At 32.8% G+C, this 57,671-nt stretch carries 34 protein-coding genes (2 of these 34 cut by a window edge); 3 read left to right on the plus strand and 31 right to left on the minus strand.

What is annotated here, in order from left to right:
- From DIS18_RS05055 to rnr, 25 genes are all read right to left on the minus strand, one after another.
- On the minus strand, positions 1–1,658 hold the beginning of the coding sequence (locus tag DIS18_RS05055; RefSeq protein ID WP_109351928.1) for a glycosyl hydrolase. The gene continues 3,100 nt to the left of window position 1, outside the view; only the first 1,658 of its 4,758 coding nucleotides appear in the window; its start codon is at positions 1,656–1,658; the stop codon falls past the left edge of the window.
- Positions 1,659–1,876: 218 nt separating this feature from the next.
- A complete protein-coding gene (locus DIS18_RS05060; RefSeq protein ID WP_109351929.1) occupies positions 1,877–3,334 on the minus strand; it encodes a T9SS type A sorting domain-containing protein in 1,458 nt (485 codons plus the stop codon).
- A gap of 149 nt (positions 3,335–3,483) precedes the next feature.
- Entirely contained in the window at positions 3,484–4,761 is a 1,278-nt protein-coding gene (locus DIS18_RS05065; RefSeq protein ID WP_109351930.1) for a carbohydrate binding domain-containing protein, read from the minus strand.
- Positions 4,762–4,939: 178 nt separating this feature from the next.
- A complete protein-coding gene (locus tag DIS18_RS05070) occupies positions 4,940–8,227 on the minus strand; it encodes a VCBS repeat-containing protein (protein ID WP_181363983.1) in 3,288 nt (1,095 codons plus the stop codon).
- An 85-nt stretch (positions 8,228–8,312) separates the two neighbouring features.
- A complete protein-coding gene (locus DIS18_RS05075) occupies positions 8,313–11,618 on the minus strand; it encodes a VCBS repeat-containing protein (RefSeq protein ID WP_109351932.1) in 3,306 nt (1,101 codons plus the stop codon).
- A 6-nt stretch (positions 11,619–11,624) separates the two neighbouring features.
- On the minus strand, positions 11,625–14,243 hold the full coding sequence (locus tag DIS18_RS05080; RefSeq protein ID WP_109351933.1) for a family 16 glycosylhydrolase: 2,619 nt from the start codon (positions 14,241–14,243) through the stop codon (positions 11,625–11,627).
- Between the two features lie 136 nt (positions 14,244–14,379).
- A complete protein-coding gene (locus DIS18_RS05085) occupies positions 14,380–16,215 on the minus strand; it encodes a T9SS type B sorting domain-containing protein (RefSeq protein ID WP_109351934.1) in 1,836 nt (611 codons plus the stop codon).
- A gap of 126 nt (positions 16,216–16,341) precedes the next feature.
- On the minus strand, positions 16,342–19,308 hold the full coding sequence (locus DIS18_RS05090) for a T9SS type A sorting domain-containing protein (RefSeq protein ID WP_109351935.1): 2,967 nt from the start codon (positions 19,306–19,308) through the stop codon (positions 16,342–16,344).
- 536 nt (positions 19,309–19,844) lie between these two features.
- Positions 19,845–20,786 carry a glycoside hydrolase family 17 protein gene (locus DIS18_RS05095; protein WP_109351936.1) on the minus strand — a complete coding sequence of 314 codons (942 nt, stop codon included), beginning with the start codon at positions 20,784–20,786 and terminating at the stop codon, positions 19,845–19,847.
- A gap of 60 nt (positions 20,787–20,846) precedes the next feature.
- On the minus strand, positions 20,847–21,758 hold the full coding sequence (locus DIS18_RS05100; protein ID WP_109351937.1) for a glycoside hydrolase family 17 protein: 912 nt from the start codon (positions 21,756–21,758) through the stop codon (positions 20,847–20,849).
- 13 nt (positions 21,759–21,771) lie between these two features.
- Complete coding sequence (locus tag DIS18_RS05105; RefSeq protein ID WP_109351938.1) at positions 21,772–23,334, minus strand: MFS transporter; 1,563 nt, start codon at positions 23,332–23,334, stop codon at positions 21,772–21,774.
- Positions 23,335–23,350: 16 nt separating this feature from the next.
- Positions 23,351–24,853: a glycoside hydrolase family 30 protein gene (locus DIS18_RS05110; protein WP_109351939.1), complete on the minus strand. Its 1,503-nt coding sequence runs from the start codon at positions 24,851–24,853 to the stop codon at positions 23,351–23,353.
- 14 nt (positions 24,854–24,867) lie between these two features.
- Positions 24,868–26,169: a glycosyl hydrolase family 17 protein gene (locus DIS18_RS05115; RefSeq protein ID WP_109351940.1), complete on the minus strand. Its 1,302-nt coding sequence runs from the start codon at positions 26,167–26,169 to the stop codon at positions 24,868–24,870.
- Between the two features lie 2 nt (positions 26,170–26,171).
- On the minus strand, positions 26,172–27,392 hold the full coding sequence (locus tag DIS18_RS05120) for a glycosyl hydrolase family 17 protein (RefSeq protein WP_109351941.1): 1,221 nt from the start codon (positions 27,390–27,392) through the stop codon (positions 26,172–26,174).
- A 28-nt stretch (positions 27,393–27,420) separates the two neighbouring features.
- Entirely contained in the window at positions 27,421–30,867 is a 3,447-nt protein-coding gene (locus DIS18_RS05125) for a hypothetical protein (protein ID WP_109351942.1), read from the minus strand.
- 73 nt (positions 30,868–30,940) lie between these two features.
- Positions 30,941–31,786, minus strand: a complete 846-nt coding sequence (locus DIS18_RS05130) for a glycoside hydrolase family 16 protein (protein WP_109351943.1) — start codon at positions 31,784–31,786, stop codon at positions 30,941–30,943.
- 16 nt (positions 31,787–31,802) lie between these two features.
- The gene (locus tag DIS18_RS05135; protein ID WP_146191799.1) at positions 31,803–33,212 is read right to left on the minus strand and encodes a glycosyl hydrolase family 16; all 1,410 of its coding nucleotides are present in this window, start codon (positions 33,210–33,212) and stop codon (positions 31,803–31,805) included.
- 10 nt (positions 33,213–33,222) lie between these two features.
- Entirely contained in the window at positions 33,223–36,366 is a 3,144-nt protein-coding gene (locus DIS18_RS05140; protein WP_109351945.1) for a glycoside hydrolase 5 family protein, read from the minus strand.
- Between the two features lie 317 nt (positions 36,367–36,683).
- Positions 36,684–38,087 carry a hypothetical protein gene (locus DIS18_RS05145; protein WP_146191800.1) on the minus strand — a complete coding sequence of 468 codons (1,404 nt, stop codon included), beginning with the start codon at positions 38,085–38,087 and terminating at the stop codon, positions 36,684–36,686.
- Positions 38,088–38,115: 28 nt separating this feature from the next.
- Positions 38,116–39,684 carry a RagB/SusD family nutrient uptake outer membrane protein gene (locus DIS18_RS05150; protein WP_181363984.1) on the minus strand — a complete coding sequence of 523 codons (1,569 nt, stop codon included), beginning with the start codon at positions 39,682–39,684 and terminating at the stop codon, positions 38,116–38,118.
- 9 nt (positions 39,685–39,693) lie between these two features.
- On the minus strand, positions 39,694–42,798 hold the full coding sequence (locus tag DIS18_RS05155) for a SusC/RagA family TonB-linked outer membrane protein (protein WP_109351947.1): 3,105 nt from the start codon (positions 42,796–42,798) through the stop codon (positions 39,694–39,696).
- Between the two features lie 228 nt (positions 42,799–43,026).
- Complete coding sequence (locus DIS18_RS05160) at positions 43,027–45,837, minus strand: triple tyrosine motif-containing protein (protein WP_245925576.1); 2,811 nt, start codon at positions 45,835–45,837, stop codon at positions 43,027–43,029.
- A gap of 147 nt (positions 45,838–45,984) precedes the next feature.
- On the minus strand, positions 45,985–46,662 hold the full coding sequence (locus tag DIS18_RS05165; protein WP_109351948.1) for a head GIN domain-containing protein: 678 nt from the start codon (positions 46,660–46,662) through the stop codon (positions 45,985–45,987).
- Positions 46,663–46,741: 79 nt separating this feature from the next.
- Entirely contained in the window at positions 46,742–47,035 is a 294-nt protein-coding gene (locus DIS18_RS05170) for a YbjQ family protein (protein WP_109351949.1), read from the minus strand.
- Positions 47,036–47,083: 48 nt separating this feature from the next.
- On the minus strand, positions 47,084–49,282 hold the full coding sequence (gene rnr, locus DIS18_RS05175) for a ribonuclease R (RefSeq protein WP_109351950.1): 2,199 nt from the start codon (positions 49,280–49,282) through the stop codon (positions 47,084–47,086).
- Between the two features lie 612 nt (positions 49,283–49,894).
- On the opposite strand from rnr, the gene rpiB reads away from it, so the two are divergent.
- The 3 genes from rpiB to DIS18_RS05190 are packed head-to-tail and all read left to right on the plus strand — an operon-like array spanning position 49,895 to position 51,694.
- A complete protein-coding gene (gene rpiB, locus DIS18_RS05180) occupies positions 49,895–50,329 on the plus strand; it encodes a ribose 5-phosphate isomerase B (RefSeq protein WP_109351951.1) in 435 nt (144 codons plus the stop codon).
- Positions 50,330–51,247, plus strand: coding sequence for a cation diffusion facilitator family transporter (locus DIS18_RS05185; protein ID WP_109351952.1), 918 nt, complete (start codon positions 50,330–50,332; stop codon positions 51,245–51,247).
- Positions 51,248–51,250: 3 nt separating this feature from the next.
- The gene (locus DIS18_RS05190) at positions 51,251–51,694 is read left to right on the plus strand and encodes a GNAT family N-acetyltransferase (RefSeq protein ID WP_109351953.1); all 444 of its coding nucleotides are present in this window, start codon (positions 51,251–51,253) and stop codon (positions 51,692–51,694) included.
- Here the strand turns inward: DIS18_RS05190 and DIS18_RS05195 are convergent, their stop codons facing one another.
- The 6 genes from DIS18_RS05195 to DIS18_RS05220 all read right to left on the minus strand — a co-directional run.
- Positions 51,695–53,101 (minus strand): T9SS type B sorting domain-containing protein, encoded by a 1,407-nt coding sequence (locus tag DIS18_RS05195; protein WP_109351954.1) that lies wholly within the window; start codon positions 53,099–53,101, stop codon positions 51,695–51,697.
- Between the two features lie 6 nt (positions 53,102–53,107).
- On the minus strand, positions 53,108–53,977 hold the full coding sequence (locus DIS18_RS05200; RefSeq protein WP_109351955.1) for an OmpA family protein: 870 nt from the start codon (positions 53,975–53,977) through the stop codon (positions 53,108–53,110).
- A 110-nt stretch (positions 53,978–54,087) separates the two neighbouring features.
- Positions 54,088–55,722 (minus strand): S41 family peptidase, encoded by a 1,635-nt coding sequence (locus DIS18_RS05205; protein ID WP_109351956.1) that lies wholly within the window; start codon positions 55,720–55,722, stop codon positions 54,088–54,090.
- Between the two features lie 52 nt (positions 55,723–55,774).
- A complete protein-coding gene (locus tag DIS18_RS05210) occupies positions 55,775–56,581 on the minus strand; it encodes a DUF4349 domain-containing protein (RefSeq protein ID WP_109351957.1) in 807 nt (268 codons plus the stop codon).
- A gap of 12 nt (positions 56,582–56,593) precedes the next feature.
- The gene (rnpA, locus tag DIS18_RS05215; RefSeq protein ID WP_109352591.1) at positions 56,594–56,971 is read right to left on the minus strand and encodes a ribonuclease P protein component; all 378 of its coding nucleotides are present in this window, start codon (positions 56,969–56,971) and stop codon (positions 56,594–56,596) included.
- A 94-nt stretch (positions 56,972–57,065) separates the two neighbouring features.
- A protein-coding gene (locus tag DIS18_RS05220; RefSeq protein ID WP_109351958.1) for a M1 family metallopeptidase crosses the window boundary here: on the minus strand, positions 57,066–57,671 show its 3' end. The gene runs 1,239 nt beyond the window's last position; the window shows 606 of its 1,845 coding nt (coding positions 1,240–1,845); the start codon falls outside the window, past its right edge; the stop codon is at positions 57,066–57,068.

Here is a 57,671-nt window from a genome sequence, read left to right on the forward strand (position 1 = left end):
GTTTGTTCTGTAGTGTATAAGTAAACACCTAAATCCCTAATCTCATCATTTTCTGTTATGGTTCCCCAATGAATTAAAGAGGAATTAAATTGCATGCTTTCTGAAGTAGATTCTTGATCGTTTCCTTGTGGGAAAGAAGCTGTTCCATTTGCCCAACAATGTCCTGCATAAGGGCTAAAATTCCTTAAAAAAGGAAACTGAGTATCATTTCTATCAGGAGATGCTGCATCTCTAATTAATAAATTAATCATATCTCCCCATTGCGCTGCCCAACCAGGTTCGAATTGCTCCATAAATGCAGCAGCATGAATAAAATAACCCCAATGAAAGTGATGGTCATTGATATTTGTGTCTTGTCCGTGTCCTGCTGGATAACCTAACATGGTTGTCCAAGCACTATGGTAATAAAATAAAAAAGCTTTTTCGCCAGATTGATACATTAACCAATCTTCTAATCGCTGCTTTATGGTAGCAATCATTTTATCTCTAGCCGAAACATTTCCTGTTTGATCAGCAATTCTTGCTGTTTGAATTAAACGATTCATAACTTGACCTTCGTTATATGAATCTGTCCAAGTTGCTAAACCATCATTTTCAATCTGAGAAATTTTTGATTCCAATTCTGAAGGACTAAAACCAGTACTGTAATTTGCCAAATAAGGCATGGTTGGAAGAATTCCTTTATACGTGTTCTCAACTGTAAATGTATTACCGTCTAATGTTTTTATTTCACCTCTTACACCATCGTAGCTATAGCCGCTTGGTGTTGGAGAACTAGAAGCTAAATTATCCCATTGATGAGGTAATAGACCTTGTAAAATATTTGTTTCTGTACCTTCTTTAGTTTCTGTAGTAATTGTAAAATCTGTTTGTACAATACCGTTGTTTGGATTGTATGACCAGTTTGTAGTTGTATTAGTAGGAAATACGTAAGCATATTTTTTATACTCGTTAGCAACAGTATTTATATTAGATGCGTTTTGTGGCAACATAGCCATAGACCAATAATCTTTTCCATTTAATGTTGATGTATATGTGCTTCCCGTATTTGTCCAAATACTTCCAGCTGGTGCATAAAAAACAAAATCTGCGCCATTACTAGCGTTTTGAATTATTAATAATTCAGACGATATTGTTGCAGTTCCCCCATTAACTTTAATTTCTAAAATATCATCACTATCTTTTTCAAAATACAGAAAAGGCATCCCTATACCAGACGTAGCTTTTAACTCATGAGAACTATCTTTCCAGTTCATGGTAACTGTCCAATCGGAATAATCTGAAACCGTTGTTCGTGAAGTATTTAAACCAGAAAGACCTACTTGAATAGGAGCAGAGTCTCCTATAACTCCAAAAGGAATATATGTAACTATTAAACCGGTATTAGTGGTTTTCATAGTCATTGGGTAATTAAAAAGATTATCGGCATGATTCTCCTTTATTAATTTAGACCACCAATCATTAGTAGGAACTGGCTTGCCAATAGCATTACCAGATAATTGTGGCGAACCAGAAGGAAATCCATTTCTTCCTGCTATATCTGTTCCCGGAAATGTATTCGTGTAACTTCCACTACCAACATTTGTAATTTGAGAAAAACTGTTTATTGAAAATATAATGATTAATAATTTAACTATCGTTCTTTGCGAGTAATGCATGTTGTAAATACTTTAACTGTTTATAAATAAGAGTTTATAAACTTAATACTCATTTATGGTTTAAAAAAAAATTAAAACAAAACATAACCCATACAGCAATCGCTAAAACGTTACTATTTACAGCTAATCTGTATACAACTAATCCCAACAAAATGCTAAACAAAAAAGAGTGAAGTATACACCTCACTCTTTTTAAAAATAAACTTTAATAAGTTAAACTATTCTTTGATAAGTTTTATGCTATTAATACTTGACTCTGTTTTTATCTGAGCAAAATACAAACCTGATTTTAAGTTTGAAGCATCAACTTTTACCTCGCTAGCATCAGGAGAAAGTGTTAATACTTGCTTACCTAAAACATCAAATACACTAATCGTTTCCATTTGAACATTAGCTGTTTTAATTGTCCAATTGTTTTGAGATGGATTAGGATATACATTAAAAGTTATTTTATTAAAATCTTCAGTACTTAAAAGTGTGTTTTTATGTAAGTAAATATTATCGTACCACACATTATCTACCATAGCTGTTGTAATACCAAATTCTGCAACATCGGTTCTTGTTAAATTACCACCAACACTACCACCTAAAGTAGTTATATCCATATCAACAGAAATCCACATATTAGCAACAATAGCTGGTGATGTTCCAGTATTAATGTTTACTTCTAATGCTGTTTGTGTCGCTCCAGTTGGCGCAAACCCCCAATCAACTAATTTTGTGTTAAAAACATCTCCTGTTAAATCAGTATCTGTAGTATAAAAATCAAAATGTAAGTGCGTAAACCCTGATAAATCTTGTCTATCAGACTCAAAATTTATTCCATGGCACACTATACCTGCATTTTTCTGTAATGTATTGTTACCAGAAATCATTACCTCTGTATAAGCTGGAGATCCACACCAATCCGCATCAAATGCATCAAAAGTAATACCTGGTGCGTAAGCATCACTATAAATAGAAACCACATCTGCTACAGGCCTAGCTGGAGGTGTTGGAGCTGGAGTTGTAGGAGGTACTGGACATGCTGGACATGTTGACCCGCCACAATCTATTCCTGTCTCGTCTTGATTTTGTATGCCATCCGTACAAGTTGGAATAGGCAATGCCGTACCTGCTACTGCAGTAATATTATCTACATAAAATGTAATACCGCTAGTGGCATCATTCCAGTTGTCATTTGTTGCATTATTACCAGCATTATTACCAACCCAGCATGTAAAAAATGATATTTGAGAGTATTCTCCATTTGCAGCTGATTGACCGTCCTTAGGGACATTAAAATTAAATGTTAATGTTTCCCAACCTGTTCCATTATGCATCATATCTGCCGCAGTTACAGGAGCTGTATTAAACACCTTATCCTCACCTCTTGCTAAAATATTAATAGCGGTTGTTGAATAGATATCTACATCAACCGTTTTGGTTGTTGTTAAGTCTATTAAATTATTTTGCATTATAAGATCTGCTTGTTGCCATGCTTCTCCAGTAGCTGCAGAAACAATTTCTAATACATTTCCGTTAGGTCCTGCAACTGGGTCGGTGGTTATGGTAGCACTTCCTAAACCATTAGTTAAATTAACAGTTGGTGCTGCACCTTCAAAATCTTCCAAAACCACTTGAGAATATCCAAGTGATACGGTTAGAAAAAGAAATAATAATGTAATTTTTTTCATAATGATAGTGTGTTTGTGTTTAGTACATATTATAATATGTAAGTCTCTGTATTGTATTATTAATAATACAATAAGTAAGTAGCAGTTTATAAAAAAAGGGAATGAAGTATATACTTCACTCCCTTTCAAACAAACTTAATTAAATTAAACTATTTTTTAATTAGTTTTATGCTATCAATCCCTGTAGCTGTTTTTATTTGAGCAAAATACAAACCTGATTTTAAGTTTGAAGCGTCAACTTCTACCTCGCTAGTATTTGGAGATAATGATAATACTTGTTTACCTAAAACATCAAATACGCTAATAGTTTGTATTTGAATATTATCTGTTTTGATTGTCCAAGTATTATAAGTTGGATTAGGATATGTTTTAAATGTTGCTTTTTCAGCATCTTGTACATCTAAAACTACCAATTGAAGAGAAACATTATCAATAAATACAAAACCTGTTTCTGCTCCCATATCAAATATTACTCGGCTATTCATTGAGCCAGCTGAACCATAATTCGCTGCTAAAGTATAAGTGAAAGTTGTTTTAACATCAGTTAGAGACGTAGTTACTGTATTTGCATCAAATGGAGATGTGTCTTGACCAATGCCAACAATCATACTTCTTGTAGTTCCTGTTGCTGTATAAGCATCGAAAGAAAAAGTATAAGATGCACCGTCTGTTAAGGAAAGGTCTCCTTGGCTAAGACTTACATCCCATGGATTTCCAGCAGTCATAATATTTGCTTCGTTTACAAAGTTACCACTTCCATCGTCAACTGGATTAGCTGCATTACCACCCCAAGGCGCTGCAACACCAGTATCGAAATCTCCGTTTGTTAGAAGTTCACTTCCAGCTGGTGGACAAGAAGGACAAGTGGCTCCGCCACAATCTACTCCTGTTTCATCACCATTTTGAATGCCATCTGTACATGTTGGTGATCCTCCTCCCACTAATTCAAGAGAAACATTATCAATAAATACAAAACCTGTTTCTGCACCCATATCAAATACAACACGACTATTCATGGCTCCAGCAGAACCATAATTTGCTACTAAATCATATGAAAAGGTAGTAACAGCATCGGTTAAACTCGTAGTTACTGTATTAGCAGAAAATGCCCCTGAATCTTGACCAATACCGGCAATTATGTCTCTTGTAGTTCCTGTAGCTGTATATGCGTCAAAAGAAAGTGTATAGGTTTGTCCATCAACTAATGATAAATCTCCTTGGCTAAGACTTACGTCCCAAGGGTTACCAGCTGTCATAATATTTGCTTCATTTACATAGTTTGAACCACTACCATCATCAACAGGGTTAGCTGCATTACCACCCCAAGGAGTAGCAACCCCCGTTTCAAAATCTCCATTAGTAAGTAGGTTTTGTGAAAACCCTAGAGAAGTTATCAGTAAAAAAGTTAAAAAAGTAATTTTTTTCATAATGTCTTTGTTTTAGTTTTGTGTACATGCAATATCAAACATAAAATGATAAAACACTGTTAAACACAACAATACAAAACCTATACACATAGAAAATTACCAATACAAATCAATATTCACCAATACATAACCCATACATATTAAAACATCATTAATTTTAGTGTAGCAACAGACCCGATTATTTTTTAAAAGAAGTTATTGTATCATCGTTATTTGTTACTATAACTATATCATTACTTTTTTGTTTAATAATATTCAAATCCCTACTGTCTTGAGGAGTAAAAAATCCGCTTTCTGTTGGAGGTAAGAATTTAAAATTATTATTACCATCTCCTAAGAGAACGGTACCGTTTCCAGCATCGTACCTTGTGGTTTCAATTTCAACACCGTAATGATTACCAGTTGTAACAATATCTTTATATCCATCTCCATTAAAGTCCATAACTAATGACGATTTTAATGGTGAAAATTGTGTTTCAATTGGTAAGCTTTGTTGTTTTAAATTACCATTATCATTTATTAATACAATACTTTCAAAATTAGATATTTCATATACTACAGCGCCTTTAACTTTATCATCTGGCAAAATATCTAATAGCTTAGAAGAGGCAAAACTATTAAAGTCTTTAAATTTTTCTGCAACAAATGGCATCTGTTGACTAGTACATTCTCTACCTCTAACTGGCACATAATCATCTTTATAAAATTTAGCAAGAACAATATCATTAGTGCCATTGTCATCAAAATCATTAGCATAAATCTTAAAAGGATGCTCTTTACTTGCCTTAAATTTGTTGTTCTTACCAAGGTTACCAATTATATAATCATCGTCTCCATCATTATCTAAATCATCAGCTGTAATAGACCACCACAAGCCTCTAGTATTTTCTAATCCATATGCCTTAGATTTATTCTGAAAAACGCCTTTATTATTAATTAAAACGTTTATAGCCATCCATTCTCCTACAATTATTAAATCTGCGTCTTGATCTTGATCAATATCTGTAAAAACAGCATCAGTAACCATTCCAATATTACTAAGATCTGGCACGTTTTGTTCTGGAGCTTTTTTAAATACACCTCCATCATTAATAAGTAAATAGCTAGTAGCAGGAAAACCATATTGCCTATAAATCAATCTGGTACCTACAAACAAATCCAAATCTCCATCACTATCAATATCAGCTGTTTTAACACATTGAGAGCTTTCAAATATGTTAGGTAATGCACTACTATTTTTCACAAACCGACCCTTGCCATCATTTATATATAATCTATCTTTTAGTCGGGCATCTCCAGGTTTGAATTCACTACCTCCGCTTGCTACAAACAAATCCATATCACCATCTCCATCAACATCTAAAAACAAAGCCCCTAAGTCTTCAGATACTTTATCGTTATTCCATGGTTGTGAAGAGTTTTCTACAAATCTCTCATTGTCAGTTTGTAAATATAGTACTCCACTTTGCCCCGAAGCCCCACCAATAAACAAATCATCTAGATTGTCTCCGTTAACATCTGCAACAGCTGTAAAAGGACCATTTTGAGATACATTATGAGGTAATAAAACTTCCTCTTGATATTCATCGTACTTATTTTCTTGATGCTTAAAATCGATTCCTAATTCATTGATCTCAATTTTTGTCATCAATGTTTTTGATTCTTCATTAGTTTTATCCTTTAGCTTAGCCTTAGAATGTTTTGCTGTTAATACTTCATTTGCACTAACATTTTCATAAACATTTATTTTACCATCTGGCCATTCTACTTTTACGCTATCAACTCTTACATCTTTACCTAAACCAAAGAAAAAACCTGATTCTACTGATGATAAATACCCTCTTGAAACTGTATTATTTGCAACCTGTGTTTTTCCATTATGAGAAATAGTTGCTTTTGCTCCATATCCAAATTGATTTTTTTCTGAGCCTTTTAATTCAATTTTTAAAAAATTACCTGTCGCCTTATTTTTATAGACAAAGGCCTCAGATTCCATATTATTAATAACAATATCTAAGTCTCCATCATTATCTAAATCTGCATAAGCCATACCGCTAGAGAAGCTAGGAGTAGCAAACCCCCAATCTTTACTGACTTTTTCGAATTGAACATTACCTTTATTCTTAAAAGCATAATTTGACAAAGGTTGAGAAGGTGTATTTTTACTAACTTCGAAAAATTCCTTATGCGTAATTTTAAGACTTAAACTATTTACTTTAGACAAATAATCATTATTAAGCACATCTTTTTTAATACCATTTGAAACTATTACATCCTTCAAACCATCATTATCTAAGTCCACCATAAGTGTAGACCAACTCCAGTCAGTTCTTGATACACCTGATAAGTTGCCTATGTCTGAAAAACTTCCCATTCCTGTGTTAAGCTGTAAGGTGTTAACCATGTACTGATAATGTTTTCCTTGAGCTACGAAATCGTGAAAGTCTTTGGAACTCATGGGTTTCATATTAGTCTTACTTCTAAAGTGATCTTCTGAACTCATATCAATTGTGAACAAGTCCATTAATCCATCGTTATTAATATCTCCAGTGTCAGACCCCATGCTAAATCTTGAAAAATGCTTCATATTTTCATCGATTACATTTCTAAAAGTTCCGTCGCCATTATTATAATACATAGCGTCAGGTTCATCATAATCATTAGAAACATATAAATCGGTAAAACCATCATTATTGAAATCTGTGGCATTGACGCTTAATCCATATGCGAATTTTTGTGAGATTCCAGCTTTTAAAGACACATCATAATAACGACCATTTCTATTTTCATAAAGTCTATCCTTAAATATCTCTCCTTGTTTAGTATTAAACTTGTGCTTTAAGAATAATTTTTGATCTGCTGGCTGATTTACTTGATACATATCAAGATCTCCATCATTATCCATGTCGAAAAAAACGGCTTGTGTAGAAAAACCAGTATCTGCAAGACCATATTTCATTGCTGATTCTGTAAAAGTTAAATCTTGATTGTTGATGTACAATTGATTTTTTCGGTCTTCAGGGTTTATTAATAAACCATGTCGACTTACATAAATATCTAGATAACCATCAGCATTAACATCAGCCATAGTAACTCCCCATGACCATCCTGGATTTCTTGCGGCTCGAGATTTTTTTGTTATATCCTCAAACTTAAAATCACCCTTGTTAAGATAAAGTCTATCGTTAACTTGATTTCCGCAGAAATAAATATCTGGTAAACCATCATTGTTTAAGTCGCCTATAGCAACTCCAGCACCATTATATATTTGAGCAAAATAAAAGTGATTGAACATCTCTGTCTCTTTTATTTTATTATTAAAATCTATTCCGGTTTTTTCTGAAGACAATAATTCAAATCCACCAACTAAAGTTTCAGGGTTTAAATCTCTTACTGGTTTATTACAATTTACAATTAGAATGCACATTAATAGCATTAAATAGCTAATCTTACTTTTTACTCTCATTTTTAAATACTTTTTAACAAAAAAATTCATGTAGCACTTAAATTTTACTTTATTTATACAACATTATTGGTTCTTTAAATCTGTTTTAATTATATGTGCTCTTGTCCATAAGCACATTTAGCTTATCATCATTACTAGTAACAATAAATCCTCTTTTGTTATGGATTGTAATTTGATTTATTGATCGTGTATCATACGGTAAGTGCAACCCACTATCAATAGGTGAGATTGGATTAAAGTTGTTATTATTATCTCCTAGTAATACTAAACCAAAACCTGCATCATATCTTACTGTTTCAACCTCAACACCATAATGGTTACCTACAATAAGGATGTCTTTAACCCCATCGTTATTAAAGTCTCTAACAATTGAAGATTTTATTGGGCTAATTTGAGCTTCTATAGGCAATGATTTTCTTTTTAAGATTCCATTATCATTAATTAAAATGATACTTTCAAAATTACTTATCTCATAAACTACGGCGTTTTTAACTTTGTCTTCTGGTAGTATTTCAAGTAATTTTGATGAAGCAAAACTATGGTAGTCTTTAAATTTTTCAGCTACAAATGGCATTTGTTGACTTGTACATTCGCGGCCTCTTACGGGTACATAATCGTCTTTATAAAACTTAGCAAGTACAACATCATTAGTTCCATTCTCATCAAAATCGTTAGCATAAACTTTAAAAGGATGCTCTTTTGTAGCCTTAAATTTATTATTCTTCCCTAAATTACCAATAATGTAATCATCATCTCCATCTCCATCAATGTCTTCCGCAGTAATAGACCACCATAAACCACGAGTATTTTCTAAACCGAATTTTTTAGAGTCATTAACAAACTTACCATCGTTATTAGTTAATAACGTAATATTCATCCATTCGCCAACAATCATTAAATCATAGTCACCATCCTTATCAATATCAGTAAAAGCAGCGTCACTTACCATACCAATATTCACAAGCCCAGGAGCAATATCTTCATTAGCTTTTTTAAATTGTCCGTTGTCGTTAATTAAGATATAACTTGTAGCAGGAAAAGGATATTTTCCAGCAATAAGTCTCGTGCCAACAAACAAATCTAAATCGCCATCATCATCAATATCTGATGCTTTTACACATTGAGAGCTTTCTAGTATATTTGGTAATGCATTAGTGATTTTCTCAAAAACACCAGTCCCATCATTAATATATAATCTATCCTTTAGCGCAGGGTTCCCTTGCTTAAATTCATTACCACCACTTGCCACATAAAGATCTAAATCTTTATCACCATCTACATCTAAAAACAAGGCGCCTAAATCTTCAGATATTTTATCGTTCTCCCATGGTTGAGATTGATTAACCTTAAATTTCCCTTCTTTGGTTTGTAAATATAACACACCTGCTTGTTCTGATGCTCCTCCAACAAATACATCTTCTAAACCATCACCATTAACATCTGCAACAGCTGAAAAAGGCCCATTATTAGATAGTTTATGAGGTAATAATATTTCCTCAGCAAAATCATCAAACTCATTTTCTTTATGAGAAAAATTTAAGCCAATACTTGAGGCGTCTATTTGCGCTAATAATGTATTGGTGTTTTTGCTTGTTTTGTTAGACGAATTGACTGCCTTGTTGTAACTAGCAGTAATAACTCTATTTGCCTCTACATCTTCAAAAATATTTACTTTACCATCGCTCCAAATAACTTCAACCTTATCTACTTTAGTTTCTTTAGCCAAACCAAAAAACATCCCTGGCTCTACAGAAGAAATAAAGCCTCTGGTTAATGTGTTTTCAGCTAGTTGAATATTATCGCCATGATGAATAATAGCTTTTGCTCCTATACCAAACTTGTTTTTATCAGACCCCTCAAGTTTTATTTTTAAAAAATTTCCTGTTGCTTTATTTCGATAAACAAATGCAGGCTTATCAATATTATTGGTTACAACATCTAAATCGCCATCGTTATCTAAATCGCCATAAGCCATCCCATTAGAAAAGCTAGGTGTATCGAAACCCCAATCTTTAGTGATTTTTTTAAAATGAAGATTGCCTTCATTTCTAAAAACATAATTAGATATTTCTTGAGAAGGCGCCTCTTTGCTTAATTTAAACAACTCGTCTTCGGTTACTGTTTTTGGATTTAAGTTTCTTAAAACTTTTAAATAATCATTGTTATCAACATCTTTTTTTATACCATTAGAAACCATAATGTCTTTCCAGCCATCGTTATCTAAATCTACTAATAAACTGGCCCAACTCCAATCTGTGTAAGACATTCCCGCAACATTAGCAATATCTGAAAAAGTTCCAAGTCCTGTATTTAATTGTAATGCATTTGCCATATACTGATGATGTGCGCCCGCATTTACCATACTGTTAAATGCCTCAGTACTCATTGTTGCCATGTTGGTTTTAGAACGGTAATGATCTTCAGGTGTCATATCAGTTGTGATAAGGTCTAACAAACCATCATTATTAATATCACCTGAGTCTGACCCCATACTAAGTTGTGTAATATGCTTTAATTTTTCATTAATAACATTACGAAATGTACCGTCTCCATTGTTATAGTACATAAAATCTGGTTCTGCATAGTCATTAGCTACATACAAATCTACCCAGCCATCATTATTAAAATCAGTAGCGTTAACACTTAAACCATAAGACAAATCTCTAGAGATACCTACCTCTGCTGAAACATCTTTAAATCGCCCATTATCGTTTCTATAGAGTCTGTCTAAAAAATGTTTATATCGATCTTTAGGAAATTTATTAACTAATAATACTTTTTTATCAACCATTTGATTTACTTGATACATGTCTAAATCACCATCATTATCCATATCGAAAAAAACGGCTTGCGTAGAATACCCTACATCAGCTAATCCATAAGCCATTGCAGATTCTGTAAACGTAAGGTCTTGATTGTTAATATATAATTGATTTCTGCAATCTTCAAGGTTAATAGAATTTCCGTTTCTACTTACATAAATATCTAAGTATCCATCAGCATTAACATCTGCCATGGTAACCCCCCATGTCCATCCGCCATTTTTTGCCACTTTAGATTTTTTTGTAATATCTTCAAACTTAAAATCGCCTTTATTTAAATATAACCTATCAGCGACTTGATTGCCTCCAAAAAAAATATCAGACAAACCATCATTATTAATATCTCCAATAGCCACTCCAGACCCAACATATATTTGGCTATAGTAATAATGATTGAAAGTTTTTGTTTCATTAATAGTATTGCTAAAATCAATCCCTGTGCTTTCTGGTTTTAATAGCTCAAATCCACCAACTAAAGTTTCTGGATTCAGGTCTCTTATTGGTTTATCGCAACCGAAAAATAAAACGGTTAACAACACACAAATTACTGGACTTTTAACAATACTCATTTTTAATTATTTTTTTATAAACTTTAAATTTTGGTTTCCTTTATCTGTTTTTATTTTAGCAAAATATACTCCAGATTGTAAGTTAGAAACATCAAGCTTAACCTCATTAGAATTTGAACTAAGTTGTGTTACTTGTTTCCCAAATATATCAAATACTTCTATCAATTCTATCGTCTTGTTTTTTGATTTAACAAACCAATAGTCTTGGGTTGGGTTAGGAAATGATCTTAGTCTATCAGCATCAAAATTAGTTGTACTTAAAGACGTTCCGTTGGTAAAATAAACATTATCAATATATACTGTGCCATTTCCATCAAATTTATACTGATGTATATCATTTAAATCATAACTAAATCCTCCAGAATTATAATCTAAAAAGTGTTGAAGCGGTATAAAAACACTTTGCCATTGACTATAAACTATAGTTTCATCTCCTCCAGTATCTAGAATTGAATATCGAGGTTCTTCTGGTTCTCCACCAGCAAATCCTGCTGTTTTATCTATTAAGAAAAAATTAATGGCTTTAGAGTCGTATGTCCAATAATCAAAATGCACATGTGTGTAAGCTGTTACATCTACAGCATCCCATTTTGCTCCGTAATAAGACAAGTTTTCTAATTTACCTGTTTCATTGCCATTAGATTCAATTTCAATTATTGAATAGTTTCCTGTGCCATTAAAATCTAAAAAATTAAAATTAGAAACCCTATTAGTTGGGTATGCATCACTAAAAGCTGATAATACATTACTTTCATTTATTGTTGGGGATGGGGCAGAAGCTATTGGTTCAGTTAGTGGTTGTGTTTTTTGATACACTCTTACATAATCAACTACCATGCTCCCATCAGTAAAATTAGGATCAATTCCTTGTCCTAAAGTTCCACCCATTGCTACATTCATAATTAAAAAGAAATCTTTTGTGTATGGGTAATTATTATCCGTTTTTGGTGAAGGGTTATAGGTATAAAACAATACATCATCAACAAACCACTCTATTTTACCTTCTTCCCAAATAATACTATAATTATGAAAATCAGTAGGTGTCGGCATAGATATATGCGACCCAGATCCAGAACCACCAGACCCATCTGTATTATGCACCGTACCAAGAATAAAGTTTTCATTATTCCCTGTATGTTCCATAATATCTATTTCCCCAGTAGCTGGCCATGGTGTATCAGGAAAATCAGCACCAAGCATCCATAATGCAGACCATGTCCCATTTTCTATAGGTAATTTTGCTCGAATATCAATTTTGCCATATGTAAACTCAAATTTATCCTTAGAGAGTAATCTAGCCGAAGTATATGCACTACCATTAAAGTTTTCCTTCTTTGCTTTTATGGTAAGTAATCCATTATCAACGTATGCATTATCTAGCCTACTCGTGTAATACTGAGATTCTCCATTTCCCCAGCCTCCGGCTCCAATATCATAACCCCAATTTTCTGGACATGGTTTGCCGTCAATATCAAATTCATCTGCCCAAACAAGCACATAATCTACTCCAGGTAATGCACCTGTACTACCACCTGAAGAACACGCTGCTGGAGGTGGTGTTGCTAATTGAAGAGAAACATTATCAATAAACACAAAACCTGTATCTGCACCCATATCAAATATCACTCGGCTATTCATCGAACCAGCCGAACCATAATTTGCGTCTAAGGTGTATGTGAAAGTAGTTAAAACATCAGTTAAGGTTTCTGTTACAACATTAGCAGCAAATGGGGATGAATCCTGACCAATACCAACAATAATACTTCTCGTTGTTCCTGTTGCTGTATATGCATCAAAAGAAAACGTATAAGATGCGCCGTCTGTTAACGAAAGATCTCCTTGACTAAGCGCTACATCCCAAGGGTTGCCTGCAACCGCAACATCAGCTTGATTTACAAAATTTGATCCACTACCATCATCAACAGGGTTAATAGCGTTTCCAGTCCAAGGAGCTCCAGGAGGTCCTGCTTCAAAATCTCCATTAGTTAGGAGGTTGGATGTTGGTGCACATGGAACACAACTTGTTCCGCCACAATCTACTCCTGTTTCGTCTCCATTTTGTATTCCATCTGAACATGATGCAACCATATTTGATAAAACAATATCATCTATATAAAAAGTAAAGTTTGTACTTCCATCTCCTTCAATTCCATTATCAAAAATAACGACTATTTTATCATATAAAATTGACGAATTAACTCCTGAAAAATCAAACGTTAGTGTTTCCCATGCATTGGTAGTATTCATTGTTACTTCTTGCTCATAAAAGACAAATAATGGGTCTTCAGTAGTAACTTCTACTTTTAATAACACCTTAGTATTTGGCTTAACTGCATAGGCTTTCATGGTAAATGTATCATTATTAGCAAAATCTAAAGATGAACTTAGTATTAATGAACTACCTCCCCAAGTTTCACCTGCGCTTTTAACCATTCTACCAACATTGGCAGAATTATTATCCGTATTACTTTGCGGATTAGCAATAGTAGTTACCACTCCGCCATCAAAATCTCCCCATGTTGTTGGAGATTCAAAATCTATTGGCATTGTGGCTTGTGCATTTGCAAGTGATACTGTAAAAAACACTAGAAGTAAAACTTTTCGAATCATGTTATTATATTTCATATTATTTATTTTAAATCATTATAATTAAATAGTGTATTGAGAATTGAACAAGAAATAAGTTATTATTAAAATGAGCATATTTAGCATGAGTAAAAATATTTCTAGCTTTAATAATTTCTTAAAAAACTTCATCATATTATCTTTTAAGTGCAAAGTGGGCTTTAAATGTACTTAAGCTCCCGTTACTAGGTTCAATATATTCTACTGTAAACCAATAGTCGTTTGTTTCCATTAGGTTTCCATTAAAATTTCCATCCCAACCTACACTTCCTGGGTTGATTTGTTTTAAGAACTTTCCATATCTATTAAACAAATAAATTTTTGCTTGTAATTGTTCGGATAATCCAGCAATATTCCAATTATCATTTATACCATCTCCGTTAGGCGTAAAATAGCTTGGATAATCAATTACCATAACTTCATCTGAAGAAAATCCACAGCCGTATGTGTCTTTAACTTCAATCTTATGTTTACCAAATGTTACATCATTAAAAACATTACTTTCTTGCCAAGACCCTCCATCTAAACTATACAGGAATTCTTGATAACCTTGACCGGTAGCTGAAACTTCAATCTTATGCGTATCAGCAAAAGCAAGTGTGGTTACTGTAACATTAATAATAGGAGGGGAGCTAATATTAACTATGGTACTAGCTGTATTAACACATCCTGTTACTAAATCTGTTATCTCTACTAAATAATCACCCGCTTCTTTAGGAAATAAATATGATTCATTTTCGTTTAACAATGTCGTGCTATTCAAGTACCATGAAAAACCATATTGATTAGTACTTAGTTTTGTGTCTATTAAAGGAAGGGGTTCTATTTCTTCTGTTCCATTTGTATCAACACATAGTATATATTCATCTTCCAACTCTATATTAGGCAGAAGTCTAACTCCAATATTAAAACTCCCTATATCAAAACATGATGCATCTCCAGTTAATATATTATCTATTCTGAAGTAAATGTTTTCGTTAGTATGCTGGTTATAGTAAGTATCTGGCAATTGAGGAAACCCTAGATTAGCATCTGTACTGTTGTTATAGTAAGACACAGAAAAAACAGAAGGGTCTTGACCATTTAAAATTTCAACATCTTTATTCCTTAAATTAAATTCTCCTAAACCATCATTTTCATTAAAGGTATCACAAAACAAATAATCATTTATATTAGAACTTGCTAGGGGTGTTTGTTGAAAAACTACATTAAATTCATACCGCTCTATAAGAACGCCATCTACATCATAAGCTTCTGATTTATAAATTTTTGTGTTTGAAACATCATATTCACTTCCATAAACGCCATTAATAATTGAAAAATTACCTGATCCATCATCTTCATACCATCTATAATATCTTATTGCTTGATTGGAACTAGCATCTAAAGTTAATGTGCCTCCCGAACAAGCCTCTAAATTTTTAGAAATAGGATCATTTAAAAACACACAATTGGACGTTGCGCTACCTGCTGTTTGTGTTACTGATATATAACCTGCGTCTCCAGAAAAGTTTGTGATTAAGAGTAAATAATACTCTCCTGCAAAAGCATTTTGTATATCTGCAAATTCAACAAAATCGTTAGCATAACTGCAATCTACTGTGTTGTTTGATGTTAAATCTGAAATACAAGGTGATTTAGGGTCGTTGAAAGGACCATACACTATAAAATCCACATCTAAATCTGGGCTTCCGCCTTGTGATGTGCTTTGTTCTATTTGAAATTGTAAGTCTCCATTATTTGCTATTTGGAAATAGTACCAAGACGGGTTACGTTGCGCCCTTAAGCAACCATAATTGGGCCCTGTTTCTGCTAGATTTAATCCCGAAGTATTTGGATAAATAAACTGCGTAGAACCACAAATTGGTTGTGCGTTAATACATGTTGTTATATCTGGATTTTGAGAAAAACCAAATTGTACTAATGCAATACAAACCAATATAGTTAGTAATATGTTTTTTAAAAATAGCATTTACTGATATAGAAACTGTTTAATATGTTAAATAAAAAAAGAAGTGTAGTTAGAGAACTAACTACACTTCTTAAAATAGGGTATATTAGAATACTCTCTTTTTTTAACTAATACTATAAATAGCTCTTAGTTTCTTACTAATTTAATAGTTTGAGACTTCGTTTTAGAAGCTATTCTAGCTAAGTATATTCCTGAAGGTAAGTTTGTACCATCAATAGAAATACTAGAAGCACTTGGTCTCATAGTTATAACTGATTCACCAAGGATGTTATACACCTCTACAGTTTCAATGTTTTCTTTATTAGTTTTTACATTCCATTTCCCGTTTGTAGGGTTTGGATAAGCTTCAAGAGCTAATAAATCAAATTTCTCTGCGCTTAACGTTGTATTCTTATGTAAATACAAGTTATCTATGAATGCTACATCTATTGTTCCTGCTACTGTAATAAGGTACTGAGTTAACGCTTCTCTAGCATCAATTCCGCTTCCTTTTCCATTAACCCAACCTGCAGCTTCAGTTAATGGTATATCAAGAGAAACCCATGTTTGGTTAAGGCTACCATCACCAGGTAAAGCAATAGTTAAATCTCCAGCATCTGTTTCACCAGCACCTCCTGTATGGTTAGATAATTTTTGGTTAAATACTTGTCCAGCAGTCCAAGCATCAGCAATCCAATAATCTAAATGGAAGTGAGTCATAGCTGAAGCATCTGTAACTGAACCTAAATCAGAACCTAAAAAGTTTGCAAAATCTATTCTAAGTACTTCATTACCTGCAATTGTTTCTTCAGCAAAGTCTGAATCATCCCAAGGCACATTATTTAAGCCAACAGCTGGACCGTAAGCTGTACCATAAATAGAAATAACATCTGCTGCAGCTCTAGCTGGTGGTGCTGGTGGTGCTGTTGTTGGTAAAACCAAAACTGTACATGGAGCACAACTTGTTCCACCACAATCTACACCTGTTTCATCACCGTTCATGATACCATCTGTACATGTTGGTCCTGGAGGTGCTACTGCCGATCCTTTAATTGCCCAAACCTCATCTACTAAAAATGTGTTTCCGGCTACTGGAGCATTCCAGTTAGGGTTAACTCCACTAGTACCAGATCCTGATCCTGCCCATAATGGGAAGAATGATATTTGAGGGTATTCTAAAGCTCCTGGAGCTTGACCTCCATCAGGGTTAGTTGAAAAATCAAAAGTAAGTGTTTCCCAACCTGTTCCATTATGTTGTGACTCAGCTGTAGAAAAAGAAGGAACTACTGCTGGATCTTCTATTCTAGATAAAATATTTATAGCTGTTGTAGAATAAATATCTACATTAACTGTTGCATCTGATGATAAATCTATATAGTTATCCTGTAAGATAAGATTTGCTTGTTGCCATGATTCTCCAGTATCAGAAGAAATAACTTCTAAAACATCACCTCTACCATCTCCAGTAGGATCTGCAATAATATTAAAAGAACCTAAACCATTGCTCTCCGTTACAGTTGGAGCTGGTGCTTCAAAATCTTCAATTAATTCTTGAACAGGTGCTGGTGGAGCAGCTACTGTAAGAGAAACATTATCAATAAATACAAAACCAGTTTCTGCACCCATATCAAATACAACACGACTATTCATGGCTCCAGCAGAACCATAATTTGCTTCTAAGTCATATGAAAAATTTGTTACAACATCGGTTAAACTAGTAATTACTGTATTAGCAGCAAAAGCTCCTGAATCTTGACCAATACCAACAATCATATCTCTTGTTGTACCAGTAGCTGTATATGCGTCAAAAGAAAGTGTATATGTTTCTCCATCAACTAATGATAAATCACCTTGACTAAGACTTACATCCCAAGGGTTACCTGCAGCTTGAACATCTGCTTGATTTACAAAATTTGAACCACTACCATCATCTACTGGGTTGGCCGCATTACCACCCCAAGGAGTAGCAACTCCTGTTTCAAAATCTCCATTAACAAGAATTTCTCCTGCAGCAGGACAAGGTGCACAACTAGTTCCACCACAATCTACTCCAGTTTCATCTCCATTTTGAATACCATCTGAACATGTTGGACCTGACCCCCCTACTAAAGTAAGAGAAACATCATCAATAAACACAAAACCTGTTTCTGCTCCCATGTCAAATAAAACTCTACTGTTTGCAAAGTCATTATAGTTAACAGTCATTTGATAAGTGAACGTTGTTGGTACATCAGTTAAAGCTGGGTTCTCTGTTATAGCGTCAAAATTATCAGCTGCTTCTCCTATTCCTGCAACCATCGATCTTGTTGCTCCAGTTGATGTATATGCTACAAATGAAAACTCATATGTTTCTCCAGCTGCTAAAGTAACTGTCTGTGCTAAATTTACATCCCAAGGGTTACCTGCAGCTTGAATATCAGCTTGGTTAACGAAATTTGAACCACTACCATCATCAACTGGGTTAGCGGCATTACCTCCCCATGGAGCTGCAGTTCCTGTTTCAAAATCTCCATTTGTAAGAAGGTTTGTTGCTGCTGCACAAGGTGCACAGCTTGTTCCTCCACAATCAACTCCAGTTTCGTCTCCGTTTTGAATACCATCGGTACATGTTGGCCCTGAACCTCCTACTAAAGTAAGAGAAACATTATCAATAAATACAAAACCTGTTTCTGCACCCATATCAAATACAACACGACTATTCATGGCTCCAGCAGAACCATAATTTGCAACTAAATCATAAGAAAAATTTGTTACAACATCGGTTAAACTAGTAATTACTGTATTAGCAGCAAAAGCTCCTGAATCTTGACCAATACCAACAACCATATCTCTTGTTGTACCAGTAGCTGTATATGCGTCAAAAGAAAGTGTATAAGTTTCTCCATCAACTAATGATAAATCACCTTGACTAAGACTTACATCCCAAGGGTTACCTGCAGCTTGAACATCTGCTTGATTTACAAAATTTGAACCACTGCCATCATCTACTGGGTTGGCCGCATTACCACCCCAAGGAGTAGCAACTCCTGTTTCAAAATCTCCATTTGTAAGAAGGTTTTGTGAATATCCCAAAGTCACAAATAATAGGGATACTAAAAAAATAATTTTTTTCATTATAATAATGTATTAGTTAGAATTTGTAGGTGTTTTAGAATTTGAGAGTCAACAAATATATTGTTAAAAGGATGTTGAATTGATAAAATGAAGCACTACAAAAAACATACAAATCAAAAAAAATGTATGTTTTTTGTTAATTTGACAGATTAAAGATATTTCTGTGCATTTAATCGTGAAGTCTTAGTGTTTTTAATCGATTTATTGACTTATAAGGAATTGTTGATATTACAGTTGTAGTGGTAATGTTGTGGTTGTGTTGTGAACTAAAGATTACCAATGCTCCTTTAAATAAGCATCTTATATAATTTTGTATTAAGTAGCACAGGTTGTTTTTACTAAAAAAGAAATCTTGCCTTAATTTGGTTAAAAAGGAGGATCTGAAAACCAATTGAAAACATTAGTAATTAAATAAATATTCAAATTAGCTTTTTATGTATTTAATGATTAGTAAACTATTAATCAAAAAAAAGCCTAATTAATATTAGGCGACAATTGTATTCAGATTAAAATTTAGCTTAATGTTTAACTAAAAATTATACCCAATTGGGTTTGATTCTTTTTTTTAAACTTTTAATATTAGTTCTATTGTCAACAAAATTTAAGTTTTCATTTTTGTCCCATAAACCCCAATAAGCTCCAACATCACCTTCAGCGCCAACTTTCCAGGATTCATCAAAAGATGAAAAATAGAATATATCAATATTATCCTCTTTTGACCATAATTGAGTGTTAATAAAATATTTCATTGCATTATCAGTAGACGGAAATGCACTATTTAAACCTTCCCCTTGACTTGGCCAACCAGTTTCTGTAATAATAACTTTCTTTCCATTTCCAGCTTTTAAAGCTTGATTATACATATCTTTCATATATAATAAAGAATACTCTATGCTGCAACCTTCCCAATATGGATAACAATTAGCCAATATAATATCACAGGCTTCTGTAATATTGGGTCTATATACAAACTCATAATAAGCATCTACATAACCTACAGGAACATCTTTAATGTCATTTTTCACATCTTGTATAAAACTTAATAACTCTTCTTCAGTTAAATCTCCTCTATACATTACCTCATTGCCTACTGCAGCGATATCAACATACCCATTATTAGAAAGCTTCTTTAAACCTTCAATTTCTTTCTTGTTAATATCCGTATCAGAACCTAACCAAGCGCCTACGAGGGTTTTCATTCCCATCTCTTTTGCTATCTTGGGAATCAATTCATTTCCATCAGTACACGAGAAAGAACGCACCCAATTTGTATATGGTTTTATTATCTTTAAACGTCTTCGAATTTGTTTTTCAGAAAGTTGATCCCCTGGCTCTTGACCTTCTTCATAAGGACTAAAACAAAGTCCATGCATACCTTTTTTAAGAACTCTTTTATAGCAATTCTGTAACCCCTTAGTAGTTTTATTGTCTAAACTTGAACCTGACAAAGACATTATTTTATTTCTTCTGAAAGACATTTTATCTCACTCTTTAAAAATTATAATTTACTTCTATATTGATTAATTAAAATTTAATTTTTAGAATTTTAAGTTTTCATGCTTATCCCAAAGCCCCCAATATGCGCCAACATCTCCCTCATCTCCAGTTTTCCAAGACTCATCAAAGGATGAAAAATAAAAAATTGGAATATCATTCTCTTCAGTCCATCTTATGGTATCTATAAAATATTTCATAGCCGCAGTATCGCTAGCAATGGCAGCATCTAATCCCCCGCCTTGACTAGGCCAGCCTGTTTCGGTAATAATAATAGGTTTGCCTTGTGCTGCATCAACCACAGAGCCAAACATAGCTTGCATGTGCCCTAAAGCATACTCTATTGGACAACCTTCCCAATAAGGATATAAATTTGCTAAAACAACATCCGTACTTTCAATTAAAATTGGGTGTCTAGAAAATTCATAATACGCATCTACATAACCTACCGGAATGTCTAACCCTTCTAAAGCTTTCTTAACACGATTGATATAGCCTACTAACTCTTCTAATGTTAAATCATTTCTATATAAAACTTCATTTCCAACAGCAGCTACATCAACATTACCAGCTTTAGCAAGAGCTATTAATCCTTCTATTTCTTTTTCATTATCTTCTTTATCGTCACTAAGCCATGCTCCTACCAAAGTCTTAAGACCATGTTTTTTTGCAATCACAGGTACGTATTCGTTTCCTTCAATACAGGAAAAAGATCGTATAGCTCCGACATGAGGTTTTAATATTTTAACACGCTCCTCTACCTGTTTAATACTTATATCATCTCCTGGTGATTGGCCGTCTTTATACATACTAAAGCATATACCATGAAAACCATCTTGAATTGTTTTATGCCATAAAGCTTTTAATTCTTCAATTGAATATTCCAAAAAGTTAATCCCTTTGGTAGCTTTTTGACTATATTTTGATTTGTAATATGATTCCTCTCTGTAAGACATTAATTATCATTTTTTAAAGTTCACCTCTACGCTCAACTAATTCAGCTTTAATCTCTTTTGCTCTTTTTTCACTTAAACTATATCTATACATAATCCAAATAGCAATAGCTGCAGTTGCAGATGGTATAATAATATCTGCTATTCTTAAACTATGCATGGTTTCTGCTGTTTGCGTTGGTGCGTCAGAAATAAAACCTACTAGTTTTAATACTAACCCTCCTAAAAACAAAGCTATTGACTGACCTATTTTAACCATTAACCAATAAATAGCACCAAAAGTGCCTTCTTTACGAGGCATACCATTTTCAAGCTCGTCTAAATCACATACGTCTGCAGTCATACTCATCATTAATGTAAATAAACCCCCTAAACCAAAAGCGATAAATGGTATTGGTAAAAATATCAACCAAGGAGAACCTACACTAGTATCTATGCTAAACCAAGACATGCCAATACTTTCTAAAAAAGGGTTTATAGATTCAAATAATGAAGCTACACCACTATTTAAAGATTGACCAAATGCTGTATTATTAAACTGTTGATTAAGACCATTATCAAAGCCCCACCATTTAAGAATATATCCAATTATTGAAATAACCGTTGAAATAATAAAAGCTCTTCGTTTACCCCACTTATTTGCCATTGCAGTTATTATAGGTATTACAATAAATGCTGTTGTTATTGCTGTAATTGTTGAAAACCAAGCCGGCCAAGTCCCTGCACTTGCGTAACTTCCATTATACATATAAAATACAATGATGTATACACTAAATGCCGCCACTAATTGAAAACCATTAAACACTAAAAAAGTTGCGCCACAAAGCTTCATAAATGGCTTGTTTTTTGATACTTGCTTAATTCCTGCCCAAAGATCTTTCATATTAGAGCCTAACGACTTTAAATTTATTTCTTTTCTATTTTCCATATTAGCAGAATCAATACCTCTACAAAAAATTGCGGGTAACAACCCAATAATAGCACAAACAGAACCAACGATAAGAGATAAGTGCCTTACGCCATGAGCTTGTGTTTCATAAATTGCAGGGTCGGCAATTATTACCCAAAACCAAGGAACAATCATCCAAGCTATTTGTCCGACAGTATTAGAAAAAGCCATTAATCTAGTTCGCTCGTTATAATCTGATGTCATTTCATAACCAAGCCCAACCAATGGTGTGGCATACATTGTATTACCAGCCAAAAATAGTATTGTTAAAGTGAGGAAATACCAAAAATTATACATTTGAGAATTTTCAGGATCCATCTGCCATGTTAAAGCAAATAATATTCCACTCAAAATAGCACCAACGAAAATAAATGGTCTTCTACGACCCCATTTAGACTTTGTGTTATCTGAAATAAAGCCCATTATAGGATCAGAAACCGCATCAAAAAGTCTTGGTAAAGCTCCTAAAATACCTGCGTATAAGGGATCCATCCCAAAAGCCGTAAGTAAAAAAAACATAAAGAAGCCTAATGCTCCTGGTAATAAATTAAGAACAAAATGTCCTGCACCAAATGCTGCTTTTTGTCCTAATGGCACTCTATCTTTAGCTACTGTTTTTACTTGTGGCATAATCTTATTGGTTTAGTTATACTTTTTCGTTTTTTGGAATTACAATAGTCTGTATTGCTTGCGCATCTATTGTAAATTCTACGTTTTTTTTATTCAATGATAGGTTTATTGTTTTTGGGGTTTTAAATTCATTAAAAAGAACAACCACTGTAGAGCCATCTGGATTAATAGCGGCAGTTGCCATTAATTTATCGTCAGTCTTTTCTAACGCAATAACTTTTGCTTCAGGCCTGATATATTTACTAAAATGAACCATAGTATGATAAAGTGGTGTAAAATACACTTCATCTGTGTCTGGGTTAACAATTACTGGGGCTATACACCAGTTTTTAAACCAGTTTGGGCCTCCTTTGGTATCTAGTACCATGTTCCAATCTACCCAACCATCGACCCAATTATTCAAACAACCTATAATGTCTCTTGCATAACGATTTACTGGCGCATATTTAGGATGTAAATGTTTATCTTTTTCAGGAGCCCAAGTAAACCCCCAATCTGTTGCTTCTTTTTTCCAATACCAAGCATCGTCTTCCCAAACAGGAGTTTCTGCATCTACACAAGCCTCAGATTGGATTAAAAACTTTTCTGGAGCTTTGTTGTGTGCATATTGCAATTCTTCAGGGAACACCTCAAACGTACTTGCATACCAATGTATAGCGGTGCCATCAAAATATTTAGAGGTTTCTTCATTTTTATATTGAGAATCAATCCATTCTTTTAAATGCTCTCTGTTTTGATCGTAACCTAATATTTTTAAATCTCCCTTACCATCTGCTTCTAATTTTGGCCCTAAATAATTCTGAACAAAATTGGTCATTTCATCAGGTGAATAATGCATACTTTCCCAATTGTTACCATTTCCTAAGGGTTCGTTTTCAACAGTAAATCCCCATATATCAATACCTTCTTCTTTATAAGCATCTGCATATTTTGAGAAAAACAAAGCCCATGTATCATAATACTCTGGTAGTAATTTACCACCAACCCAATTGTTGTTGTCTTTCATCCAAGGTGCTGCTGTCCAAGGTGAACCAAAAATTTTAAAACCATCAGTGGAAGCAGCCATAGCCTCTTTTATAAACGGAATTAAATCATCTTTATCTTCTTCAATAGAAAAATGCTCTAGGTTTTTATCACCCTCAACTGGGGTATAAGAATAATTACTTACTGAAAAATCACAAGAGTTCATGTGTGACCTTGTTAAAGAATAGTGCGCGCCATCTTTACTAAAATAGGCATCAATTATCTTTTTGCGATTCTCTTTACTTAGCTTATTTAATAAATAAGCTGATGCCTCAGTAAAAGCGCCACCAAAACCTGTAATGGTTTGAAGCTTTTCTTCGGGTTTTAATTTAATGGTTACCTTCTCTTCAGCATTTTTAAACTCAGTAATTTTTGAGAGTTTATTCCCTGCTTCAGAAGTTTCAAAAACTTCAACAGTTAGTGTTTTATCCTCATTATTGCAGCTTATCATAATTAAGGTTATTAATACTAGAGTTACGCGCTTTAAGGTTTTCATATTAAATTAATATTTTAGTGGCTGTTAGCATGCCATTCTTCTGATGTAGGAGGAACTTCAACATCTTTCATCATTTCCTCTTTATCTCCATTATATGTTTTTGTAATTGGGTTTCCATTTCTAGTTAACCCTTTAAAAGTTCCTTTATCTACTTCATTCCAAAGCGCATATTTTGCTTTACCTTCTACTGTGAATAATCCAAAATGCTTTTCAGAATTTCCTGGATTATCACCGCCTTTCCATGGTTCATCAAATCCTTCAAAATAAAAACATGACATTCCAGCTTCATTAGTCCAATCTCTCATATGTTTATAATACAAAGCTTCTTTGAACTCATCGCATGCTTTAGAACCGGTAGTTCCATAATGACCTGAAGAAAAACTTGCCCAACCTGTTTCTCCAATATGTATAGGTTTATTAACACCAAGACTTTCCATGTATTTTTTAACATTGTCATATTGCATCATGGCATATTTTTTTGCTCTTAACATGGAAATTTCAATTTTTTCCATATCTGTTTTACCCTCTAAACCTTCTTGATTTAACCAAAACTCTGGTTGGTAATGGGTGTCATGCATAGGGTAGGTGTGCATCGAAATAAAATCTACTGCTTTGATTAATTTGTTTAAATCTTCAACATGGTATTCATCGCCACCACCTCCCCAAGAGGCAAAATTATCTGAACTTGTAACCCATAAATCTGTAGATAGTTTTCCTTCTTTTTTTAGGTCTTGAAGGTAGTTTACCCATTTTAAAATTACCCAAGGCTCCACGTAATATGTTGCCGCCCATTTAACCATAGCTTCGTTGCCTACAGCAATTACTTTTACTATATCTGGATATTGATTAGCTAATGCAACTACTTTTTCCATTTGTGGCTTATTATCTGCACTTTCTTCATTATGGATAGGTTCTTGATCTGTCCATGCATTTTTACAATCTATCCAAGCACCAAGCATTACATACATTTCAAAATTTGAATCTTTTTGTTTTAGCTCACTTATGGCTTTTAAAAGATTTTCTGCTTGTGGTTTGTGTACTTTATATGTGCGAACCATTCTAACACCTAAGGCATGCAATATTTTCATGTCTTCCTTTAGTTCATCAAGTGTTGGCTCAATACTATGATCTGCATATCTATATCCGCCATAAGACATCGCTAAATATTGAGGGTTTCCTAAAATATCTTTCACAGATAATTCTTGTTTTTCCACAACTTTATTCAAATCATTTTTTTTTGTTTTATCACAAGACAATGCCAAACCGATTACTGAAATCAGCATACAATACCTTAGCATTAATACATAATTCTTCATAATTAAAAGTTTATAGCTGTTTCCAATCTATGCGGAGGCACAACCACGCCTGACAACAAATCTTCTTTATTACCATTGTGCGTTTTTGTAATCGGTTGTCCATCTCTAGTTAGGTTTTTAAAAACACCTTTATCAACTAAATCCCAAAGCGCATATTTTGCTTGACCTTTTAGGTTTATTAATCCAAAATGGTTCTCAGACCCTAATGCGTTATTGGCATCCTTCCATGGTTCATCAAAAGCTTCAAAATAGAAACAAGATATTTCCTCACTGTTGGTCCACTCTCGCATCAACTGATAATACCTGCCAGATTTATATTCATCTGCAGCTTTAGACCCGTTGGCACCATAATGTTCGTTAGAAATAGTTGCCCAACCTGTTTCGCCAATATGAACAGGTTTATTGATACCCAATCGTCTCATATAGCTTACAACACCATCAAATTGTTGTTGTGAAAATAATAAAGCGCGTTGCATTGCAGATTCAATTTTTTCTGAATTAGAAAGTTTAAAATCTTCTCTTGGTACTAACCAAAAATCCGGATTATAATGCGAATTATGCATGGCGTAAGTGTGCATCGAAATATAATCTACAGCCCTTATAATATTATCTAAATCTTCAGTATGATATGCAGTATCACCTCCTCCCCAAGATGAAAAGTCATCTGAACTAGTGATCCATAAATCTTTTGATAGTTCACCTGATTTCTTTAAATCCTGTAAATACGTTACCCATTTTAAAATGACGTTAGGGCGTACAAAATAACTTGTAGCCCAATGCACCATAGCTTCATTTCCAACGGCAATTATTTTTACAATATCCGGGTATTGTTTTGCTAATACTACAGCTCTATTAATTTCTCCTTCATTTTGTTCACTCTCAACCTCATGGTCTGGCTCTAAACCTGTCCATGCATTTTTACAATCAATCCAAGCGCCTAACATCACATACATTTCAAACTTTGAATCTTCAACTTTTAATTCAGAAATAGCCTTTAAAATATTAGACGCTTGTTGCAATTGCACATTATAAGTGCGCAATAACCTGATTCCCATTGCAAACAATATTCTCATATCATCTTTAAGCTCATTTATTGTTGGTTGTATATCACGCGTTTTTTTGCGATAACCACCATAAGAAATGGCTAGATAGTTAGGATTTCCTAAAATATCAGCAGCATTAATCTGCTTTTCTTTTTTTAGATTTTCGTTACTTCCTTCCATTAATAATATTATTGAGAGTATATTGTTTTTACTTATTTATCGAAACTATAATTTTGTCCACTTCACCCTTTCTTTCAAAAAGCGATTTAGATATTGCTTGATCTAGACTATTGTCTTCAAAAACAATTTGTCTACCATTCTTGAAAATGACTTTGATATCTTTTTTATCTGCTAATTTGTATATTATTGGCACCTGATTATATGTGAAGCACAATGAATCTACATCAAGCTGTATTTCTTGTTCCTCTTTAAGCACATTTGTAAATTTAAATCTAGATGGTGCTTTTATAAACTCTTTAGTTTGTAATAAACTGGGTTTGAAAATTAATTTTCCATTATCAACAAAAACACCAAGTTCTCCAAACCTACTTAATACATCTTCTTTAACCTGCCCAGTCATACCTGGTTGTTGCGCACCTTTAGTTGCTGGCGTATGTGAGTAAGGATCTGTTGGGATGGCTCCATATAATTCAGGAGATTTATGCACCCCGATTCCTGCGTTTATCTCGTAATAATGATCTAATAGCCTCCCTATTATCACATCATCTTCATTGTTATTTATGGCTAATAAACAATTCTCTTGAACCGCCAATAATAACTTAGATACCATGTGCCAATAAATAGAACCCAAACCTTCGTAACCAAAGAAGGTTCCCGAACGACCAGTAAAGGATTTATGATCAAAAATATCTTCAAAAATTTGAAGTAATAATGCTTCATCTTTTTTAACCAAAGACTCATAAGATTCACCCAAACTATTTAAAGCATCTTTTAAGCTATTGGCATTATTGAAGTTTCCATTAAAATGATATGCTCCGTTAACATCTTGCTCAACAACCTGTCTGTTACCATCTGCAATTAACTGCTTAAGAAGGGCAGATTGCTCAACTTTATTACCAGGGATATTATTCTTTTTATCAAATCTTGGTAAATCCTTATTTGGATATAAAATGTAACTATATTGATCTTCTCTGAAAAGCGCACTATTTTTCAATCCATCTAACAAACTCAAGGCTTGAGTAGGAGAGAGGTAACCAGCACTTAATGCAGCAACCTGTCCTTCTAGCATTTCAGATAAATAGGAAATAGAAACCTCATTTTCGTTTTCAACAGTCATCAAGTTATAAGCGTGATACATATTATCTTTACGCTTATTAGCATCAATACTATGTTCCAAATATGATTTGGTAACTGCAATAAAACGAGATACATCTGCTAAACTTAACTCAGATTTAGAGTTTGAAAAACCACTATTATAAATTGTTTCTCTATAGTCACTTCCTGCTTTACCAAGTCCGTCTAAAACTGTTTTACGGTCTTTATCAGAAATATTTCCTGATAAAATAGATGCATTATTTTCAAGTGTTTCTGAAATTTTATTGAAAAATGTATTCAATTCCTCAGAAACTTTTACAGATTTTGTGTCTGACTTTAAAACAACACCTTCAAAGAAATTTAAGAATCTATAGATGTAATAAAGCGTTACCATAGACACTCCATTGCCTACTAAAGCATTGTTGGCATCGTTCCATTCTGGACGTTGCGTATTTAACCAAATACCACCTTCTGGTATAAAATTTGAAACTTTAGAAAGCACCGTAGCTAATAATTTTTCAATAAAATTTACTCTATAAATATTTGAATCCTTATCAAGTAATAAAGCCCCGTCTGCACCTAAAACATCTCTACGTTTATTAATGGTTTCATCTAACTTGTAATTAAAATCTATAGTGTCTTTTGGATTTTTAAGTGTATCAGCATAACTTTTAATAACATAGGGCACGTTTGCATACACAAAAATATCTTGATCAAATCGTTTCTCTAATGTGCCAGGGTAGTAGTCTTCAATAAACTCTAAGAATTTTAATAGGTAAATTATTTGATGATCTCCCCAATAGCCAATGTAAGACCAAGGGTCATTCTCTTCAATAACCTCCCAATCAAAACCTCCTTTTGTTACACGGTATGGGTTATAACCTTCAAAAGTTGTAGCATTTAAAAACTTATGAATCATCCCTTCAATGTACTCCGGGTAAGAGTGCGCTAAAGCTTCCCAGTTTTGGAAAATATCACGCCAGTTTCCTTCGTAATCTAGAATTTTAGAACCATCAACTTCACTTCTTGTATTGATTGAAAACTTATTCCAAGGTCTACTTGGATCTCCATGTCTTCTACTGAATTTTAATGGTAAGTATTCGAAGCATAAACGTTGAAAATCTTTATCATCATCATTTTCAGCAAGACTTTTAATATCTTCTAGTGTAAAAGTATCTTGTAAATTATTTAAAACAGATGTCTTTTCCTTAAACACATCTTTATTCGCTTTTGAAATATATTTTAAGAAATCTGACTTCTCTATAGTATAACCATCATCAAAAATACCACCACGCATAATATTGAATAGCGTATTAGAGAAATGCCTCATATTTGTTAAAGGATCTTCAGTGAGTTGTAAACCATCTGAAGCCCCAGTTAAATCTATTAAATTTCTTGTTCCAAAATCGATGTCTTTTTGAACTAGACCCTCTAAATCAGATTCTTTTTTGATGATTTCTGAAATGTAAACCACATCTGAAATAGATTGATTTACATTAGCAACAAACATCCAATTCTCTTCTGCTTTAACATTCAACTGTATGGTTGAAGATATGAAGTAAGCTCCTTTTTCAGCTTTCATATCTGCTTCTTGTGAAATGTTTAGACCTCTTCTAAAATTATCTAACTGTAAAGATGAAATTAAATACGTTGGATTATTCAATCCAGAAGACCAAACAATATTTGATTTTAAAGCTTCACTAGGCTCAGCTTTATCAACAATAACAGCGCTTAACGCATAAATACCTAAACCGACATCTTCTTGTAATTCGCTCTTCTTATAGGCATCTACAAGGTTACTTCTTCCGTTTTGTAAATCTGAAGTTACTGTAGCTGGTAAAATATTTTGTAAACCGTCTAGAACTAAAACCTCAACTTTATCATCAGAATTATTGATTAATGTTGAACTTTTTACAAACCCAAATTGATTACTAGAACTCCATTGATATCTAAAAGTTAATCCTAAGTCAAGATTGTTTTCTTCAAAAACAACCTTATTCCCATATCTGTTTTTATAAAGATTACTTTGCGTATTGTAGATACCTATTTGACGAATAGAAAATGGCTCCCATAAGTGTGTTTTTCCATTTTTATTCACTTGAAAAATAGCTTTGCTACCTGTATTTTCAGCCATTTCAGTAATCTTATCATCGGTATAATATGGAAACAATGAAAACTCTGCATTCTTCCGTCCAGCAGTTAAGCCGCCATTACTTGAAATAAACATCCAGTGATTAGAATCACTAACGATGCTCATGAAAAATGGACGCATCTTATCGCTATTAGATATTTTATAATAGGTTTCGTTGTTGAAAGTAACTAAGCCTCCTTCAATATCGTTTGTTCTGTTTGAAACTTTCTGTGCTTCTGTAGTAATCATAGTTTGGTAATAATCTGTAAACTTTTAAAGATTAGCCTCGGTTTGTTATGAGGCTAATCTTTAATTAAAAAAATTATAGTTCTTTGTAAACTCTTACGTAGTCAACTTCCATTGTTTGTGGAAACGGAGTACTGCTTGTTGGAAAACCAACAAGGTTTCCGCCTACAGCTACATTAAGAATTATGTGAAAAGGCTCATTAAACACCCACTCTTCAACATCTCCTGGAGTAATACGTTGGTATAAATTATCATCAACATAAAAATCTAAATAATCAACACCCCATTCTATAGCGAACAAGTGGAAACCACCATCAAACCTGTCATTAGCATAGCCAAATGTTTTTCCAATACCTCCAGTGCCAAAATTACCTGGACCGTGTATCGTTCCAGAAATTATATTTGGGCGTTGCCCCACTAATTCCATAATATCAATTTCACCACATTGTGGCCAACCGATAGTTTCAACACTATCTCCTAATAACCAAAACGCAGGCCATATTCCTGCACCAGATGGTGTTTTTATTCTAGCTTCAAAACGTCCATAGGTTTCACTAAATAAACCTAGCGTTTTAACACGCGCCGAAGTAAATGCATCATAGCCATTCATTGGTATTTTTTGAGCAATTATTTTAAGAACTCCATCTTCAGAAATTACATTATCAGCGATGTTAGTGTATTCTTGTAACTCATTATTACCCCAACCACCAGCACCAAGGTCATAAGTCCAATTAGCATCGTTTAACGTGCCTGTTTCATTAAACTCATCTGACCATAATAATTGCCATGTTGTTCCTTTTGGTCCATCATCATTCTCCTCACAACTCGAAAACGAAACAAGTAAAACGGTAAGCAAAAGACTTTTTAATAACGTAATGTTACTAATTGCTTTTTGTGATTTTATTTTAAATTGATTTAACATATTTTCTTTTTTTTAATTAATAAAAGTAGAGGTTATCTAAGTAGAAATTAGTTAAGGTACTTCCTACGTTATCCCAGATAATAAAACCAAGACTATCTCTATTTGTAGAACCTAAAGGAATATCGAAACTATTCCATTCTCCAGCAGTAAAAGAAGTAAAGGTCATTCCAATTTCTGAATCGTCACCACCACCATCAGCACCATCAGCACCAAAATCTCTTAATACAACATTTAATTGTGCTCCAGCAACATCCCCAGGGATAAATAAATCAAAATGAAAATTAGATTGAGCAGAAGCATCAAGAACACCTTCGGTTAGTGTATTTCCAACAAAATTAAAATCCACATAGTTTATAATATCATCTCCTGTTACACTAAAATCAGCATTAGTAGTAGTTTGCCAAGGTTCCCAATACAAATTGTTTCTATACCCCGCTACGTTTGTGTAAGCATTACTAAATAATGATATTACACCTGCGGCATCTTGAGAAGGAGTAGGTGCAAACAAAAAGTCGCCTAAAGATTCTACTGTTAAAGTTCCTTGCCCTTTCTTGCCATCTAAAGTTGGTGTTAAAACAGTAGTTCCTGCACCACTTACATAAATAGAGCCTAAATTATCTCCTGATACTACATTAAGTTCTGAAGGTATATAGTCAAAATAAGATGTTGTTAAATCTAGTGCTTGATGCGACCCATCAGGTAAACTATAAAGTGCACTTACACCAGAAACAGGAATATCAACACCAGTAAAACCAGATGTTGTCTCATCACTACCATTGAATATTTTAGACTCAACTTGTAATAGTGTTCCTAAATTTTCAAACTGTAATTCATCTATCCAAAATGTGTAACCGACACCTTCTTCTGCATCTTCAAAATAATAAAACAAACCTTGTTCTCCTTTTAATTTAGAGCCATCAGGAATTGGAATGTAATATTTTTTCCAATTTGAATTGACTTTTACATTTTTTAATGAAACTCTAAATTGATCTCCTTGTTCAGGGTTTAAACCAAATCCAACCTCGTTTATTTCGGCTGATATAGAAGATTTAGCCCAAAACGTTAAAGCATCATAATCTGATAAATCTCGTCCTCCGGCATAAAATGATGAACCATCTGGATTTTGACCCCCTGTAAAGAAATTACCACCAGCAAAACTTCCTGTTTCTCCTTCTGCAGGCACAGAAAAACGCATAGATGCGGTTCCTTTATAAGTTACATCATTATCTACTTGAAAGTTGAAAATGTCACCAAAAGCTTGAAACTGCATACCTCCACTAAATCCATCAAGAAACACTTCGGAAGTGTTTGAAAAAGATGCGGGTACAGCATCATCTGAAATCTCTCTCTCACAGCTAAAAACTGTGATAAAAACCAAACCTAAAAGGTAAATTGGTTTTACGTAATTGTTTTTTATGTTTTTCATTTTCATAGTTTTATTTTCCAATATTAATATGAACATAAGTTCTTATCTCCCACTCGTTACCATTATCAAACCCAATAGCATTTGGATCTGGTACTGAATTTCCAGTTATATCGATAGTTTGAGTTGGGTTGTAACGCCCTGAATATTGATCTATTGATCTCCAAGTTCCTCTTATTCCAATTTTTGTATCTGGTAAAATAAACCAGTCCGGTTTACCCAGTGTAGTAGATATGTCTAGCATAAATTGTTCAGGGAAAGTCTGGTTAAAATCTCGATGATAATCAAAAGGTCCCCAGTCATTAAATTTAGCTTGAGCCGTAATTTTAATGTTATTATAAATCATACGCACATCTCCTCCATAACGTTCTATCAACCTCGCATCACTACCATTTGCCTGAGCATTACCTGCAAATAAATTAGCAATAAAACCAAAATCTGGAGATGTTTTAGAAACAATTCTAGAATGTACTTCCCATAAATCTTCTGCTGGAGTTGCAGCACCAAAAGCAAAAGATTGACGATTTGCTAAAAACCCGATAGCAGCATCCATTGTGGTTGGTAAATGACGAAAAACAAATCCAAGGTTCATTGCAAATTTAGCATCCTCAGCTCTATCGTTGTCCCACTCATAATACCAAGACCCTGGTGTTGGATCATAAGTTAATAATAACTCTCCTGCGGTTGTTTTTCTATTTCCTCTTACAGCGAAAGGATCATCTTGAATGTTTCTTAATCTACCCGCACTGTTAGGATCCATATCATTTGGCATAGCGTCAACTAAAGGCTCTTGCCATAAAAAATTAGGTGCAATTTGTAAATCCCCAATCGAATACGTGAAACCTGTTAAAAAACTGTTTTGGTTTCCGCTACCATTGTCTTTCAATTTCCAACCTGCAAATGTTTGTGTTTCATCAGCGCCTCCATTTGCAACTAAGCCCGTTGAAGCCCCTAACGCATACCAGTTAAAACTTCCTTTTTGGTAAGTAACTTTTGCTTTTGCTCCCCAGTTGTCTTCTGAACCTATTTTATCCTCTAAAATGGTATAATTTCCAGACTCTCCTTCTGCAACTTGAAATGTTCTTCCATTTAAAGGTTGACCACCCCAAAGACCACCTACTTCAAAACCTACTGATCCAAATTTTCTTTTAAAATGTAATGATGCTCTACGTGTTCTAGGGACTGGTATAGCTATAGATGATATCGCATTACCAATATTATCAATATCCTCATGGAAAATAGCTGAAGCATCCCAATGTCCTAATTTGGTTGAATACTTTAATAATACCGCTGGATTTGCTCCCCACCATAATTGAGGGCCAAAGGCTGCCTTTAAACCATTAAAAGCTCCTTTACCATCAATTTCAAAACCAAATATTTCGCCATTATAGATGTCTAAATTTGGTCCATAAAACGACCCTCTATATAAACCAAAGAAATCACCTTCATAACCCCAATGGTAATGCCCTGTTCTATAAAATCCTCTAACATCTGCATCTTTACCTTTCCATTCAAATTCAGCATTATAAATTTGAACCCTGTTTGGGTCAGTTATAATTACTTCTTCTCCATTTGAGTTGATTGTTTTCTGAACACGTCCTCTATTTTCATAGAAAATTTCATCTATAGGATTTCCTGCTACATTACCAAGAATATTAAAATTCACATTAGCACTCATGTTTGCAGTAGGATTACCTTCGACACCGATGAAATAAGATTGCATATGATCAAACCCTAATTGGTTTGGAAAATTTTCATCATCTGGATTATCATTATCTGGTGTAGTAATAAATTTACCGCCAGTATTAAATGTTGTAAATTCTGCTCTTAGATTACTAATTTTAATTTTTTCTCCACCCCCTAATGCAGCTTTATCTCCTCTAGCTTTTAAAACAGCATCCATAAGGTTTACATTCTTAAAATGATTTTTCAGAAAATCCACATCAACACCCTCATCATAAGGGTTTAAAGTGTGTACTTCTTTTAAGGCATAATAAGCAGCACGAGGATAAAGTGTATATGTTCCTCTGGCGTTAGTTGGCCCTTTTGCGCAAATACCAAACCACTCTTCATTCATATTGTTATTTCCAGCTTCCATATCTAAATAATAACCACCATTGGCCCATGAAGCATTATTATCATGCACATCTAGATTTTTGGTCTGACCAAATTTCCACCAACCATCACTAAATTGAAATGTAAATCCACCTATAACATTTTCAGCTCTACCCATTCCAGCAGCATTTTCATAAATGTCTTTCCAGTTATTAACCATATAAAAAGCTTGAGATTTTTGATCTTCTTGATTTTCAATAGCATTGAAAGCATCTGCTCCAAACTCTGTTAACAGCACTGGTTTTTTGAATTTCTCTTTAATCGTATCAAATGCGTCTGTAAAAGTAACACCACGGTACATATTAACACCATAGATATCCACATCCTTACATTCCTCTGCAACTATATCTAAAAACAATACATCACCATTACATATGGCAACTGGATGAGATGAATCGATGCTTTTCATTTTTAATGCAGCATCATTCATTAACTTATACATGGGTCTTCCACGTTTTTCTCCCACTTCTCTTTTCTTATCTTCTTCATCAGGGAAATCTTCAGTTTCAGCACCTGCCCAAAACAATCCATAGTTGTTTTCGTTTCCTAATAGAAACAATAATAACCCAGGTGTATCCTTGTAATCTTCTGCCAATTTAGTAACCTCAGATAACAACAACTCCTTAGTTGCCTCGTCTCTATAATCTGTTACAGGAGTCCATGCACCATTTAAGGTAAGCCCATAACGCCCAAAAGAGTGATTAAGCATAGTGCGAATACCATGTTTCTCATAGATATACTTGATCCATTTTGGTTGTACACCAGTATACATCCTTACTGTGTTTACTCCCATATTTTTTAGAAGTCCCATTTCAGCATCAAGAGCAGATTTAATTACATCATCTGATTGATTCCAAAGACTGTAACTGTAGTTGGTTCCTATTGGAAAGTAATCCCAATTCATACCATTAACCATGAAGTTTTCTCCGTTAACAGTAAGGTACATGCCGTTACTATTATTTTGAACCGCAACTTTATCTGCCTGGGCAAATAAAACGGTAGAGAATAATACTATGGCTAGTTTAAGAAAGTTTTTATTCATAACGCTCATAATTTTAATAATCCATTTATTTTTTGATTGTGTTTATTTGGAAAAGCACAGTGTAGGGTTGGGGGCCTATAATTATACATATACAAAGCGCTAAACACATCACTTGTATAGTATTCTAAAATTTAGTGTTTAAGATTGATAAAACACCCTTTAATACCACAACAAAAAATACGTTGTAAAAAAGGTAATCAATCACACCTTGTAAACTTAATATATACAAGGATTTTTAATAGGTTGTTAATTTTAGAGATAAAAGCCTTAACACCTAATTTAAAATATAGTGCTAAGGCTTTTTACTAGCCTCTATGTTAATTTTTAACTAGTTTAAAATACCAGTATGCATTATTAGCTACATCAGATTGAATGAATAACTCTAACACGTCACCATTAAGTTTAGCTATATAAGTAACCGAATCTGGCGCATCTGCTGGTGATGCTAGTTCAGCATCATTAATTGCTTTAGGTATACCAACAAAGGCTCCTCTTCCATCAATAGTTAACGATTCTCCTGCCTGATTAAATGTATATGTTGCAGTACCATTTGCACTACCATCATGAGGGAATACAGGTGCTCCACAACCATCTTCAGCGGCACCTTGCCATCCTTCTAACCAAGTGTCTGCTCCTAAGTTCATTTCAAACGAACCATCTTCGTTAAAAGTAAATTCATCATCCCAAAAACACCCTCTATCTGCAACAGCAGCATCATCAGCAGACCACCATGGAGCTCCGCTACCATCTAATAAACCTGGACCTACAGCTAAAGATCCTAACTCAGCAGGCACTCTCCATGTACCAACAATAGTTGCAGCTGCTTCTCTTACTAATTTGAAATACCAAAATGCATTATTTGCAACATCAGATTGAATGAATAATTCCAATGTGTTTCCGTTTAATTTAGCGATATATGTAACCGAATCTGGCGCATTAGATGGCGCTCCTAATTCTGCATCATTTATTGCTTTTGGAATACCTACATAAGCACCTCTTCCATTAATTGTTAATGACTCGCCTGCTTGATTAAATGTAAATGTAGATGTACCATTAGAGCTACCATCATGAGGGAACACAGGGGTTCCACAGCCATCTTCGGCTGCTCCTTGCCATCCTTCTAACCAAGTATCAGCCCCTAAGTTCATTTCAAATGAACCGTCATCATTAAAAATAAATTCATCATCCCAAAAACACCCTCTATCTGCTAGTGCAGCATCATCAGCAGACCACCATGGTGCTCCACTTCCGTCTAGTAAACCTGGTCCTACAGCTAAAGACCCTAACTCTTGAGCTACTCTCCATGTTCCTGTTAAAGGGTTACTTGGTCCAGTAACTACCACAGGAGGAACATATTCTGTTATTGTAACCTCTTTTGTTATTGAAACATCAGCAGCTCCTTGTAAAGAGGCGGTAACCGTAATAAAGTATGTTCCATCCTCATTAGGGTATTCATATGTTACCATTGGACCACTTGTTGCTAAATTATCAGTATCAACATCTGGAGTAGCTCCAAAATCTACAGAATAAACAATTCTGTTATTACTATTTACCGTTGTAGGAACAACACCTATTTCTGTTCCTTCAAGGTTTAGTGTTGCAATTACAAAGTCTAATCCTGAAATTTCAGGAGAAGCATTGTCATCATCGTTATCACATGAAATCGTCGTAGCTAATAAAAGCAGAGACAACATATATAATCCTTTTTTGAATAGTTTCATTTTCTTTTGTTTTATGTTTAGTTTTTTATTAATTGTTATATCCTGGGTTTTGCCCCCATCTTTCGGTTGCCTGAGCTAATTCTAGTTCAACTAAAGGAATAGGAAATACTTCATTTTTATTTTCTTTAAAAATAACATCTTCAAAACCAGTAGGCTTTGATGCGTTATAAGCATCAAATGCGGATTTAGCAGTTCCCGTTCTTACTAAGTCAAAGAATCTATGTCCTTCTCCTGCTAACTCTTTTCGACGCTCTTCATAAATAGCCTCAATTAAAGAACCCTCACTAGAAGAATAATCATGAGAATTATCTCCGTAAGCACGAGCTCTAACAAGGTTTAAATATGTTTCAGCATTGGCACCACTACTTTGTGCTTCTGCTTCTGCAGCCATTAACAATACATCTGCATAACGGATGGCTCTATAATTGTTTTTGTGTACAAGCTCAGCTGTACTAGCGTTTCCAGATTTGTCATCTTTTCGAGGAACATATTTTTGATTATAAAACCCCGTATCCTCTCTAGGAGCAGAATACACTTTATTATCTTCTAATGCTTTTAAATCTGTTAAATCTAGAATAGTAACATCTCTTCTAATATCATTCGCCTCATATGTATCATACAATGCTTGTGATGGCAATAAAAACCCCCATCCTGTAGCATAAACATCATCATTAAAAGGAGACCTTGGCCCATTAAATTGAACAAAATAAGAACCTTCACTACACTGTAAACAATCCCATCCCGCGCCTTCGATATTTGTATATTGAATTTCGAATACAGATTCAATACCATTTTCTCCAGCTGTTGTAAACATATTAGTATAATCATCACCCATGGTTAAACCATATTGATTACTTGATATAACTTGGTTTAAAACAGTAGCGGCATCAGAATATTTGCCATCGTATAAATAAGCCTTACCCAATAACGCCTGTGCAGCACCCCTTGTAACCTTATATGGCAAATCTTGAGTTGGCGACAATGATGGTATCGCTTCTTTTAAATCTTCTTGTATAAGTCCATAAACAGCAGAAATGCTTGAAACCCTTTCAATAGAAAACTGGTCTACAGCAGAAATTTGCGAATCTGCTATTCTGTTTACACCGTTTTTTTCTTCAACCTTTAAAGGCACATTTCCAAAAAACTTAACCAACTCAAAAGTGTAATAAGCTCTTAAAAAAAGACCTTGAGCAATAATACCTTCTTTACCAGCAAACTCTAATTTATCTCTGTTTTCTAGTAAATAATTTACTCTATTAAGGCCCCCATACATCAATTGCCATATACTTCTTAATTGCTCTTCATCTGCTGGAGAGTGAATCATTAAATTTACATTCTGCACAACAGGTTGATCATAATTAAACGCATCACCACCTGCTCCAAAATCATCTGAAGCAGCAACAGCAATCAAATTATTCCAGAAGGTAGCCTGTAATAAATCATATGCTCCAATTAGTGCTTCTTCATACTCTTCTTCTGTATTAAAAAAATCACCAGCATTTGGGCCTATAGGGTCTACCTCAACAAAATCGTCACACGCAAACAAGGTGATAAACACCGTAAGAAATACGTACTTTAATTCTTTAATTTTTTTCATAACTTTTTTTTAAAAATTTAAATTAACACCTAACAAGTAAGTTGCAGCAATTGGATAAAAGCCTTTATCGATACCATTACCAATTGGTCCACCAGAACTTGCTGAAGGATCAAAACCATTATAATCTGTGATAGTAAATAAATTATTACCCGAGATATAAATTCTTATTTTGTTAATAGCTGACTTAGCTAAAGCATCTTTGTTTATAGTGTAACCTAATTGTATGTTTTGCAAACGCACAAATGATGCGTCTTCAACAACAAAATCAGAGAACAAGTCTGTATTGATAGACCCTCCAGACACAGCTCTAGGAACGGTATTGCTTGTTCCGGTACCTTGCCATCTATCTAACATATAAGTTCCTCTATTAGCAAACACATCTTTACGCTCATAGTCTCTTACCATATCATTACCTATAGAAGCAAAAGCGTTTGCGCTAAAATCTAAGTTTTTATAAGAAAACCCGATATTGAACCCCATTGTGATATCTGCTATAGGATCCCCAATATTTGTTCTATCACCATCATCAATATATCCATTCCCGTTTGTATCAACAAATTTTAGATCACCAGGACCAGCCCCAGCATGATATACATTCTCATTATCACTAGCTGTAGCGTTTAAAGCATCTATTTCGGCTTGTGTCTGGTATATTCCATTCGTTTTATATCCGTGGAAATAACCTAAAGGCTCTCCAACCACCATGCGCGATATTCCTGTCTGACTAATACCTACACCAAACTCACCGCCTGTAGGGGGTAAATTACCGTTAAGAGAAGTAACCTCATTATCCAATATGGTGAAATTGAAACTAGTATTGAATTTAAAGTCATCTGAAAAATTGTCATTATAACCAATTCTCATTTCAATACCTTTATTTTCAACCGTTCCGGCGTTAATAAATGGCGCTGATGCTCCAGGAGCAGAAGTTCCTAATGTTCCTGATGCTTGAGGTTTAATTAATAAGTCTTTAGTTTGTTTTCTAAAGGCATCAACCGTTAAGCTAACTTTATTATTAAACATTCTAGCGTCAAAACCTATATTGGCTGTTTCTTGCTCTTCCCATTTTAAATCTACATTACCAAGCGCTCCTGCTGCAACTCCATTTGGTAAATTATTTACATCTGTTGTTGATGGATTTCCTGAATCTATGGTGGCTTCTCCATTTAATCTGGTGATAAAAGCAAAATCATCAATTCTATCATTTCCAATAATACCGTAACTGGCTCTGAACTTTAAAGAATTTACCCAACCATCTTTATTGAAAAAATCTTCATCAGAAATATTCCAACCGATTGATCCTGAAGGAAAATAACCTACATTATTATTGTTTTCAGTAGAAAACCTTGAAGATACATCTCTACGCAAAACACCTGAAAACAAGTACTTTCCTTTGTAACTATACTGTAGCCTTGTAAATGTTGAAGAAAGACGAGAATCAAATTGATCACCACCAAGAAGCTTAGAGGCGTCAGAGATTCGGTTAGTAATTACACCTTCAACTCTATCTCCAATCCATCCATCTACAAATGCATCTGAAACAGAATTGCTTCCGTTTTTCAATATTGTTCCTTTGTAACCGTAAAAATGACCTCTCGTCCTAAAAACCGAAGTTCCTAATAACACCGTTAAATCATGATTCTCTCCAAAGGTATTTGTATAATTTATGTAATTATCCCAAGTATAATCTGTGTATAAATCACTAAAATCGTCTACTTCGTTTTCAGCTCTATTCGAAGATTTTCCATTACCATAATCTACTATTGGACTAAAAACATCATTTAATACATTTGAATAATTAATCTGGATTTTAGAACTCACTGTAAAATGATCTAAAAACGTATAATCTAAACCTAAAGTTCCACTATATTTATCTACCCTTGTCATGTTATGCGAATTAGCTATTTGGGCTAAAGGATTGATAATTTCAATTTGAGAAATATCATTTGCTAATGAAAAGTTTCCATTTTCATCTCTAACAGGTAAATCAGGGTTAATATTAACAGCACTGTATAAAACAGAACCTATACCACCTTCTGGTAAATTATTCTTTTTAGATTTAGTATAAAGACCTGTAGCAGAAAGCTTAAGATTTTCTAAAATATCATATTGATAACCTAATCTAGCTGTTAGTCTTTCATAGTTAGATTTATCTGCTCCAACAATACCGTCTTGATTTAAATAAGAAACACCAAATGTGTATGCTGATTTTTCAGTACCTCCGCTACCACTAAAATTTACATTAGATATTGCAGCAGTACTGAATACTTCGTCTTGCCAATCTGTTCCTTCTTGTGGATACACAAAAAATTGAGTGTCATCTGCGGCATCGTTTACATAAATAGCAAAGTCTAACGGACTTAATAAATCAATTTCTTTACTTGTTGTTTGAAAACCTGTGTATGCATCAAACTGGAATTTTAATTCTGAATTTTTTCTTCCTGTTTTGGTAGTAATTAAAATAACCCCATTTGCACCACGAACACCATAGATCCCTGCGGTTGCATCTTTAAGCACGTTCATGCTTTTAATATCGTTAGGGTTGATTACTGATAAATCTTCAATAACGTTACCATCTACCAAAATTAAAGGCCTATTGTCTCCATTTGTAGTAATACCACGAATTCTAATATTAGATCCGCTACCAGGAGATCCTGATGAAGAGGTAACATTTACACCGGCTATTTGACCTTGTAAAGCTTGTTCAACCCTTTGTGGATTCAACTTTTCAATAGCTTTAGAATCAATAACTGATACGGCTCCAGTTACTTCTTTCTTTCTTTGGGTTCCATACCCTACAACAACAACTTCATCTAACTTAGCTACATCTTCTTCTAATACAACTGTTAGTTTTGCGCTGTTACTTACAACAACTTCTTTGGTTACATATCCTATGTAACTAAAAGTTAGTGTTGCTCCTGTTTCAACATTTGTTAATGTGAAATTTCCATCAAAATCTGTTACCGCTCCTTTGCTTGTATTTTTGACAATAACATTTACTCCCGGTATTGGGAATCCAGTGTTGTCCTGAACATTACCACTTACATCAATGTTTTGCGCACTAACGTAAACAGTAAAAAAGAGTGCTAAAATTTTTAATAGCTTGTGTCTCATAAATTGTTTAGTTTTAGTTTGAGTTAAAAATATAGGAAGCTATTGAGGTATCCATAAACTTTACCCCAACAAAAAGCATACATTTTAAAATAAATTGTAATTTTTTACCAACACCTTAATAAAACTGTGTTTTTGTAATAAAAATAGGTAATTCAAGAAGGTTGTTTTTTTAAATAAATATCTAAATGTTGTGTTAATGTATGGGTAAAAAAAAGAATGTATGGGTTTTTATATTTCCAAAATATAGTCTGATAAGCTTGCTTCGTGGGGTAAATTCATTTTTTTACGGAGTCTGTAGCGTTTAACCTCCACACTTCTAGGGGAGATATTAAGAAGTGGAGCTATCTCTTTTGAAGATAAATTTAATCTTAAATAAGCACAAAGCCTAAGATCATTTGAGGTTAATGTTGGATGTAAACTTTTAATCTTTTTCAAAAAATCCTTATCTGCATTATTAAATGCTTCTTGAAATAAATTCCAATCATCTGTGTTATTAAGGTTTCTATCTATTATTTTTATAACTTGCTTGATGTTACTATTATCACCTATATTTTCAAGTTCTTTTTTGATTGAACTTAAGAATTCATTTTTCTTTATTAAGTTCATTGTAGAAACTCCTAGTTCACGGTTTTTATTTTCTATATCTTCTCTCAGCTTATCATTTCTAAAACGCATTAATTGTTGCTTGTTTTCAAGTTCTCTTAGCTCAAACTCTCGGGTTGTCTTTTGCATTAATCGTTCTCTTTGCTTTTTGTAATATCTTTTATAAATATTATGCATTAATAAAGAGAATAATATAATAGCTAGAATATAAAATACAATAGCTAAATATGAAAGATACCAAGGTCTTTGAATTGTAAAGCTATAGCTGGCAGTATTAGTGGTTATTTGATTACCTACCCGCCCTTTTACTTGAAATGTATAATTACCATAGGGTAGGTTTTTGTAAAAAACAGTACCATTTGTTGTCCAGTTGCTCCATGTATTATACATGCCATCAAGCTTATAGGAGTATTCGGGTTTTAAGGTTTTAAAGTACTCTGATATACTATATGAAATTTGAATATTATTTTCTTTATTCTTGAATTGAGCCTTAGAGTTAAGATCAACCAAACCAATAGAATCATTTTCTACAAGAGTTTTAACCGTAATCTGATTTATATTAATAGAGTGTTCGTGCTCAATTATCTTGTCTAAATTCAAAATAATATAACCTGTTTTAGTTCCTAATAAAAAAGTTTCGTCTTTTAAGTGTGTAATATTTTCATATCCTATAATATCTTTTCTAATATCTATAGGTAAAGCAATATTATTAATTTTCTTTTCACCACTAAGATTAGATTGCGATAAGTAATTTATTCCGTTAGAAGAAAAACTCCATAGTTTATTTGTTTTAATATCTGACACTAATTTTCCAGATGTAAAACTTTCTGTTTTAATTAAATAACTTAAAATAGAATCCTTTACAAAGCGAGAATTAAGAGTGTTAAGTTTAAAAACACCAAAATCATTAGTAAATAAAAGGTTATTGTTATATTTAGTTAAACTTGAATAAAGTTTTTTCTTAATTAAAGTGTCCTCTCTATAAGATACTATTTTTGTTAATTCCTTATCTATTTTTAGTTTAAAAATACCTTTATATTCATGACTCACATATAGTTCTAAGTCATTATAGAACTCAAAATACCTACTAGAAATATTAAAGTTTTTTAGTTTATTTCTCAAGTCCCAACTGTTATCATTAGCTTTTAGAATATACAGCCCATCATAATTACCTTGAATAAGTAAATCTTCATGCCCATTAATATTTTTTATTTGCCAAGTTCCTGGAATAGTAGCAATTTTATCTGCTTTATCCCTATTTATTAAGAATGTTCCTGTGTGGTGTCCACAAAACAACTGATCATTAATTACTTCTAAACACCAAACCTGTCCTTGGGTTCCACTTATAAATTTGAATAGTGAGTTACTATGCAATGGTTTATAGAACAACCCCTGATTGGTACCAAGATAAATTGTGCCTTCAAAAACTTTTGAGGTATATACACTTCCGATAGCACCATTTTTATCATTAAAGATAAGATATGGAGATTTTATATTAATACAATTAATACCGTTGTCTAGACCCAGCCATATATTATCATCCATGTCTTCATGCAATGATAAAATAGTATTATTGCTAAGTCCGTTAGATTGTTTAATTACATTAATAAGTTCTCCATTAGTAGATAGATGAATTATTCCATCAGAAATACAACCAAGCATAAAACTTTTGTCTTTAAGCTGTATAGAACTAAAAACACTAACGGTATTTAATAAGTCGTTTGCGGGAATATCCCATTTGTTTAAACCCTCAGAATCTAACCTATAAAATCCATTATTTTCTGTTAAAATTAATAAACTTCCGTTTTGATTAAATATATTAACAATAGTGTTGTTATTAATAATTGGGTCTTCTGAAACAATATTGTCTCTTCCGTTTTCAATCTTATATAAACCTTTATTAGTGTTTTGAAAATAAAAACTATCATTAACTTTATACAAACGAGAAATGATACTTGTAGAATTAATGACACTATATGCGTTTGTAGATTTATTGTATATATGAATTCTATCTAATGATTGAAAAAGTATCCAATTATCTAGACCAAAAATATTCCAAAACTCTTCATCTTCTAAAAACTCTATGTTAAGCTTTTGAGCAAGAGATGTATAGTTTAAAACACCAAAATTATCTCTTTTCCAATATCCAAAATCATGAAAACTTCCAGTGTAAATTAAGTCATCTATTACCTCAACAGAACGTATTATTGTTTCATTTGGGGATTCGTATAGATTCCATTTTGCTCCGTTATATTCAAGTAAACCTTTGTTATTAGCAGTATATATGTATCGATTACTTGATTGACTAATAGACCAATTTTGAGGCTCTCCTCCATAATCTTTTGGGTTGAAAATACTTATAGGGGGTATTTCTTGTGCATTTAAAATAAAGCAACCAAATACTAATAGATAAACTATGCTTTTAATGCCTTTCACAAAACTTAGGGGTTTGTTAAGTAAGCAATGTAGTAAAAATAGGGCTTAAAAGCAACTGTGTATGGTTTATGTATGGTAATTGATTATATATAAAATTAAAAAGGCGTCATTAAATGACGCCTTTTTAAAATATTATATTTTTTAGGATTATTCATCAATGCGCTTAATGCGCCCTCCTAAAACGCGACTTTCATCAACACGTTCTGGATTTCCATAAATAAATATATCACCGCCTGCTCTTACTTTTGCTGTCACTCTTTTTGATGCATTTATATTAGCTTCTCCAGCAGCTCTTATTGAAATATCTGTGACTTCGGTTTTAAGCTCTTTTCCATCATAATCTCCTCCTGTATAAATAGAAACATCTTGGTTTGTTGCTTTTCCAAGTGCTATAATATCAGCACCTGTAACTGCTCTTATATTAAGATATTTTACATCTAATAGCACATTAATTTTTCCGCCTTCTTGTGCATTTAAATCAATTTCAAACTGTTCTATTTTCTCTTTAGAATGTATATTTGCTCCTTCATTAGCATCTATAACATCAATATTTGTATAATATAATTTTACTTTTGTTTGGCTGCCATCAAACACTTCTCCAAAATTCATTTTAATTTTTAATGTTCCATTTTTATTATTAACCAAAACATCCTTTTTGTTTTTGCCAGTGATTTCAACTTTATTTAAGTCAGATTTAACAAGTTCTACATCTATTAAATCGTAAACTTTTAATTCGCTAAATTCGCCAACTGTTTTTTCTATTGGGTTTTGGGCTAAACATATTGTTGTTATAAAAAGAACTACTACTTTGATAAGGGTTTTCATTTATAATGGGTTTTTGTTTAACACAAAACTATCAAGATTTATACCTTTGTGTGCTTACTTTATGAAAAGATTAAGAGTATTATACAACTTTAACTGCTGTTCCTGTAACAGAGACGAAAAAATAAGCCCCTTGTTCCGTTTCTATATCTAACTTTATACCTAAAACAGCATTTGCTTTAAGTTTAATAGCATTTGCTTTTAACTTTTGAAAGGCTTCTTCTTTAGCTTTATTCATAGTATCTTCAAACATCGCTTTGTTTTTTTCGGCTTTAAACGAAAAGGTTGCTTTAGTTGCATTTGAAACACCTGTTACGATACCTAAATAATCTTGAATTTTATGACCTTCAATAGAGTTTGTTGTTGTTAAAATCATGGTTACTTGTTTACTATTAGTATTGTAAATATTTATATTGTTACATAATTAATTTTCTGGTTTTCCTATCAAATTAAAATCCAAATGCTTCTTAACTAAATCGGTGTTTTTAACTTTTACGATAACTTCATCTCCTAGTTGATAAATCAATCCGTTGCTTCTACCAACCATAGCGTATAAATCTTGATCGAAAGCATAATGATCGTCTTTCATATCACGAACGCTTACCATACCTTCACATTTGTTTGAAATGATTTCTACATAAATACCCCAATCCGTTACACCAGAAATAACGCCAACAAATTCCTGATCTTTATGATCTTCCATAAAGCGTATTTGCATGTATTTTATAGAATCACGTTCAGCTTTTGTTGCTAAATTTTCCATGTTACTGGAGTGATTGCATTTATCTTCGTATGCTTCTTCATTAGCAGATTTTCCACCATCTAAATAATGCTGTAATAAACGATGCGCCATGACATCTGGATAACGACGAATTGGTGAAGTGAAATGGCTATAGTAATCGAACGCTAAACCGTAATGCCCAATATTATGCGTGGTATATTCAGCTTTACTCATACTTCTTATGGTAAGCGTATCTACAAGATTTTGCTCTTTTTTACCATTTACTTCTTGTAATAAGTTATTTAGTGATGCAGTAGTGCTCTTTCTATCTTTAAAATTGAGTTTATACCCAAAACGACTCACTACATTTTGTAATGACGCTAATTTGCTTTCGTCTGGTTCATCATGCACCCGGTAAACAAACGTCTTTTTCGGGTTTTGTTTTCCTATAAATTCTGATACTTTTCGGTTTGCTAACAGCATGAATTCTTCAATAAGCTTATTAGCATCTTTACTGGTTTTAAAGAATACGCCAACAGGATTTGCTTCTTCATCTAGATTGAATTTTACTTCAACTTTATCAAAAGAAATTGCGCCATCTCTCATACGTTGTCCGCGCATAATTTTAGCTAATTCATCCATTTTTAAAATGGCATCTGCTAATTTTTGATCGGTTTGATATGTTTTTCCTGTTAATGAAACTTCTTCAGGAATCGTGTTTGTTTTTGATTCTATAACCGCTTGTGCTTCTTCATAAGCATAACGTGCATCACTATACGTTACAGTTCTTCCAAACCACTCTTTTTTAATTTCTGCTTTATCATTTATTTGAAATACCGCGGAAAATGTATATTTCTCCTCGTGTGGACGTAAAGAACAAGCGTTATTAGATAATACTTCTGGAAGCATAGGAACTACTCTATCAACTAAATACACAGATGTCGCACGCTCGTAAGCTTCATCATCTAAAACAGTACCTTCTTGTAAATAGTGTGATACATCAGCAATGTGAATTCCTATTTCATACAAGCCAATATCTAATACTTCAAAAGACAAGGCATCATCAAAATCTTTAGCATCTTTTGGGTCTATGGTAAAGGTTAAATCTTTACGCATATCGCGTCTGTTTGCTATTTCTTTTTCTGTTATTGATGTGTCTATTTGGTTTGCAAATGCTTCAACTTCGTGAGGGAATTCTAATGGTAACCCGTACTCAGCTAAAATGGCGTGAATCTCTGTGTTGTGCTCTCCTGGTTTTCCAAGTACTTCAAGCACTTTACCATAAGGTGAATCTGCTTTTTCTGGCCAATCTTCAAGTTTTACTAACACTTTATCGCCATCTTCTGCGTTATTGGTTTTATTAATAGGCACAAAAATGTCTTTATACATTTTATTGGTATCTGGAACTACAAAAGCAAAATTTTTATTATTCTGCATTTGAATTACACCAACATATTCCGATTTAGCGCGCTTTATAATATTTGTAATTTCGCCTTCTATCTTACCACGTCTTCTTCGTTTGTAGGCGTAAAATTCTACTTCATCGCCATTTAATGCTTTATTAATATTATTTGAAGCTATAAATACATCGTCTTCAAAATCATCACAAATAATATACCCATTGCCTTTTGCTGCAAGATCTAAAATTCCAATATGATATTCGGTATTTACAATGGCTTTAAATTTGCCACGTTCTACTTGCTCAATCTCTTGTTTTGCAGCAAGTTTAGCTAAGGTTTTTATAATTTGGTTTCTGCTACTAGCATCGTTAACACCTAATTTAGCAGCTATTTGTTTGTAGTTAAAACTTTGGTTTCTTTCTTTTTTTAATATACTTAAGATTGTATTTGTAAGGTTGGAAATACCATTCTTTTTGGATTTCCCTTTTCTTTTTTTACTCATTTAATTTTTGTAATCATTATCATTTCCTAAGGTATAGGAAATTTTATTATTTAATAGCATTGTACACGTGAAGAAATTGCTATTTATTTTACAAAGCTACAATTAATTATTTTAATCAAAATTTTTTCTTTAAAACCTAAGTTATCCACATTATATACTATATAATAATTTTTCTTTTAAAATTTAAAAAAATAAATGATGGTTATTATAGCTTGTGAATAGCGGTATAACTTTTTTAAATTTTATTTTGATATATATCTTATTGAATATTGTTGATACGAAATGAACATGTTTTAAATATATAACTTGTTTAAATTGAAGCCTTTTATAAATTCTATTAACAATTGTTAGAAACTGCTATTAACAAGGATTTTTAATAAGTATTGTAGATAATAAGACTTATAACTATACCTTTTAGTGCTTATAAATTAACTAAAAATTTACATTAACTTATTTGCATGTTAATTATATGTTATGGGTTGAAAAAATAATCGGATTCTCCTAATTTTATTTTTAGAAACTAATCAACAGTTATTAACAACTAATGAATATACTAATACACATTGTTTATAATTACTACCTTTGTAAAAGGATACAATTATAATTAAAAACATGACAATTTCAATAGGAAACGACCACGCAGGTACAGAGTATAAATTTGCTATAAAACAGTTTTTAGAAGATAAAGGTTATATGGTAAATAACTATGGAACAGATGCAAATGATAGTGTAGATTATCCAGATTTTGTTCATCCAGTTGCTCAAGATGTAGAAAATAACAAAGTAGATTTAGGTATTTTAATTTGTGGAAGCGCAAATGGTGTAGCAATGACAGCTAATAAATACCAAAAAGTAAGAGCTGGTTTATGTTGGACTAAAGAAATTGTGGAGTTAATAAGACAACATAATAACGCTAATATTTTATGTATTCCTGCGCGCTATACAGCAATTCCTCAAGCTATTCAAATGGTAGAAACTTTTTTAAATACTGAGTTTGAAGGTGGTCGTCATCAAAACCGAGTTGATAAAATCCCGTTATCTTGTTAAATGGGGCACCATCATGGTTATAATCATTCGCATGATCATGGCGACTTAAAAGGTCGCAACCTTATTATATCTATTTTATTAAACATTCTTATTACAGTTGCACAAGTTGTAGGTGGTTTGTTGTCTGGAAGCTTAGCACTTTTAAGTGATGCACTACATAACTTTAGTGATGTAGTCTCCCTCATTATTAGTTATATTGCTAATAATTTATCAAAAAAGAAAGCTTCTTTTCAAAAAACATTTGGTTATAAACGTGCTGAAATTTTAGCAGCGTTTATTAATGCAGCCACTTTAATGATAGTTGCTGTTTTATTGATTATTGAAGCTGTAGAGCGTTTTCAAAACCCACAAAAAATTGAATCTAATTTAGTAATATGGTTATCTATTGTTGCTATTTTAGGTAATGGTTTTAGCGTGCTTTTACTAAAAAAGGATTCTGAAGCTAATATGAATATGAAAAGTGCATATCTCCATTTATTAACAGATATGATGGCAAGTGTTGCTGTTTTAATTGGCGGGCTATTAATGAAATATTACGCAATTTATTGGGTAGATAGTGTGCTTACTTTTGCCATTGCGTTGTACTTAATTTGGATGGGTTTTGATTTATTAAAAAATTCTACCAAAGTACTAATGTTATTTACACCAGATACCATTCCTATAAAAAAGATAGTTGAAGAAATAAATGCTTTTTCATCTATTAAAAATGTGCATCATGTCCATGTATGGCAATTAAACGAAGAAGAAATTCATTTAGAAGCTCATATTGATTTTAATGAAGATATTACACTATCTAAATTCGATGAAATTTTACACGAAATAGAAGCATTAGTATTTGATAAATATGACATAAACCATGTGAATATTCAACCAGAATTTGGAAAAGATGATGCAAAAGAAGTTATAGTTCAAGATTAAAATATGTTAGAAATTAAAGTTAAATCTTTCGAAGAACTCACAAAAAAAGAGCTGTATAATTTACTTCAATTAAGAAGTGAAGTTTTTGTGGTAGAGCAAGATTGTGTATATCAAGACATTGATTATAAAGACCAAAAAGCTTTACATGTTTTAGGGTTTAAAAAAGAAAAAATTGTGGCTTATACACGTATTTTCAAACCAGGAGATTATTTTGAATTAGCCAGTATTGGTAGAGTAGTAGTGCAAAAAAAAGAAAGAGCTTATAAGTATGGTTATGCTATTATGGACGCTTCCGCGGAAGCGATAAAAGTGCATTTTAAGACATCAACTATAAAAATTTCAGCACAAGTTTATTTAAAAAAATTCTATAATAATTTAGGGTTTAAAGAAACAGGAAAAGAATATTTAGAAGATGATATTCCACATATTGCAATGGTTAGAAATTAATCAACGTTTTAACGCAAAGTAACCACGTAAAACCTTTTTTGAGTTTAAAACAATTTCATACCAATAACTTCCACTACTTAAAAATTCTCCATTAAAAGTACCATCCCAACTAGATGCACTATTTGGTAAAAATTTTATAAGCTTTCCGTGTCTGTTAAAAATGGAAATATTATTTACCAAATTCAATCTATCATAAACTTGCCAAACGTCATTAGCGCCATCGTTATTTGGTGTAAAATATTTAGGGATAAAATAATCTTCATTACTTATTGTTACATTAAAACTACTTTCATTATTATCACATGTGGTTTCGTTGTATATATAAATAGTTTGCGAAGTAGTAATTATATCTCCAGAGTTTAGTTGCGTTCCTAAACCACCAGATTCAGTAAAATAGTTACCGTTGTTTAATGAAGGTAAAGTAAAACTGGTTCCAATAATATTTGGTAAATTATCTATAGGAACAAAACCACTACACTCACTATTAAATTCAACATAATTAGTAAAAGTATTTGGTACCCATGTAGAATGATTTCCGTTTACATTATCAACTATTACACAATTTAAATCAGGATTAGTGTCAAAATTAACGGCTACAAAGTTGTTATTATTTCCATTCTTAAGGTTTAAAAAACATAATCGGTTATTACTAGAATTTAAATCAGTTAAGTTTGTGTTTTGTGTAAAATCAAGAGCAGTAATTTGATTACTATAACAATACAAAAAAGCTAAACGACTGTTATCTTCTGTGTTTAAGTTAGTTATTAGGTTTTGTTCACAAGACAGGAAAGAAAGGTTCGTATTGAAGCTAATGTCTAGATTAGATAACAGATTGTTTCCACATTGTAATCTATTTAAACCTGTGTTGTTAGAAATATCTAAACTAGATATTTGATTTTGTTCACAAATAAAAACATTTAAACTTGAAAGAGCAGAAGTATCTAAAGTAGTTAGTTGGTTGTTTTCACATCTTAAAGAAATTAAACCTGGGTTTTGAGTAACATTTAAGCTTGTTAATTGGTTATTAAAACACCATAAACGCACTAAATTAGAAAGACTGGTAAGGTTTAAATTACTTATTTGGTTAATACCACAATACAATTCAATTAAGTTAGTGTTTTGAGAAACATTAAGTGTTAATAGTTGATTATCAGAACAATCTAAGTTTAATAAACCTAAAAAATCTTCAATACCAGTTAAGTCAGAAATATTTCTTGCAGAAACATCTAAATCTGTTATACCATTTATGTTAGCAGTTGGAACATTATCATCTAAAGGAAGGCTATCATAACCTAAATCAATCAGTGCTTGTTCAAAATTATCATCAGGAATAAATGTGTTTTGGCACAAACAGTTAAAAGAAATAAAACAGAATCCTATAATTGTTAACTTAGTTTTAGAACACATCGAAGTTTATTTAGCTTGATCACCAACGTAGGTAATAAGAATTTCTACGCGTCTATCAAATTTAGGATCACCACCTAAAGGAAATTTTCTTCGTAAACCCACATGACGCATACGTTTTTTATCAATGCCTTTTTTTATAAAATAATTATAAACGTATTCTGCTCTAGCTTCAGATAAGTTGCGTTTTTTAGTTTTTCTATTAACAGCGTCTCTTGTAAATTGTGTACAACACACATGCCCTTGTATGGTAAAGTAAATATCATCACGCTCTAGAAGCGCTTCAGCAATTGATTCAAGTATTTTTTTAGAATCAGGAGTTACGGTAGGATACCCTGTTTTAAATAAGATGTTTTTAAATAAAATTTTATCGCCTTTAGCTCCATCTTTTATAAGTTCTAATGTGTTTTTTTCTTTTGGTTTAGTTATTTTTTGAGTGGTATCAATTACTTTTTTTATTATAGGTTTAGGTGGCTTCGGTTTTACTATAATTTCAACTTTTCTATTTAAACCTCTTATTTTTAAAAGATTTTTTTCTTCAACAATTTTCAGAAGGATTTCTCCTTTACCATCCACATTAGTAATTAATGTTTCACTAATTTCATTGTTAGCAAAAATAGCTTTAATAGCCTCTGCGCGTTGTTGAGATAGCATTAAGTTATAAGAATCTGCACCCCTATCATCACAAAAACCAAATATTGAAATAGATTCAATATCTATATCGCTTAATGTAGAAATAAATAATAGTAAACGGTTTTTTTCTGTGCTTGGAACATCGTATTTGTCTGTATCAAAATAAACCTCTTGTGTTAATTCTTTTTGAGAAAAAGCATAAACACTGCTGAAAACAATCAATATTAATACTAATAATTTATTCATTGTAGGGCTTTGAATAGATGATAAATATACAGTTTTTAATCTAAAATCATGCCAGAAGCCAATATGTATGCGGTTTTCTGGTTAATTTAAGGACCACAAAAACAGCATATTTATTTTAAATATCCTTGATAAGTAGTTGGGTTGCTAAGTATTTCTGTTGCTTTTTTTATTTCAGTATCATGCACTTCTAAGTATTCGTATAAGCCTTCTCTATATACATAGCGTTTTACAATATCTTCAGTTAATAATTCTAATAAATAGTCTTTATTTTCATCTATTATTTTAGTTTTTGAAGCATTTAAATTAGAAATTAATGTGTTATAATCGCTTTCAATATTGTCATTAAGCTCTTCTTTTTTTGATGTTTCAAAAGCTTTTTTTAGCGCTTTTTCAGTGTCGGTTACAAAAGAAAAATTATTTGCTTTCAAGTAGTTTTTAAAATCTAAAAAATCACTATCTGAAAGCTTTAAGGTGTTAATATCAGCAAACGTATGATTGTAATAATAATTAGTAGCAAAGTCAAAAATTAAATCATTATTAACAATAGCTGTTGTTATTGGAGAGTTTTTTGAAGCACCAACACGAACATCAGGAAACACACCACCACCATCAAAAACTCTTCGGCCGTTTTTGGTTTTAAATTCATTATAATTTTCTTGTTTTACACGTACAGCTTCCCCTTTTTCATTTCTATTCCAATAATCTAAAGATTGAATACATCGTCCTGAAGGCGTGTAATACCTTGAGATTGTAATTTTTACTTGAGTACCATAAGTTAAAAGCTTTGGACGTTGTACTAAACCTTTTCCAAAACTTCTAGAGCCAACAATTACAGCACGATCAAGATCTTGAAGTGCACCAGACACAATTTCGCTTGCTGATGCACTACTGCCATCCAATAAAACTACTAATGGGATTTCGGTATCAATAGGATCATTGGGCGTCATATATGTCCGATTGTATTTTTTAACTTTTGATTTTGTGGTAACCACTAATTGCCCTTTTGGAACAAAAAGGTTAACAATTTTAATGGCCTCATTAACCAAGCCACCAGGATTTCCTCGTAAATCTAAAATAATACGTTCTGCACCTTGAGCCTTTAAATCGCGTAATGCGTAATTTGTTTCTGCATGAGCTTTCCTACTAAACCTACTTAAAACGATGTATCCTGTTTTATTATCAATTAATGAGAAATGTGGCACTGCTTTAATTTCAACTTCAGCACGTTTTATTGTAGCTGTTTGCGTTTTTCCTTGGCGTTTATAGGTTACTTCAACGGAAGAGTCAGAAGCACCTCTTAACAAATCACCACCATAATCATCATAATCTTCAACTAGAATCTTACCTACTTTTATAATTTCATCACCAGCTTTTAAACCCGCTTTATCTGCTGGGTAATCTTTGTATGGCTCAATAACAACCAATTTATCTTTTAATGTTTTTATTCTAGCTCCAATACCGGTATAATCTCCAGTGTTATTTATTCTAGCGGCTTCAACATCCTGTTCGTTCATAAAGTTGGTGTATGGATCTAAATCAGCCAACATACTTTTTATGGCAGTATCCATTAAGTCCCCAGGATTGGTTTCATCTACATAATTCATGTTTAATTCTTTAAACAATGTGGTGAAGATTTCTATTTGTTTCGCAACTTCAAAAAAATTATTTTTAAAAGCTGTTGTTGAAAAGAAGACAACACATGCTAAAATTGGAATGATGATTTTCTTTTTTAGTAAGTTTTTCATATGATATTTTTAAACACCCCTAAAGTCCCCTCAAGGAGACAATAAAAAGGAATTATTTTTTACTTTTTTTAATCCATTTTTTAATAAAGTAACCACCAATAAAAAGGATGATTATAAAAGGCCAGATATGTAATAAGCCTAAGAAAAATATAGAAATACCATTAAAACCCGCTTTTATAGCATTCCACATTTTTGTGCTATATGATTTGGTAACTGGCGCTTCCGAGGTTAATTTATAAAACTCAATATCAAGCGTACTTAAAGAGACTTTATTTTGAAGATATTTTAATCGCCCTTGTTTGGCTTCTATTTCTTCTCTAATATTAGAAAGTTCGCGCTCTATTTCAAGCATTTCCTTAACGTTTTTGGCTTTAGAAAGTAATTCTAAATAGCGTTTTTCTAAAGTTAGTTTTGCTTTTAATCGCGCTTCTAAATCAATAAATTCTTCTGTTACATCTTTTGCTGAAATACGCTTAGTGTCAAAATAATCTACATTTTTACTTACTGCATCCAACGTGTTTTGGAAGTTATTAGTAGGAATTCTAACAATTATATGCCTTGTAATGGTGTTATATGATTTGTTAGAATTATCATCTTTTATAAAGCCTTTGTTATCTTGAATGGCTTTTTTAATTTGAAGATAGGTTTTATCTAAATCATCAGTTTCAAATTTTAGATATGAGGTTTTAATGATTTTTTGAGTAGAAGTTTCAGGCGAATAAACCTTACTACTTAAAAGTGAGGTTTCTTCATAAACTATTTCTGAGTCTTCGTAAGCTTCTGAATCATAGTTTTCATCCTTTGGAGATGAACACATCAAAGGCAACATCAATATTAATATATAAGACAATAATTTCATAAGCAGTGCTATTTAAGATTTTAAAACTTTGCCTGAAAACTTTTCAAACACTGTTTTCATTCTGGTTTCAACCTGGGCAAATGTGGGTTTGTCTTTGCCAATGTACAAAATCATAAACGCATGTTGTGTTGTTAAATTGTTAAAATACCCAGCTTTATTTAATCTATAAACTTCTCTTAGCAAGCGTTTTATGCGGTTTCTGTCCACAGCAGATTTAAAGTTGCGTTTGCTTACTGAAACCCCTGTTTTTACAATAATATCATCTTCAAAAGATGTAGGTAAGTAAACTAATCTTAACGGAAAAGCTGAAACTGATTGACCCTCAGTAAATAACTGATCAATGAGTTTTTTGCTTTTAAGCTTTTCTTTTTTGTTGTAGGTAAACTTCAAGCCATTTGTTTTGTTTGCCAAAGGTAGTAAAATAAAAAAACCACCAAGTGGTGGTTTTTTATTAAAGTTTAATGATAAAGATATTTTAATATCATTATTTTTTATTGTTTTCCTTGTCAATATCAGCCATCAAATCATTTGGGTCAAGCTCAACAGATTTAACAGCTTTAGAAACATTAAAAGTATAAGTTGGATAAGCCCAAGCCCAATCTTTAATAGTAGTTGCTGAGGTTGGTTTTTCACCACGCATCATTTGTAATGGAATATAAAAATCCTCAGTTGTATCATCTGTATAAGTTACTTTTAAATCTATTGGCATTGGCATTAAACCAACACGCTCTAAAGTAATAGATTTGCCTTCAACTGTTTTTACAGCATAATCAATTGTGTTTGTAGTTTGTGTCCAGTCCATTAAGTACCAATCTAGTTCCAAACCTGAAACTTTTTCTGCTGTTCTAATAAAATCAACAGGTCTTGGATGTTTAAATGAAAAGTCTTTAAAATATTGTTTTATCGTCTTTTCTTGATTTTCTTGACCAATAACATAAGCTAGTTGTTTTAAAAACACATAGCCCTTGTAGTAAGCTGAAATAGAATAAGCTTGATTAAAATTATATCTATCTGAATGCGTAGTTTGTGGTTGTTCTTTACCAGATTTTGCCAAATAGATATACACTCCAAATACACGTTTTGAAAGTGC

Source organism: Algibacter marinivivus (assembly GCF_003143755.1).
Classification (GTDB): domain Bacteria; phylum Bacteroidota; class Bacteroidia; order Flavobacteriales; family Flavobacteriaceae; genus Algibacter_B; species Algibacter_B marinivivus.

Bases quoted from the DNA above. Each gene is read 5' to 3' on its own strand.
- DIS18_RS05190 (WP_109351953.1), top strand. From the start codon at position 51,251: ATGTTAGAAATTAAAGTTAAATCTTTCGAAGAACTCACAAAAAAAGAG.
- DIS18_RS05195 (WP_109351954.1), bottom strand. From the start codon at position 53,101: ATGTGTTCTAAAACTAAGTTAACAATTATAGGATTCTGTTTTATTTCT.
- DIS18_RS05080 (WP_109351933.1), bottom strand. From the start codon at position 14,243: ATGAAATATAATAACATGATTCGAAAAGTTTTACTTCTAGTGTTTTTT.
- DIS18_RS05070 (WP_181363983.1), bottom strand. From the start codon at position 8,227: ATGAGAGTAAAAAGTAAGATTAGCTATTTAATGCTATTAATGTGCATT.
- DIS18_RS05155 (WP_109351947.1), bottom strand. From the start codon at position 42,798: ATGAGACACAAGCTATTAAAAATTTTAGCACTCTTTTTTACTGTTTAC.
- DIS18_RS05075 (WP_109351932.1), bottom strand. From the start codon at position 11,618: ATGAGTATTGTTAAAAGTCCAGTAATTTGTGTGTTGTTAACCGTTTTA.
- DIS18_RS05110 (WP_109351939.1), bottom strand. From the start codon at position 24,853: ATGAAAACCTTAAAGCGCGTAACTCTAGTATTAATAACCTTAATTATG.
- DIS18_RS05165 (WP_109351948.1), bottom strand. From the start codon at position 46,662: ATGAAAACCCTTATCAAAGTAGTAGTTCTTTTTATAACAACAATATGT.
- DIS18_RS05095 (WP_109351936.1), bottom strand. From the start codon at position 20,786: ATGTCTTTCAGAAGAAATAAAATAATGTCTTTGTCAGGTTCAAGTTTA.
- DIS18_RS05150 (WP_181363984.1), bottom strand. From the start codon at position 39,684: ATGAAAAAAATTAAAGAATTAAAGTACGTATTTCTTACGGTGTTTATC.
- DIS18_RS05185 (WP_109351952.1), top strand. From the start codon at position 50,330: ATGGGGCACCATCATGGTTATAATCATTCGCATGATCATGGCGACTTA.
- DIS18_RS05205 (WP_109351956.1), bottom strand. From the start codon at position 55,722: ATGAAAAACTTACTAAAAAAGAAAATCATCATTCCAATTTTAGCATGT.
- DIS18_RS05105 (WP_109351938.1), bottom strand. From the start codon at position 23,334: ATGCCACAAGTAAAAACAGTAGCTAAAGATAGAGTGCCATTAGGACAA.
- DIS18_RS05115 (WP_109351940.1), bottom strand. From the start codon at position 26,169: ATGAAGAATTATGTATTAATGCTAAGGTATTGTATGCTGATTTCAGTA.
- DIS18_RS05120 (WP_109351941.1), bottom strand. From the start codon at position 27,392: ATGGAAGGAAGTAACGAAAATCTAAAAAAAGAAAAGCAGATTAATGCT.
- DIS18_RS05170 (WP_109351949.1), bottom strand. From the start codon at position 47,035: ATGATTTTAACAACAACAAACTCTATTGAAGGTCATAAAATTCAAGAT.
- DIS18_RS05135 (WP_146191799.1), bottom strand. From the start codon at position 33,212: ATGAAAAACATAAAAAACAATTACGTAAAACCAATTTACCTTTTAGGT.
- rnr (WP_109351950.1), bottom strand. From the start codon at position 49,282: ATGAGTAAAAAAAGAAAAGGGAAATCCAAAAAGAATGGTATTTCCAAC.
- DIS18_RS05210 (WP_109351957.1), bottom strand. From the start codon at position 56,581: ATGAAATTATTGTCTTATATATTAATATTGATGTTGCCTTTGATGTGT.
- rpiB (WP_109351951.1), top strand. From the start codon at position 49,895: ATGACAATTTCAATAGGAAACGACCACGCAGGTACAGAGTATAAATTT.
- DIS18_RS05140 (WP_109351945.1), bottom strand. From the start codon at position 36,366: ATGAATAAAAACTTTCTTAAACTAGCCATAGTATTATTCTCTACCGTT.
- DIS18_RS05145 (WP_146191800.1), bottom strand. From the start codon at position 38,087: ATGAAACTATTCAAAAAAGGATTATATATGTTGTCTCTGCTTTTATTA.
- DIS18_RS05130 (WP_109351943.1), bottom strand. From the start codon at position 31,786: ATGTTAAATCAATTTAAAATAAAATCACAAAAAGCAATTAGTAACATT.
- DIS18_RS05200 (WP_109351955.1), bottom strand. From the start codon at position 53,977: ATGAATAAATTATTAGTATTAATATTGATTGTTTTCAGCAGTGTTTAT.
- DIS18_RS05085 (WP_109351934.1), bottom strand. From the start codon at position 16,215: ATGCTATTTTTAAAAAACATATTACTAACTATATTGGTTTGTATTGCA.
- DIS18_RS05100 (WP_109351937.1), bottom strand. From the start codon at position 21,758: ATGTCTTACAGAGAGGAATCATATTACAAATCAAAATATAGTCAAAAA.
- DIS18_RS05065 (WP_109351930.1), bottom strand. From the start codon at position 4,761: ATGAAAAAAATTACTTTTTTAACTTTTTTACTGATAACTTCTCTAGGG.
- DIS18_RS05060 (WP_109351929.1), bottom strand. From the start codon at position 3,334: ATGAAAAAAATTACATTATTATTTCTTTTTCTAACCGTATCACTTGGA.
- DIS18_RS05125 (WP_109351942.1), bottom strand. From the start codon at position 30,867: ATGATTACTACAGAAGCACAGAAAGTTTCAAACAGAACAAACGATATT.
- DIS18_RS05090 (WP_109351935.1), bottom strand. From the start codon at position 19,308: ATGAAAAAAATTATTTTTTTAGTATCCCTATTATTTGTGACTTTGGGA.